The organism is Pseudomonas sp. SHLD1 (genome assembly GCF_028640935.1).
GTDB classification, from domain to species: domain Bacteria; phylum Pseudomonadota; class Gammaproteobacteria; order Pseudomonadales; family Pseudomonadaceae; genus Chryseomonas; species Chryseomonas aestiva.
The window spans coordinates 168,481-226,151 of record NZ_JAQZAD010000015.1 but is presented as its reverse complement, the minus strand read 5'-3'; the positions used below and the strand labels follow the sequence as shown (position 1 = coordinate 226,151).

Below are 57,671 nucleotides of genomic sequence, written 5' to 3'. Positions count from 1 at the left end.
GAGCGCCGCTCCTTCAGCCGTGCCGCCGCCGATCTCGGCCTGTCACCCGCAATGGCGACCCTGCTGGTGCAGCAGCTGGAAGCCCATCTGGGAGTAACGCTGCTGCATCGCACCACCCGCCGGGTCAGCCCGACCCTGGACGGCGCCGCCTACTACGAGCGCTGCGTCGGCTGGCTGGCCGAGCTGGACGATATCGAGGGCGCCTTCAGCCAGCGACGGCGCCAGCCACGCGGTCGACTGCGCGTCGATCTGCCCGGTGCCCTGGGGCGGGCGCTGGTGATTCCGGGGCTGCCGGACTTCTGCCGCCGCTATCCGGAGCTGGAGCTGGTCGTCAGCGCCGATGATCGACCGGTGGACGTGATCGGCGAGGGCATCGACTGCGTGCTGCGCAGTGGACCCCTGCTCGACGAGGGCCTGGCCGCCCAGGCGCTGGGCGAGCTGGTGCAGGTGACCTGTGCCAGTCCGGACTATCTGGCGCACCAGGGCCGGCCGGACAGCCTCGCGGACCTCGCCCAGCACCAGCTGGTGCATTATCGCTCCCAGCGCAGCGGTCGTCGGCTGCCCTTCGAATTCCGGCGCGAGGGTGAGCTGCACTGCCTGGATCAACCCGGACGCCTGACCCTCAGCGGCGCCGACGTCTATGTCGGTGCCGCCCTGGCCGGGCTGGGCCTGATCCAGGTGCCGCGCTATCACGTGGCAGCGGACCTGGCGGCCGGCCGGCTGTGCGAAGTCCTGCCCGACCAGCCACCGCCGGACTTGCCGCTGGCGGCGGTCTACCCCCTGGCCAGCCAGACCTCACCGCGGGTACGCGCCTGGGTCGAGTGGCTGGATGAGGTGTTCGCCGCGGTCGATCCGGCCTGGTTGCGCCGCTGACGCGACCGCTATCGACCCGCTTCGCGCGGCTCTGGCTGACCATGACCAAAGGCCTGGCCCAGGTCATCGCCCGAGGTGGTGCGGTTGTCGTCGGTACGCCACTTGGCGACCTCGGCGGCGCTGACCGGGGCGGCGTCGTTGCCCCAACTGGCGCGGATGAAGCTGACCACGTCGGCCACCTGGGCATCGTTCAGGCGCCAGCCGAAGGGCGGCATGACGATCATCGACGGCGCGGTGTGCAGGCCGGGCAGGGTGCCGCCCTTGAGCACGATGTTGATCAGCGAACTGGCATCCGCGGTACGCAGCACCGGATTGCCGGCCAGTGCCGGGAACACCCGGTCGTAACCCTGGCCATCGGTGCGGTGGCAGGCGGCGCAGTTGTCCACATAGACCTGGGCGCCACGAGCGCTGTCATCGCCGCGCCAGAGCGCCGCGGCGGCACGCCCGTCGGCCTGGAAGGGCGCATCGTGCGGATCCCTGGCCGGCAGGGTCTTGAGGTAACGGGCGATGGCCTGCAGATCGGCGTCGCTCAGGTACTGCAGGCTGTGCTGCACCACCTCGGTCATGCCGCCGAACACGGCGCTGTCGGCGGAGCGCCCGGTCTTGAGGAATTGCACCAGCTGCGCTTCGCTCCAGCGACCCAGGCCGTCGCGCTGGTCGCCGCGCAGATTCTTGGCGATCCAGCCTTCCAGGGGCGCGCTGCCGGCCAGGAAATCCTTGCCATCGGCGGGCGAGAGGGCCTTTTCCTGCATGGTGAAGGCGCGTGGCGTGTGGCAGGCGCCGCAGTGGCCGAGGCCTTCCACCAGGTAGGCGCCGCGAGCCACCACCGGGTCCTGGTCCGGGGCCGGCTGGAATTGCACCACCTCGGGCGCGAACAGCTGGCGCCAGATCGCCAGGGGCCAGCGCATGGACAGCGGCCAGGGGATGTCGCTATCGCGATTGGCCTGCTCGACCGGCGCCACGCCGTGCATGAAGTAGGCATAGAGGGCGCGCATGTCGCCCTCGCTGACCCGGGCATAGGAGGGGTAGGGCATGGCCGGATAGAGGGTATGACCCTCCTTGGCGATACCCTGGCGGATGGCGGCATCGAAGTCGGCATAGCTGTAGGCGCCGATGCCGGTCTGCCGATCCGGGGTGATGTTGGTGGAATAGAGGGTGCCGATGGGCGTCTGCATGGGCAGGCCGCCGGCGAAGGGCTGGCCGCCCGGCGCCGTGTGGCAGGCCACGCAGTCGCCGGCCCGGGCCAGGTATTCGCCTTGCTTGACCAGCGCCGGATCGGCGTCTTCGGCGGCCTGGGCCGTCAGCGTCAGGCCGGCGCCCAGCAGCAGGGTCGCGAGGGTACGGAAGATCATGGGCGCGCCTCTCATGCCTGCACCAGCGGGCCTGGATTCTTCAGGTACTGCTCGCGGATGGCCCGCGCCGACCAGTAGGTCAGGGCCGCCACCAGGCCGGTGGGGTTGTAGCCCAGACCCTGCGGGAAGGCCGAGGCGCCCGGCACGAAGACGTTGTGCACGTCCCAGCTCTGCAGGTAGCGATTGACCGCGCTGGTCTTGGGATCGGTGCCCATGATGGCGCCACCGTTGAGGTGGGTGGTTTGGTAGCTGGCTGTGTTGAAGTGACCGCCGAAGTCCTTGACCGAGACGCTGATGTGCTCGGGGCTCATGGCCTCGGCGATCTTCTTCATCTTGGCGGCCATGAAGCGGGTCATGCGGATGTCGTTGTCCTTCCAGTCGAAGGTCATGCGCAGCAGCGGCTGGCCATAGGCGTCACGGTAGGTGGGGTCCAGGTCCAGGTAGTTGTCGCGATAGGACTGGTGCGCACCGTGGGCGTCCATCGACAGCTGATGGTTGTAGTAGCCGGCCTGGGCCTTTTTCCAGGCGCTGCCCCACTGCGGCGTGCCGGGCGGATTGGCCGCCCCGGCGATGGGCCGGGTGCCGGCCTGGTTGACCCACATGGGCGAGCCGCCGACGAAGCCGTGCGGACCGTGGTCGAAGTTGTCGGCGTTGAAGTCGTCCACCGCCACGCCATTGCCACCGGCGCCGATGAAGGGATTGGTGTGGTGCTGGTCCTGGCGGAAGAAGGCCTTGATGGTGGCCATGTTCTGGTAGGCGAAGTTGCGCCCGACCACACCCTCGCCGGTCTTGGGATCATAGGGCTGGCCGATGCCCGACAGCAGCAGCAGGCGCACGTTGTTGAACTGGAAGGCGGCGAGGATGACGATGTCGGCTGGCTGCTCCAGCTCCTGGCCCTGGGCATCCAGGTAGGTCACCCCGGTGGCCTTCTTGCCGGTGCTGTCGAGATTGACCCTGAGCACATGGGCCTGGCTGCGCAACTCGAAGCGCGGCTCCTGCTTGAGCACCGGCAGGATATTGAGATTCGGCGAGGCCTTGGAATACATGTAGCAGACGTAGCCGCTGCAGTAGCCGCAGAAGTTGCAGGGGCCCATCTGGCATCCATAGGGATTGGTGTAGGGCCCCGAGGTGTTGGCCGAGGGCAGGTTGTAGGGGTGATAGCCCACGTCCCGCGCGGCCTTTTCGAACAGTTGCGCCGAGACGGTGTTCTTTTGCGCCGGCAATGGGAAGTCGCTGGAGCGATCCGCGGCATAGGGGTTGCCGCCCTTGCCGTCGCCTACGACCTGGCCCTTGACGCTCCAGGCGGTGCCCGAGGTGCCAAAGACCTTTTCGGCGAAGTCGAAGTAGGGCTCCAGCTCGCTGTAGCTGACGCCGAAGTCCTGGATGGTCATGCCGTCGGGGATGAATTTCCTGCCGTAGCGCTCTTCATAGTGACTGCGCAGGCGCAACTCCACCGGATCGACGCGGAAGTGCACCCCCGACCAGTGCAGGCCGGCGCCGCCCACGCCATCGCCGGGCAGGAAGACACCGAGCTGGCGGTTGGGCAGGGCGACGTCGTTGACGCTGTGGCGGATGGTGACGGTTTCCTTGGAGACATCGACGAACAGCTTCTTGCGGATGCTGTAGGTGAGTTCGTCAATCACCTGTGGGTAGGAGCCGTCGGGATAGGTGTCGCGGTAGCTGCCGCGTTCCAGGGCCACCACGTCCAGACCGGCCTCCGTCAGTTCCTTGGCCATGATGGCGCCGGTCCAGCCGAAACCGACGATCACTACCTGCTTGCTGGGCAATACCTTGGCCATCAACCGCGCTCCCCGCGAATGGAGACCGGCGGCAGCGGATAGCGCTCGTCGCGCTCCACCCAGTCCATGAAGTCGGCGCGGGCGCCGGGAAAATTCACCAGCTTCCAGCCGACCAGCTGCTTGTTGCCGCCATGCAGCGGATCGCAATAGAAGCCCTCCTTGGTGTTCTGCAGCAGCTGGGCGAAGAACAGCCTGGCCGGTATGCCCTCGAGCGCGGCGTCACCGCCTTCCAGGGCCTCGAGGGCCGCGTCCTGCTCGGCGGGTGCCAGCTCGGCGAAGACCTTGCCGTGCTGCTGACGGGTCCAGCGATCCACCGCGGCGATGCCCAGTCGATAGAGGTCCTGGGGTACCAGGCGACTCTGGTAGCCCATCTCCGGTGCGGCATCGACGGCGAAGGGACCCTGCATGTACCAGAGGCCGCCGCGGGCATAGGCGGTCTGCATCTGCCGGTCGATGAATTCCGGCGCGCCGGCTTCCAGCGCGCCCGGGCCGAGTTCGTCCGCTGGAATCAGCCGGGCCACCGCGGCCTGCACGAAGGCCCATTCCTCGGCGGTGAAGAACACCGGTTGATAGTGGTCGGCGCGCGGACTGCTGCCCGGCTTGCTTTCCGGGGTGGGCGCGGCGAGGGCCAGGCCCGCGGGGGCACCGCCCGCCAGGGCAACCACGGGAATCAGGCTCAGGGACTTGCGCAGGAAGTCGCGGCGGGCCGGGACGGAATCGTCTGCGGACATGGTCGGGGTCTCATCAGGTGCCCGACGTGAAACCGCAGGGCTTATGGTTAGCTAGCTAATATGTTGGAATATTACCAATATCCACTGGCCGCGGTTACATTTTGTCGCAGGTGTGCAGAGGCCACGCAGCCCGGCAAGTTCCCTCGCTCCCGTCGCGAAGTAAAAAGCGTGCAGGGCGCGGCCTCGGGTGATCCTGGTGCGACGACAACCGGTCGCGACGTTCCAGGCACGACGATCTTTCCGGCGTGGGCGGCATTTCCGGCCGCGCGGAGCGGGGTGCTGGTACTCAGGTCCCGCCTGAGTTACCTAAGGTTCCACCTTTGCGAGCACCATAAGAGTGCAAGTTGCACAAGGTGATACCTAACGAAGCAAGCCGATCGGACTTGCGCGCTTAAAAGAAATCACTTTGCACATCAGATGGTTAGCGCGATAGCTCGGTGGAACGCCGCTTTTTCGCCGCTTTCCGCGAGGCATTGCACCCTTTGAGGTCATTTTGTGCCGATTTCAGCGGGGATGGCGCGCAAGTTGCACTTGGGAGGCTTTCCGTTGTCAGGTAACACCTTATGTCCAACGTAGAATGCAACCTTTCTCCGGCGCTCAAACCGCGCCATGTGACCATGTTGTCCATTGCCGGGGTAATCGGTGCCGGTCTGTTCGTCGGCTCCGGTCATGCCATCGCCGCGGCCGGTCCGGCCGTACTGCTGGCCTATGCCCTGGCTGGCACCCTGGTGGTGCTGGTCATGCGCATGCTGGGTGAAATGGCCGTCGCCTCGCCCGATACCGGTTCCTTTTCTTCTTATGCGCAGCAGGGCATCGGTCGCTGGGCCGGCTTTACCATCGGCTGGCTGTACTGGTGGTTCTGGGTGCTGGTGATTCCGCTGGAGGCGGTGGCCGCCGCGGCCATCCTCAGTGCCTGGTTCCCGGCGATCGCCACCTGGCAGTTCGCCCTGATCATCACCGGCATCCTGACCGTGACCAACCTGTTCAGCGTCGCCAAGTACGGCGAGTTCGAATTCTGGTTCGCCCTGCTCAAGGTCATCGCCATCGTCGCCTTCATCGCCCTGGGCGCGGCAGCCCTGGTCGGCGCCCTGCCGGGTCGCGAGGTCAGTGGCCTGAGCAACCTGATGGCCCATACCGGCGGCTTCATGCCCAATGGCTTCGGCGCGGTGCTGGGCGCCCTGCTGACCACCATGTTCAGCTTCATGGGGACCGAGATCGTCACCATCGCCGCTGCCGAGTCCAAGGACCCGTCGCGGCAGATCAGCAGGGCCACCAACTCGGTGATCTGGCGGATCGCGCTGTTCTATCTGGTCTCCATCTTCCTGGTGGTGTCCATGGTGCCCTGGAACGATGCCCAGCTGCCGCTGGTGGGTTCCTATCAGCGTGCCCTGGAGATCCTGTCGATCCCCAACGCCAAGCTGATCGTCGACTGCGTGGTGCTGGTCGCCGTGGCCAGCTGCCTGAACTCGGCGCTCTATACCGCGTCGCGCATGCTCTATTCCCTGGCTCGCCGTGGCGATGCCCCGGCCAAGCTGGGGCGCGCCTCCAGCAGCGGTGTACCGCGGGCCGCGGTGCTGGCCAGCACGGCGGTGGGCTTCCTCACCACCATCGCCAACTACACCATGCCCGAGGCGGTGTTCAGCTTCCTGCTGTCCACCTCCGGCGCCGTGGCCCTGCTGGTCTACCTGGTGATCGCCGTGACCCAGCTGCGCCTGAGACGCAAGCTGATGGCTCGCGGCGAGCACCTGGAATTCCGCATGTGGCTGTTCCCCTGGCTGACCTGGGCGGTGATCGTCTTCATCGTCGGCGCCCTGACCGTGATGCTGTTCAGCGACGCTCATCGCTTCGAGATCCTGGCGACCGGTCTGCTGGCACTGGTGGTCGTGGCCATCGGCACCTGGGTCGGCCGTCGCCAGCCCGCCACGCCGAATCTGGCTGCCGCCGCACGTTGATCGCGAGAAGCTTCCGACGTCGCCAGGCGTCGGGAGCGCTCCTTTCTGGAGCACGAAGGCATTTCCAGGCTGGACAGCAGGTGCGGTAACAGGTAGAACAGCACTCCTGTTTTGTTGGCTGGCGGCCAACTGTACAGCTCTTATCTTCGCGATGTTCCCTCGGGTAACCAAATTTTGCACTGCAATGGTGCAATGCGTTACAGAATGACCCAAATTGCAGCAGTACAGTTGCAATTGTGTGCAAGGTGATCCGCGATCCTTTCCCTGTACTGTTACTGGTGGTAGCACTCGTCCGGCGAGACAATGGCGCCATTCGATGACCAGTACCCGTCACAAGCGGGAAGGAAAGCCACCATGGAACGCACCTTCAGTTCCTCGCTGTACAACGCCAAGCCCAGCACTCGTGTTCCCGCTGCCCTGCGCGTTATCTCCACCCTGTCCACCTGGCAGCGTCGCATCGCCAGCCGCAATGAACTGGCCCGTCTAGATACCCGTATGCTGGCTGACGCCGGTATCACCGAGGCCCAGCGCTACCAGGAAATGCACAAGCCGTTCTGGCGCTAAGCCCGGCAGCTGCACAGTTTCCACAGACCCCGCTTCGGCGGGGTTTGTTTTGTCTGCCGTCTGGACAGCGGACAGTAAAAAGCCCCGGATGCCGGGGCTTTTCGTTACCGCCAGGGGTGGGCGGTTACTGCATGTTGTTCTGGTTGCGGGCGTCGACCTTGTTGGGCTTGTCGCTCTTGAAGGGCACCTCGGCAGCGCCGTCGGCACCCCCTTTGACGGTAGTCTTGCCCGGCACCTCGGTGGTGGCGGCGCCATTGACGGCCGTGGCGCTCTTGGAGGGATCAGCCGCGAAGACACCCGTGGCCATCGACAGCATCACAGCAGCGGTAGAGGTGATCAGCAGCTTTTTCATGAGTTCGGCCTCGTCGAAATGAACCTGTGTATCCGATGGGGCCCGCAGCGGAAGAGCGGCGGGCATCAGCTGCAGACGGACAGGTCCACAGCGCACGTCTCAGTTGACTGCCGCCCGGAATGCCGGGTTCCAGGGCATTTGTGAACATTTGTGGGTAAGTCGCCGCTCCGGTAGCAGGCGTTTGCACCTGGCCCTCGGTGTAGCGCTTCCCAAGTGGCGTCAGGCACCTGACAATTCGTCAGACGAACCCCCTGCGGCGCGCGTGGTCAGTTCGCAGATCGCGCCTCTTCCACCAACAAGGACAATCATGAGGGCTCTCCGCCTTGCTCGCCTCTGCCAGGTAACGGCTGCTCTGACCCTGGTAACGCTGTTACCGGGCTGCTCCCAGGAGCAACCCCCCACCGAGGAACTGGCACGGGTGGTGGTGGCGCAGCTGAGTCCGATACGGGATAGCCAGCGCATCCCCTTCACCGGCGATATCCAGGCACGTGTCCAGGCGCCGCTCGGCTTTCGGGTGAGTGGCAAGATCAGCGAACGGCTGGCGGACGTCGGTGATCGCGTGCGCGAGGGCCAGGTGCTGGCCCGGCTGGATCCCCAGGATCTACGCAACAACCTGGCCGCAGCCCAGGCCCAGGTGGAGGCCCAGGAAGCCCGTACGCGGCTGGCACGGGTGGACTTCGAGCGCCAGGCTGCGCTACTGCCCAAGGGCTACACCAGTCGCAGTCAGTACGACCAGGCCCAGGCCACCCTCGATGGCGCGCGCAGCGCTCTGCAGACCGCCATGGCCCAGCGCGACGATGCCCGCAAGCAACTCGGCTACACCGAACTGCGCGCCAGCGCCGCTGGGGTGCTGACCGCCCGCCATGCCGAAGCCGGGCAGGTGGTACAGGCCGGGGCGGCGATCTTCGATCTGGCGGTGAGTGGCGAGCTCGACGCCGTCTTCGATCTCTACGAATCCCTGGCCCGCGAACTCAAGGTCGGCCAGACCCTGCCCGTCATCCTGCAGGCGCAACCGGCGATCGCGACCCGGGGCACCCTGCGCGAAATCGCGCCAACGGTGGCCAGCAGCGGCACGGTGCGCATCAAGGTGCAACTCGATCGACCGCCAGCGGCCATGACCCTGGGCGCGGTGGTCAACGCCCAACTGGAGGGCGTGGCCGAGCAGGGCTTCGCCTTGCCCTGGACGGCGCTGAATGGCACCACCGAACAGCCCGCCGCCTGGCGCCTCAATGACGATGGCCGGGTCAGCCTGCAGCCGCTGCGCATCGAGCGCTACACCCGTGACAGCATCATCGTCAGCGACGGGCTCAAGGCCGGTGACCGCATCGTGGTCGCCGGTGGCCAGGCGCTCAGTCCCGGGCAGAAGGTCGAGCTCGCCGAGCGCTCCGCCTTCAACGAGGTGCGGCCATGAAGCCTCTGCTGCCGCTCTGCCTGCTGCTGGTCCTGGCCGGCTGTTCCGACGACGAGGCCCCGCCGCCGCCGATCCGGCCGGTGGCGACCCTGACCCTCAGTGCCCCGCCGCCCGGGCGCGAAGTCTTCGCCGGCAGCATCCAGGCGCGCTACGAGAGCGTGCTGGGCTTTCGCGTCGGCGGCCGCATGACCCGCCGGCTGCTGGACGTGGGTCAGCCGGTGCGGCGTGGCCAGTTGCTGGCGGCGCTGGACCCCACCGATCAGGACAATGCCCTGCGCAGCCGCCAGGGCCAGACCGCCGATGCCGACGCCCAGTGGCGCGATGCGCGCAACGATGCGCGGCGCCAGCAGCAGCTGTTCGACCAGGGGGTCGGCTCGCGCTCCCAGCTGGACCAGGCGCTGACCCGGCTGCATACCCTGGAAGCCTCCCGCGAGCAGGCCCAGAGCGCCGAGCGCCAGGCTCGCGACCAGCGCAACTATGCCGAACTCCAGAGTGATTTCGACGGGGTGATCACCGCCTGGCAGGCCGAAGTCGGCCAGGTGGTGTCCGCCGGTCAGCCGGTGGTGCGGGTCGCCCGGCCGGATGTTCGCGAGGCGGTCCTGGATCTGCCGGCCCAGGCCATCGGCCAGCTGACCCCGGGGCGCGTCCTGACCGTGCGCATGGCCCTGGATCCCGAGGTGGCGGTGCAGGGCCGGGTGCGCGAGATCGAGCCCCAGGCCGATGCCACCACCCGTACCCGGCGGGTGCGCCTGACCCTGGATGAGCCGCCAGCCGCGCTGCGCATCGGCAGCCTGGTGCAGGGCGAGCTGGAGTCGCCACCGGCCGCGGGCCTGCCGCTGCCGATCCAGGCGCTGCGGCGCCAGAATGGCCAGACCCTGGTCTGGGTGGTGACAGGCCAGGGCGAGCAGGCGCAGGTGCGCCAGCGTCAGGTCGAGGTGCTGCGCGAGGCCGCTGGCCTGGCGTGGATCGGCAACGGCCTGAAGGCGGGTGAGCGGGTGGTGACGGCAGGGGTGAACAGTCTCGAGGAGGGACAGCGGGTGAAGGATCAGGAGGGCGCTCGGCCATGAAAGGCTTCAACCTGTCGGACTGGGCGCTGCGCCACCAGTCTTTCGTCTGGTACCTGATGTTCGTCGCCCTGCTGATGGGCGTCTTCTCCTACATGAAGCTGGGGCGCGAGGAAGACCCGTCCTTTGCCATCAAGACCATGGTCATCCAGACCCGCTGGCCGGGGGCGACCACCGAGGAGACCCTGCGCCAGGTCACCGAGCGGGTGGAAAAGAAGCTCGAAGAGCTGGATTCGCTGGACTACACCAAGAGCTTCACCCGACCGGGCCAGTCCACGGTATTCGTCTATCTGCGTGACACCACGCCGGCCAAGGCGATTCCCGACATCTGGTACCAGGTGCGCAAGAAGGTCTCGGACATCCAGGGCGAATTCCCCCAGGGCATCCAGGGACCGGCCTTCAACGACGAATTCGGCGACGTCTTCGGCAGCATCTATGCCTTCACCGGCGACGGCTTCAGCATGCGCCAGCTGCGCGACCAGGTAGAGCAGGTGCGCCGCGAGATCCGTAGCGTGCCGGGCATCGGCAAGGTGCAGCTGATCGGCGCGGAGAACGAGGTCATCTACCTGGACTTCTCCACCCGCAAGCTGGCGGCCCTGGGCATCGACCAGCGCCAGGTGATGCAGAGTCTGCAACAGCAGAATGCGGTGACCCCCTCGGGGACCATCGAATCCGGCGCCGAGCGCATCAGCGTGCGCACCAGTGGCGAATTCCGCTCCACCGCCGACCTGGCCGCCGTCAATCTGCGCATCGACGACCGCTTCTATCGGCTCACCGACCTGGCCGACATCCGCAGTGGCTACGCCGATCCGCCCAGTTCGCTGTTTCGCTACAACGGCCAGCCGGCCATTGGCCTGGCCATCGCCATGAGCAGCGGCGGCAATATCCAGACCTTTGGCAAGGCGCTTACCGAAAAGATGCAGGAGCTGACGGCCGACCTGCCAGTGGGCATCGGCGTGCACGTGGTCTCCAACCAGGCGCAGGTGGTGGAAAAGGCCGTCGGCGGCTTTACCCGGGCGCTGTTCGAGGCGGTCATCATCGTGCTGGTGGTGAGCTTCATCAGTCTCGGCGTGCGCGCCGGCCTGGTGGTGGCGCTGTCGATCCCCCTGACCCTGGCGCTGGTGTTCGTCTTCATGGAGTACAGCGGCATCACCATGCAGCGGATCTCCCTGGGCGCCCTGATCATCGCCCTCGGTCTGCTGGTGGACGACGCCATGATCACCGTGGAGATGATGGTGACCAAGCGCGAGGAGGGCGAGTCGCTGCACCGCTCGGCGACCTTCGCCTACGAGTCGACCGCCTTTCCCATGCTCACCGGCACCCTGGTGACGGTGGCCGGCTTCGTGCCCATCGGGCTCAACTCCAGCAGCGCCGGCCAGTACACCTTCACCCTGTTCGCGGTGATCGCCGTGGCGCTGCTCTTGTCCTGGATCGTCGCGGTGTTCTTTTCGCCGGTGATCGGCGTGCACATCCTGCCGAAGAAGGTGAAGCAGAAGGACCACGACCAGCCCGGCCGCCTGGCTCGCTGGTCTGACGGCCTGTTGCTGGGCGCCATGCGCCATCGCTGGCTGACCATCGGCCTCACGGTGCTGCTGTTCGCCGCGGCGCTGTTCGCCATGAAGTTCGTGCAGAACCAGTTCTTCCCGTCCTCGGATCGACCCGAACTGCTGATCGACTTCAACCTGCCGCAGAACGCCTCCCTCGACGCCACCCGCGCGCAGATGGACAGATTCGAGAAAACCCTGGCCGACGATCCGGACGTGGCCCACTGGAGTTCCTATGTCGGCCAGGGCGCGGTGCGCTTCTATCTGCCGCTGGACCAGCAGCTGGAGAATCCCTTCTATGGCCAGGTGATCCTGGTGGCCAAGGACCTGGAGGCGCGCAATCGCCTGCTGCCCAAGCTCAAGCAGCGGCTGCGCCAGGACTTCGTCGGCCTGTCCGGCTACGTCCAGCCGCTGGAGATGGGTCCGCCGGTGGGTCGGCCGATCCAGTACCGCATCAGTGGCCCCGACGTCGCCGAGGTACGCCGCCAGGCGCTGGCGCTGGCCAGTGTGCTGGGCAAGAGTCCCCAGCTGGGCGACTTCCTCTACGACTGGAACGAGCCGGCGCGGATGCTCAAGGTCGAGGTCAACCAGGACAAGGCGCGGCAGCTGGGCTTCTCCTCCCAGAACGTGGCGCAGATCCTCAATGGCGTGGTGACCGGTACCCCGGTGACCCAGGTACGCGACGACATCTACCTGGTCAATGTGGTGGCGCGGGCCAGCGAGGCCGAGCGGCGCTCGGTGGAAACCCTGGAGAATCTGCAGATCATGACGCCCCAGGGCGTCGCGGTACCGCTCAAGGCTTTCGCCCGTATCGACTACGCCCTGGAGCAGCCGCTGGTGTGGCGCCGCGATCGGCTGCCCACCATTACCCTCAAGGCCTCGATCCTCAGCGAGATCCAGGCGCCGGATCTGGTCAAGCAGCTGCAACCGGACGTGGATGCCTTCATCGCCAAGCTGCCGCCGCGCTACCAGGTGGCGGTGGGTGGGACGGTGGAGGAGAGCAGCAAGGCCCAGGGCCCGATCGCCGAGGTGGTGCCGCTGATGCTGTTCCTCATGGCCACCTTCCTGATGATCCAGCTGCACAGCATCCGCAAGCTGTTCCTGGTGGCGAGCGTGGCGCCCCTCGGTCTGATCGGCGTGGTGCTGGGCCTGATCCCCTTCGGTCAGCCGCTGGGCTTCGTCGCCATCCTCGGGGTGCTGGCGCTGATCGGCATCATCATCCGCAACTCGGTGATCCTGGTGACCCAGATCGACGCCTTCGAACAGGCCGGTCGCTCGCCCTGGGACGCCGTGGTGGAAGCCACCCGGCACCGCCGCCGGCCGATCCTGCTGACCGCCGCGGCGGCCAGCCTGGGCATGATTCCCATCGCCCGTGAGGTGTTCTGGGGGCCCATGGCCTACGCCATGATCGGCGGCATCGTCGCGGCGACCCTGTTGACCCTGCTGTTCCTGCCGGCGCTGTACATCGCCAGCTATCGCATTCGCGAGCCGGGCCGTGAGGGGCGATGAACGAAGCGGTAGGGCAAAAAAAACGGCCTTCTGGCGGAGGTCTCCAGGGGAGACATCTGCCAGAAGGCCGCAAGGAGCTATCCAAGGAGCCACTGCCGGAGGGAAGGATTCGCGCGGTCAGAATGTCGAATCCACAGCAGCTCACCGCACCACTATCGTGCGTGCGACTTTTTCAATAAAGTGACGGCTTGACGAAACTCCATTGCGAAAAAGGCAATAATGGATATTTTCCAAGGCATGCGCATCTTCGTCCGGGTGGTGGATCTGGGGAGTCTCACGGCTGCCGCCCACACCCTCGCCCTGTCTACCGCCCAGGTGTCGCGCCTGCTGGCGGAACTGGAAAGCCACCTGCAGACCCGGCTGCTGCACCGCACCACCCGGCGCCTGGCGCTGACCGAGGCAGGCGAGCGCTACCTCGAACGCTGCCGACGCATCCTGCAGGACGTCGGCGAAGCCGAAGCCGAAGCCAGCGGCGCCCATCTCAAGCCCCATGGCCATCTGCGGCTGCATTCCATGACCGGCCTGGGCACCCAGTTGCTGGCGCCCCTGGTGTCACGCTTCTGCGCGCGCTATCCCCATGTCGAGATCGTCATGACGCTCTCGCAGAACCATTCGGCGCTGCTGGAGGATGGGCATGACATCGCCATCACCCTGGATACCGAACTGGCCGATTCGGATTTCGTCGCCCAGCGTCTCGGCGGCGTCTACAGCGTGGTCTGCGCGGCGCCCAGCTACCTGGCGCAGCGTCCGGCGCCCAAGGTGCCCGCCGATCTTGCCGAGCACGACTGCCTGCGCCTGATGGATCCGAACTTCTCCGAACGCTGGGTCTTCGCCGGCGAGGACGGCGAGCAGCAGGTCGCGCCGCGCTATGTCTTCCAGGTCAACGTCGCCGAGGCCCTGGCCAGCGTGGCCCGCCAGGGCATGGGCATCTGCCTGCTGCCCAGCTACATCGCGGTCAACTACCTGCGCGATGGCAGCCTGGTGCGGCTGCTGCCCAACTTCCGCCTGCGCGAGCGCAACATCCATGCGCTCTATCCCTCGCGGCGCTTTCTCGACGCCAAGATCAAGACCTGGATCGACTTCCTCAAGGAGGAATTGCCCGAGCGCCTGCAACTGGAGAACCGGGTGCTGGAAGACCAGCGCTACTGGGCCAAGGACTAGGCTTTGTCTGAAAGGCGCCTGCGCTCGGCGATACGGCGTTAAAGATCCGCTGGATCGCCAGCCCGGTCCGCTTCCTCGCGGATTTTTGCCTTGCCTAACCTTCGCTCGGCGAATTTCAGACAAGCCCTAAGGCAGAGCTTGTTGCGGGTTTTGTAACAGTGATTTAGTTAGCATCCTATTTATTAGGCTGCGTTCTTTACCTAGAATGGTCCTGTATCCCGATGAACATGACCTGTTAGGAGTTCGCCATGAAACGTTCTCTGTCCGCCCTCGTGCTGACCCTTGCCACCCTGACCGCCGCCCAGTTCGCCGCTGCCGACGACAATCCCAGCCTAAGATACAAGCTGGTCGATCAGAATCATGCCGCCATGCAGCACTACGGCGATCAGGCCGCTCCCGCCGCCGACGCGCGTCGCTGAGCCGCTCCGCTTTCGAAAGACCACCCCTCCTTGCTCCTTTGGTCTTTCTCCGCCGCACCCTTCGGGTGCGGCTTTTTTATATCTGCGGCACACTGGGCCCCTGACCTTGTCGAGGTGCTCATGACCGCCATTTCCGCTCAACGACTTGCCGACCTGCGGGCCTTCCTGGCCGAGCAGGACGCCGATGCCTGCCTGATCCCCAGCGCCGATCCCCATCTGTCCGAATACCTGCCGGAACACTGGCAGGGCCGCGCCTGGCTGTCCGGTTTCACCGGCTCCGCCGGGCTGCTGCTGGTAACACGCCAGGCCGCTGGCGTCTGGACCGACAGCCGCTACTGGGAACAGGCCGCCCAGGAGCTGGCGGACAGCGGCATCGATCTGATGAAGCAGGTCGCCAGCCAGCCCCAGGCCCATCTGCAGTGGCTGGCCGAGCAGGTGCCCGCGGGCGGTACGGTATTGGTGGACGGCCAGGTGCTGTCGCTCGGCGCCGCGGCGGCCCTGCGCCGGGCACTGGAACCCAAGGGTATCCGGCTGCGGACCGACCTCGATCCGCTGGCGACGATCTGGACCGGGCGCCCTGCGCTGCCGGTCGCGCCGGTCTATGCCCATGCGGCGCCCCATGCGCCTCAGCCGCGCAGCGCCAAGCTCGCCCAGGTGCGCCAGGCAATGGCCGAGGCCGGCACTGCCTGGCATTTCATCTCTTCGCTGGACGACATCGCCTGGCTGCTCAACCTGCGTGGGGCGGATGTGCCCTACAACCCGGTGTTCCTCGCCCATCTGTTGCTGGGCAAGGACAGCTGCCAGCTGTTCATCGACCCGGCCAAGGTGCCGGCCGAGATCCGCACGGCCCTGGAAGCGGACGGCGTGACCCTGGCCGACTACCACCAGGCCGCCGCCGAACTGGCCAGCCTGCCGGCAGGTAGTCGCCTGCTGGTGGACCCGGCGCGGGTCACCCTGGGGCTGGCCGAGGCCGCGCCCCAGGATGTCGAGCGGCGCGAGCAGATCAATCCCTCGACCCTGCTCAAGGCCTGCAAGACCGCCGCGGAAGTGGCCCAGGTGCGTACCGCCATGGAAGAGGATGGCGCGGCGCTCTGCGTCTTCTTCGCCCGCTTCGAGGCGGCCCTGGCCCGCGGCGAGCGCCTCACCGAGCTGACCGTGGACGACTGGCTGAGCGAAGCCCGCGCCGCCCGGCCGAACTTCGTCTCCCTGAGCTTCGCCACCATCGCCGGCTTCAATGCCGGCGGCGCCCTGCCGCATTACCGCGCCACCGAGGAGGCCCATGCCGAGCTCCAGGGCGACGGCCTGCTGCTGATCGACAGCGGCGGCCAGTACCTGGGCGGCACCACCGACATCACCCGGGTGGTGCCCATCGGCACCCCCAGCGCCGCCCAGCGCCGCGACTTCACCCTGGTGCTCAAGGGCATGCTGGCGCTGTCGCGAGCGCGCTTCCCGGCCGGCGTCGCCGCGCCGATGCTCGATGCCCTGGCGCGCGAGCCGATCTGGGCCGCCGGCATCGACTACGGCCACGGCACCGGTCACGGCGTGGGTTATTTCCTCAATGTGCACGAGGGGCCGCAGTCGATTTCCTTCTATGCCACGGTCACCCCGCACCATGTGCTGCGCGAGGGCATGATCACCTCCAACGAACCGGGCATCTATCGGCCCGGCCAGTGGGGCGTGCGGCTGGAAAACCTGCTCTTGTGCACGAGTGCGGAAACCACCGAATTCGGCGATTTCCTAGCCTTCGAGACCCTGACGCTCTGTCCGCTGGACACCCGCTGCCTGGATCTGGCCCTGCTGCGCAGCGACGAGCTGGACTGGCTGGATGGCTATCACGCCGAGGTCCGCCGCCGCGTGCTGCCGCTGGTCGAGGGCGCCGCGCGCGACTGGCTGCTGGCCCGCACCGAACCCGTCACGAGGACTGCCCGATGAGCAGCAACGCCCAGCAATTCGCCAGTGACAACTATTCCGGCATCTGCCCGGAAGCCTGGGCCGCCATGGCCGCGGCCAACGTCGGCCACGAGACCGCCTATGGCAACGACACCTGGACGGCGCGCGCCGCCGATCGCTTCCGCCAGCTGTTCGAGACCGACTGCGAGGTGTTCTTCGCCTTCAACGGCACCGCGGCCAACTCCCTGGCCCTGGCGGCGCTGTGCCAGAGCTACCACAGCGTGATCTGCTCCGATACCGCCCACGTCGAGACCGACGAATGCGGCGCGCCGGAGTTCTTTTCCAACGGCTCCAAGCTGCTGCTGGCTCCGGCCCATCAGGGCAAGCTGACGCCGGGCGCCATCCAGCAGATCGCCACCAAGCGCGCCGACATCCACTTTCCCAAACCGCGCGCGGTGACCGTCACCCAGGCTACCGAGGTAGGCACCCTCTATGGCCTCAACGAACTGCAGGCCATCAGCGCCACCTGCCGCGACCTCGGCCTGCACCTGCACATGGACGGCTCGCGCTTTTCCAACGCCGTGGCCGGCCTGGGCTGCACCCCGGCCGAGGTGACCTGGAAGGCCGGCGTCGACGTGCTCTGCTTTGGCGGTACCAAGAGCGGCATGGCGGTGGGGGAGGCCATCCTCTTCTTCAATCGCGAACTGGCCGAGGACTTCGAATACCGCTGCAAGCAGGCCGGCCAGCTGGCCTCCAAGATGAGATTCCTCTCCGCGCCCTGGCTGGGCGTGCTGGAAAACGACACCTGGCTGCGCCACGCCCGCCATGCCAACGCCATGGCCCAGTTGCTGGCCGAGCGCGTTCGCGACGTGCCCGGGGTGGACTTCATGTTCCCGGTGGAAGCCAATTCGGTATTCCTGCAGCTCTCGGAACCGGCGCTGGAATTCCTGCGCAACCGCGGTTGGCGCTTCTACACCTTCATCGGCAGCGGCGGGGCGCGTTTCATGTGCTCCTGGGACACCGAAGAGGCGCGGGTACTGGAACTGGCGGCGGATATTCGGACGGCCATGGGCGGGTAGGGCGCAGCGCGGCCGCTCCTACAGCAGCCAGATAGCCTGTAGGAGCGGCCCATGGCCGCGATCAGATCTGGCACGGGGATTATCGCAGCCGTGGCGGTGCGCCGATGGAACGGACCCCGACGATTGATCGCGCTTTGGCCAGGGCGGATGGCGATGAACGCCTGCTCGGCCAACCCCCTCTCTCCTTGGGAGAAGGCTGGGGTGAGGGTGTTCCTCGCCACGCTGTTCCAGTGGAAAAGGCTACGCCGTTTTCCACGCTACTGCGGCCCGTAGGTTGGGTTGAGAGGGCTCTACCGTCGAAGCCCAACATTGGGGACTCCGGGGCGATGTTGGGCTTCGCTGCGCTCAACCCAACCTACGGCGGCTCTGGGTGGAAAACGCAATGCGGTTTTCCACGCTACGGTGTTCACCGGGGACGCCGCCCGCCCCAACCGTTACCATGGCCGATCTCCTTCCCGTCTCCCGCGATCCATGGCCAAGAAGTCCAGCAAAGTCCTCACTGCCGCGGTCAATCCCGCCGCCCCCACGCTTATCGACGTGGCCCGGGTCGCCGGGGTGTCGCCGATCACCGTCTCGCGGGCGCTGAATCGACCGGAGATCGTCAGCGAGGCGGCGCGGGAGAAGGTGCTGGCGGCGGTGCAGGCCACCGGCTACGTGCCCAATCTGCTGGCCGGCGGTCTGGCCTCCAATCGCAGTCGCCTGGTGGCGCTGTTCGTGCCGACCATCGTCCACTCCATCTTCGCCGAGACCGTCCAGGCGCTGATGGCGCGCCTGTCCCAGGCCGGCTACCAGACTCTGCTGGGCCTGACCGGCTACAGCGCCGAACAGGAAGAGCAGCTGCTGGCCGCGGTGCTGGGGCGCAAGCCCGATGGCATCGTGCTGACCGGTACCCTGCATACCGCCGCCAGTCGCCAGCGCCTGGCCCAGGCCGGCATCCCGGTGGTGGAGTCCTGGGACCTGGGCGAAGACCCGCTGGACATGCAGGTGGGCTTTTCCCATGAAGCCGTGGGCCGGGCCCAGGCCGAGCATCTGCACGCCCGCGGCTATCGGCGCTTCGCCGTGGTCTCGGTGGATGACCCCCGCGCCCTGCGCCGCTGTCGCAGCCTGGTCGCGCGGCTGGCCGAGTTGGGCGTGGCGGAACCGCCGCTGGAGATCCTGCCAGCCCCCGCGCTGGTGGAGTCCGGGCGAGCTGGCCTGCGCCAGCTGCTGGCCCGTGACGAGGCCTTCGACGTGGTGGTCTGCAGTTCGGATACCGTCGCCCAGGGCGTCATGGCGGAAGCCGCCAGTCGCGGACTGCGCCTGCCCGAGGACCTGGCGGTGCTGGGCTTCGGCAATCTCTCCAGCGCTGCCCAGATGCACCCGGCGCTGTCGTCGGTCAGTGTCGAGGGCGATCGCATGGGCACCCTGGCGGCGGAGGCACTGCTGCAGCGTTTCAACGGGGGCGACCAGGGCCGGGAAGCGGTGCGCATCGACACCGGTTTCCATATCATCGACCGCGCCACGACCTGACCGTCGGTCCTTATCTTGTTAGACGTCATACTTGTATGGTTGCGCAATCATGGCTTAGTCTTGGGCAAACGCAAGGGCTGAGACCGATTGTCGCATTGAGCTATGATTGCGCAATCATCCATGGCTCCGTGCCTTCAATAAAAACAATCACGCAAGAGGGATCCCCATGGATGCCACAAGACCGACCCGGGTGCGCTACCTGATCCTGTTGATGCTGTTCGTCGTGACCACCATCAACTACGCCGACCGCGCCACCATCGCCATCGCCGGCTCCAGCCTGCAGAAAGACCTCGGCATCAGCGCCGTGACCCTTGGCTATATCTTCTCCGCCTTCGGCTGGGCCTATGTGGCCGGGCAGATTCCCGGCGGCTGGCTGCTGGATCGCTTCGGTTCGAAGAAGGTCTATGCCGGCAGCATCTTCTTCTGGTCGTTCTTCACCCTGCTGCAGGGGCTGGTCGGCGGTCTGCCGGTGGCCTGGGCGGTCACTACCCTGTTCATGCTGAGATTCCTGGTCGGGCTGGCCGAGGCACCGTCCTTCCCGGGCAACGCGCGCATCGTCGCCGCCTGGTTCCCCACCGCCGAACGCGGGACCGCCTCGGCGATCTTCAACTCGGCGCAGTATTTCGCCACCGCGCTGTTCGCGCCGATCATGGGCGGCATCGTCTTCCACTTCGGCTGGGAGCACGTCTTCGTCATCATGGGCGTCCTGGGCATCCTGTTCTCCGCGGTCTGGCTGAAGTACATCCACAATCCCAAGGAGCATCCGCGCATCAACGCCGCGGAGCTCGCGCACATCCGCGACAACGGCGGCCTGGTGGACATGGACAACGGCGCCCGCCAGCAGGGTGGCGGTCCCAAGTGGCACTACATCACCCAGCTGCTGACCAACCGCATGATGCTCGGCGTCTACCTCGGCCAGTACTGCATCAACGCCATCACCTATTTCTTCCTGACCTGGTTCCCGGTGTACCTGGTGCAGGAGCGCGGCATGACCATCCTCAAGGCCGGTTTCATCGCCTCGCTGCCGGCGATCTGCGGCTTCATCGGCGGGGTGCTCGGCGGGGTGATCTCCGACTACCTGCTGCGTCGCGGCCATTCCCTGACCTTCGCCCGCAAGCTGCCCATCGTCTGCGGCCTGCTGCTCTCCACCAGCATGATCTTTTGCAACTACGTCGACGCCGACTGGATGGTGGTGGGCTTCATGACCCTGGCCTTCTTCGGCAAGGGCATCGGTGCCCTGGGCTGGGCGGTGGTGGCGGACACCTCGCCCAAGCAGATCGCCGGTCTCTCTGGTGGCCTGTTCAACACCTTCGGCAACCTGGCCTCCATCACCACCCCCATCGTCATCGGCTACCTCATCGCCGCCACCGGCTCCTTCAAGTGGGCGCTGGTCTATGTCGGTGCCAATGCCCTGGTGGCCGTGTTCAGCTACCTGTTCATCGTCGGTCGCATCCAGCGCGTCGAGCTGCGTACCGCCGACGGCGAGATCCTGGGCGCGACCCAGCCTGACCCGGCCCGGGCCTGAGCCCCGGCAGAGGATAAGAATATGAACCTGATCGATCACCGTGATTCGCCGCGCTACATCAAGCTCCATCCCCTGGACAACGTCGGGGTGGTGGTCAACGAACCCGGCGTGGCCGCCGGCACCGCCTTCGCCGATGGCCTGACCACGGTCGAGGCCATTCCCCAGAGCCACAAGGTCTCCCTGGTGGATCTCCAGGAGGGCGCCGAGGTGGTGCGCTATGGCGAGGTCATCGGCTACGCCCTGCAGGACGTTCCCGCCGGCAGCTGGATCACCGAGGCCCTGCTGCGCATGCCGGAGCCGCCGGCGCTGGACAACCTGCCCAAGGCCACCGCGCCCGGCCAGGTCGGCGAACCCCTGGAGGGCTATACCTTCGAGGGATTCCGCAATCCGGACGGCAGCGTCGGCACCCGCAACATCCTGGCGGTGACCACCACCGTGCAGTGCGTGGTGGGGGTGCTGGACCACTGCGTGGAGCGGGTACGCAAGGAACTCCTGCCGCGCTACCCCAACGTCGACGACGTGGTGCCGCTGTCCCACAGCTACGGCTGCGGGGTGGCCATCAACGCCCCGGATGCGGTGATCCCCATCCGTACCCTGCACAACATCAGCCGCAACCCCAATTTCGGCGGCCAGGCCCTGGTCATCGGCCTGGGTTGCGAGAAGTTGCAGGCCAGCCAGCTGATGCCCGGCGATGACCTTACCGCCGGGCAGAACGAAGAGGAGTGGCTGTTCCGCCTGCAGGATTCGGCCAACGGCTTCGCCGGCATGGTCGAACAGATCATGGGGCTGATCGAGGCACGTCTGGCGGTGCTCAATGGGCGCCGCCGCGAGACGGTGCCGGCCGCGGAACTGGTGGTGGGCATGCAGTGCGGCGGCAGCGACGCCTTCTCCGGCATCACCGCCAATCCGGCCCTGGGCGTGGCCGCCGATCTGCTGGTGCGGGCCGGCGCCACCGTGATGTTTTCCGAGAACACCGAGGTGCGCGATGGCATCCACCTGCTGACCCCGCGCGCCGCCACTCCCGAGGTGGCCGACGCCCTGATCCGCGAGATGGACTGGTACGACCGCTACCTGGAGCGGGGTATGGCCGATCGCAGTGCTAATACCACCCCTGGCAACAAGAAGGGCGGGCTGAACAACATCGTCGAAAAGGCCATGGGGTCGATCGCCAAGTCGGGTACCAGCCCCATCGCCGGGGTCATCGCGCCCGGCGAGAAGATCCGCGGCAAGGGCCTGTACTTCGCCGCCACCCCGGCCAGCGACTTCATCTGCGGCACCCTGCAACTGGCGGCGGGCATGAACCTGCACATCTTCACCACCGGCCGTGGCACCCCCTATGGGCTGTCCATGGTGCCGGTGATCAAGGTCTCGACCCGCACCCAGCTGGCCGAGCGCTGGCCGGACCTGATCGACATCGATGCCGGACGCGTGGTGAGCGGGCGGCTGTCGCTGGAGGAGATGGGCTGGGAGATCTTCCAGTGCTACCTGGACGTGGCCAGCGGTCGCCGCCAGACCTGGGCCGAGCGCCATCGCCTGCACAACGACCTGGCGCTGTTCAATCCGGCCCCGGTGACCTGATCTATGCGGTAATGAAAAAGGGCCGATCCCCCTGGGATCGGCCCTTTTTTCTGAACGGCGATTTTACGCCGTGACGTCGCGGCGCGCTCAGTCGGCGAGGGCGCTACCGCTGACCGGTCGCAGGCGCTGCTGGCCGTCGTCTTCCGGATCACCCATCAGCACGTAGCCGAGGATGATGCCGACGAAGAGATTGCCGACGCCGATATCGAAGAGGTCGGTGGTCCAGCCGATCAGGCAGAGGCAGAAGGCGATGGCCAGCAGGGTGTGGCTGAGGCGGTCGGGCGCGGTGTGCAGGCGGATGAACACCGGCAGCTGCATGGCATAGCCGAGGATGCCGACCACGCCGAACACGCACCAGAGATAGACCACGCTGCTGTCGCTGGTGACGAAGAGGTCGATCCCCGGAACGGGGAAGGCGGCCATGGAGCTGCCGAACAGGCCGAAGCCGGCGCCTTCCACGGTCCAGCCATGGCGGCTCATTTCCGCGACGACATTCGGCCAGGTGTTGACCAGGCGATCGTAGAAGGAGGCCAGGCCGCTGTCGCTCGTCACCACCAGGGGGTCGAAGTCGCGGATCAGGCTCAGCACCGGCAGCAGCATGCCACCCACCACCGCCAGCAGGATCAGCGCATAGGTCGGCCACTGGAAGCGACGGGTCATCATCAGCGCCAGGGTAAAGGCGAAGGCCGCTGCCGGCGCCTTGCTGGTGGTGAGCAGGATGCCGAAAAAGCCGACCAGGGCGACCACCAGCCAGAGCGTCCTGGAACGGGCGAACTGCGCGAGGAACAGGCAGTAGACCGCGATCAGCGCCGCCAGCACGTTGGAGACCCGGGCGAAGCCGGCGATCCGGTCCTCTTCACCGGCGACCCACTGGGTATTGCCGGCGATGTCGTTGCCGCCGAGGTTGTAGCTGTAGCCTTTCCAGGGCACCGAGGTGTACTTGTCCAGGGCGATGCCGACCAGGCTGGCGAGCAGCAGCAGGAACATGGCCCGGCCCAGCAGGCGCCGCTGCTTGAGCAATTCGCGGCCGCAGACCAGGCCGAACAGCAGCGGGCTGTAGACGAACAGCGAGAACAGCACGTTGTTGAAGGTCCCGCCGTGCAGCAGGGCGAGGGCGGCGTAGGCCAGCCCGGCGAACAGGCCGACCCAGATCACCCGGGGCAGCTTGACCGTCGCCACCTGCAGGGCGAACAGCGCCAGGCAGGCGATCTTGGGCAGATAGACCAGCGCCGAGGCGCCGACCATGTCCAGGGCATAGCGCAGAAAGCCGGAAAAGGTCTCGACGACCAGCAGGCCGATGGCCGTCCACACCATGAGGGTGGAATAGCGCCATTCGAGCACACGCTGGAAGGGGGAGGGGGTGGCGGTTGCAACCGACATGATGATCATCCCTGTCTTGATGCCGATGGCGCCGGAGGCCACCAGTCCTGACGTAAGAAGCGAGGACCGTCGGGGCACGCCACCTTGGCGTTATCGACGGACTGCTGACGCAAAAGCGAAGGCGGGCACGCTACCGCCAGCGACGAATGAAACCAGTCGCGGCGAGGGCGTGAGAAGTAAGCCGAAGGGATGATAGCGGAGGGCTTCCGGCGCCTGTCAAACGGCGCCGGGCCGACCGGAAATCCTCAACGCGGATATCAGAAGCAGGCCACAAAAAGCCCGCTAATTGACCATCCGCCAGGTCAGGGGGTAGCGGTAGTCGCGGCCCTGGTTGGCCTTGATGCCGGCGATCACCGTCAGCACGAAGGCCACACAGGCCACCAGCAGCATCAGCGGAAAACCGATCAGCACCCACACCAGCAGCCAGCAGATCATGTGCAGCAGGGTGACGGTGAGCTGGAAGTTCAGCGCCTCCTTGCCCTGGCGGTCGATGAAGGGGTCGTCCTCGCGCTTGAACTGCCAGACCACCAGCGGACCTATCACGTTACCGATGAAGGGCACCACGAAGCCCAGGAAGGCGGCGTAGTGGCAGAGCATGGCCCAACGCCGGGCTTCGGCGCTGGGGGCGGGGACGAGATCGTGCATGAGGGCTTCCTTACTCGCCGCGCAGGGCGGCTTGCTGGAGCTCGAACAGGTCACGCAGGCCACCCTGGGCCAGTTCGAGCATGGCGTTGAGTTCGGCCGGCTGGAAGGGCGCGCCTTCGGCGGTGCCCTGAACCTCGATGAAGCCACCGGCATCGGTCATGATCACATTGAGATCGGTCTCGGCGGCGGAGTCTTCCAGGTAATCCAGGTCGAGCACCGGGGTGCCCTGGTAGATGCCCACGGAGATGGCGGCCACCATCTGCTTGAGCGGATTGCCCTTGAGATTGCCACGGCGCTTGAGCGCGCCCAGGGCGTCGACCAGGGCCACGCAGGCACCGGTCACCGAGGCGGTGCGGGTACCGCCGTCGGCCTGGATGACGTCGCAGTCGATGTAGATGGTGTTCTCACCCAGCTTGGACAGGTCGACGGCGGCGCGCAGCGAACGACCGATCAGCCGCTGGATCTCCAGGGTCCGACCGCCCTGCTTGCCCTTGGCTGCTTCACGCTGATTCCGTTCGCCGGTCGCACGCGGCAGCATGCCGTATTCGGCGGTGAGCCAGCCCTGGCCCTTGCCCTTGAGAAAGCGCGGCACCCCGGCCTCGACGCTGGCGGTGCAGATCACCTTGGTATCGCCGAACTCCACCAGAACCGAACCCTCGGCGTGCTTGGTGTACTGACGGGTGATGCGGATGGGGCGCAGCTGATCGGCGGCGCGGCCACTGGGACGCTTCATTGCGGGCTTCCTGTAAGGCGTAGATATCAGGTCCATAGTATAGAGAGCGTCCGGCTCATGCGACACGGATGCATTGGGTCGCTCCGATCAGGTGCGCTAGAATCGTGCGTTTTACATGCGTGGTCGCTCGGGATCGCCCCAGATCCGCGCATCGTCAGACGAGGATCCTGCCATGGTGCACAGCATGACGGCGTTCGCCCGGGTCGAGCGCCCGGGACCCCAGGGCACCCTGAGCTGGGAGTTGCGCTCGGTCAATCATCGCTACCTGGAGCCCCACCTGCGGCTGCCGGAGACCTTTCGCGATCTGGAGTCCGGCGTGCGCGAGGCGCTGCGCCGACGACTGTCGCGGGGCAAGCTGGAGTGCGTACTGCGCGAGGAGCGCGACGAGAGCGTGGCCCTGCGCATCGATGCCCGCCGGGCCGCGCAGCTGGTGGCCGCCGCCGAAGACATCGCCGCGCTGATCGCACGCCCGGCCAAGCTCGATCCCCTGGCCGTGCTGGCCTGGCCCGGGGTGCTGGCGGGCGCCGAGGTGGATGGCGCCGAACTCAAGGCCCAGACCCTGGCGCTGTTCGAGGCGGCGCTGGATGAATTGCTCGACGGCCGGCAGCGCGAGGGGCGCGAACTGGCGCGACTGATCGAGGAACGCCTGGCCCAGGTGCTGGCGGAGGTGGCGACGCTGCGCGCGCTGCTGCCCGAGCTGCTGGCACTGCAGCGGCGCCGTATCCTCGAGCGCTGCGCCGAGGCAGGCGTCGAGTTCGAACCGTCACGGCTGGAGCAGGAACTGGTGCTGCTGGCGCAGAAGAGCGACGTGGCCGAGGAGCTGGATCGGCTGGAGACTCATGTGGCCGAGGTGCGGCGGGTCCTGGCGGGCAGCGGCGCGGCCGGACGACGGCTGGATTTCCTCATGCAGGAACTCAATCGCGAGGCCAATACCCTGGGTTCTAAGGCCATCGACGCCCGTGCCTCCCAGGCGGCCATCAATCTCAAGGTGCTCATCGAACAGATGCGTGAGCAAGTGCAGAACATCGAATAGGCGGACCTTCATGACAGCCCTTCCCGGCACCCTCTACATCGTTTCCGCGCCCTCCGGCGCCGGCAAGACCAGCCTGGTCAATGCCTTGCTGGATGCCCTGCCCGACATCCGCCTGTCAGTCTCCCACACCACCCGCGCCATGCGCCCGGGTGAAACCGACGGGGTGAACTACCACTTCGTCGATTGCGCGACCTTTACCAACTTGCTCGAACACGGCGACTTCCTCGAACACGCCGAGGTGTTCGGCAACTATTACGGTACCTCCCAGGCTGCCCTGGAACGTGACCTCGCCGAAGGTCACGACCTGATCCTGGAAATCGACTGGCAGGGCGCCCAGCAGGTCCGCCGCAAGCTGCCCCATGCCCAGTCGATATTCATCCTGCCGCCGAGCCAGGCCGCCCTGCGCCAGCGCCTGGACAATCGCGGCCAGGACAGCGCCGAAATCATCGAACTCCGCATGCGCGAGGCGGTGAGCGAGATGAGCCACTATGTCGAATACGACTACCTGATCATCAACGACGATTTCGCCAGCGCCCTGGAAGACCTCAAGTCGATCTTCCGCACCCGCCAGCTGCGCCTGGATCGCCAGCAGCGCCGCCACGATGACCTGCTGGTGGATCTGCTGGGCTGATACCGGCATCACGGCTCGCGTCCTCGGGGCGTGGGCCTGGCTGTTCCGCGTGGCTTCCGGACCGGGCATTCGACTGGTCCTCCGGGTTCTGAAATATTTGGTTACATTTTTCCCGGGCTTTGCCTCGGGCCGGTGACGGCTATCGATATTTTGGCCTTCGCGCTATTTATCTGGTTTTACGCAAGCAAGATTAGCCACCCTTTGCCGATCACTGGCTCTACTTGAATGCAGGGCCGCTTTTTATATGCCTATATAAAAGGTTAAAACAGCGGCCTGCTATTTGTAGCTGATCTATTCTGCCGGATGGCCAATCGTTGCTATTTGTTTAAATAAACGTTGGCTAGGCTTTTTTGACGACTGTCGAAGTTTCCCGCGGGCTGATAGCGGGCGCCGAGATATCAACGTCGTTTTTGCTGGACCTTATCTGATTGCCTGACAACTTTCAGCGGAGTGCTTATCGGAGCTGACTTCGGTCATGAGCGTTCTGCTGCCTGCTCAGGCTGCCAGAGCCGCGTGGCTGCGCGCTTCGCGGGAATGTTCAGCCTTTCAATAGGACTTCCATTTGTTAGATGACTGTCGTAATAGGAGCGCTCGACATGAAATTGAAACCTATGGCCGCGCTGATAGTGGCAACCCTGATGGGGAGCACCGTTCAGGCAGCGGAGTCTTTGAATAACGGCCCTTACTTGCGGCTAAAGGTGCTGGGTAATACCGGTTTCGTCCTCAACAGATTGAAGTCGGAAGACACCAGGATCGTCGGCAGCGGTGAATACGACTATCTGGTAGTCGGGCCCAATGTGCAGGTCGACGGCAACGTCAAGAAGGAGATCAACAACGCCCTGGACCAGGGCAAACGCGTGATCTTCGACAATCAGCCCGGTCAGCACCTGGCCAGTGAGAACGCGGCCCTGGCGCTCGGCATGACCGTCGAGGCGGATGCCCTGATGGTGAGGAAGCCGGAGAAGGCCACCGGCCTGCTGATGACCCCCGTCGATCGGCCCCCGCGTACCGATGCCCTGTCCGCGAGCAAGGCCCAGACCGGCAAGCAGGGGCAGGCGAGCAATACCATCGAAAATGTCTTCGGACTTTGAGGGACCAAAGCCATGAATACCTTCGTTGAATCCACCCTGGTCGGGGCGCTCGGCTTCATTCTTTCGATCGGTCTGGCACAGGCTGGCGAGTGTTTCACCGACCACACCGAGCCCGTCATCCTGGGTGACGGGTCCCGGGCCTTCTCCACCCAGCAGGCCGCCAAGACCTGGGAGGACTGGATCTGGCGCGGACCGATCTTCCAGTGCTCGACGCGCGGGACCATCGACTGCACCTATACCTGGGGCGAGACCAAGACCTCCAGCTACGGCTGGTCGGTAGGGGTCAAGCTCAACGGGGAAAAGCTGCCCTTCATCGGCAAATACCTGAGCATCCTCGGCGTCGATGGCAGCTACAAGCAGGATCGCTCGATGAGTACTGCCTTCACCTGGGCCGTGAGGATAGAACCGGGCTATCGGGCGCAACCCATCCAGGTGGTGGAACGGCGCTGGAAGAGCGGCCAGTTCCGCGGTGCCTGGGTACGGACCGGCAGTTGTTCACGAGGCATCTCCAACCCACCCGGGATGCACTGGTACGACTGGGATTCCAAGCGGGTGGTCAGCAGCTGGAGCGGCAGCGTGGAGGTGAGCAGATACGCCACCTACCACGTCTATCGCTAGACCTGCGCCCGCGCCAAGGCCGGGTCATGGCGACCCGGCCTTGGCCGTCGAAGCGGCTGCTGGTCGAGTACCCAGGCCGTCCGCCGCCAACGCTCGTCAAAACCGCTCTTTGGATGGATGGCGATGGGGGCCTGGCTGATCACACTCAGCACGGGTCGTCCGTGCGCGACGCCCTCCTTGCAGTACGGTCGATTCCGCCATCTCGCCGGGGTCGCGGCTAGTCGTCCTGTCCCCAGTAGATTCCACTGGAGCGGAAGACCGTCATGAAGACCCCTACCTTGCTGGCGGCGCTGCTCGCTGGCTTCGCAGCGCCGGCATTCGCTGTCGAGCAGAGCATCACCCTGACCCAGACCGGTAATGACAATCAGGCCACCCTGAACCAGAGCGGTGGTCGCGCCAATAGCGTTGAGCAACTGCAAAGCGGCGACGGCAATCGCACGACCCTCGAACAGCGCCAGGCCTTTGGTGCCCAGGCGCGGATCGAGCAGACCTCCAGCGGCAATGGGCTGCAGATTTTCCAGGAAGGCAGTAATCAGCAGATTGCCGTGACCCAGTTGGAAAACGGCAACCACTTCGCAGAAATCACCCAGACCGGCGGTGGCGCGGGTAACAGCCTGGAACTTGAGCAGCGCGGCAATGCGGCTTCCGCCTATCTGCGTCAGGCGGGCGATCTCAACGTCCATAGTGTGCGTCAGGCGGGTTTTGGTGGGAACGAGCTGCGGGCGACCACTGCCGGGGATGGCAACCGGCTGATGGTGGAGCAGCGCAGCGGCGGGGTGGCCGAGGTAGTCCAGACCGGCAACGGTAACGCCGTGCAGCTGACGCAGAGCGTCTCATTCGCCGGCGGCAGCGCCACCTTGCGCCAGCAGGGTGATGGCAACGGCATCCAGGCGGACCAGGTTACCAGTCGTTATCGCAGTACCCTGGCGCTGACCCAGGCGGGCAATGGGAACCAGGCGACGCTGTCACAGCGCGCCGGCTTCAGCGACATCACCTTCAGCCAGCAGGGTAACAACAATGGGCTGAGCGCCGCTCAAACCGGTTTGGAAGCCCGGATCGCCGGCATCAGCGCAGGCGATGCCAACCAGGCGACCTTCGTCCAGAGCGGCGTGCGGGTGGAGGCGGAGCTCCAGCAGCAGGGGAGTGGCAACCTCGCGTCCATTACCCAGGACACGGTGCCGGACAGCTTCAGCGGCGCCAGTGCCTTCATCGGCCAGACCGGCGATGCCCATTCGGCGGCGATCGACCAGGTCGGCTCCACGGCGCGCATCACGCAGAGCGGCTTCGGTAACCAGGCGACGGTCTACCAACGCTGAAGGGAGACCGGCTGACCCCGACCGGGATCAGCCTGCCGAGGGCTTACAGCTTGATCCAGGTCGCCTTGAGCTCGGTGTACTTGTCGAAGGCGTGCAGGGACTTGTCGCGACCGTTGCCGGACTGCTTGAAGCCGCCGAAAGGCGCGGTCATGTCGCCGCCGTCGTACTGGTTGACCCAGACGCTGCCGGCACGCAGGGCGCGGGCGGTCCTGTGGGCCTTGGAGATGTCGCGGGTCCAGACCGCGGCGGCCAGGCCGTATTGGGTATCGTTGGCGATCTGCACGGCTTCCTCGGCGGTGTCGAAGGTGATCACCGAGAGCACCGGGCCGAAGATTTCTTCCCGGGCGATCTTCATGGCGTTGCTCACGCCGTCGAAGATGGTCGGCTCGACATAGACCCCGCCGGTCTCTTCCAGGGTGCGCTTGCCACCGGCCACCAGGGTGGCGCCTTCGGCATGGCCGGCTTCGATGTAGCGCAGCACGGTTTCCAGCTGGGTGGTGTCCACCAGGGCGCCGACGTTGGTCTCGGGGTCCAGTGCATGGCCGGGCTTCCAGCCCTTGAGGGCCTCGACCACCAGCGGCAGGAATTCCTCCTTGATGGAGCGCTCCACCAGCAGGCGCGAGCCGGCGGTGCAGACCTCGCCCTGGTTGAAGGCGATGCCGCTGGCGGCCGCGGCGGCGGCGTCCTTGAGGTCGGGGGCATCGGCGAAGACGATGTTGGGGCTCTTGCCACCGGCTTCCAGCCAGACGCGCTTCATGTTGGATTCGCCGGAGTAGGCCAGCAGCTGCTTGGCGACCCGGGTGGAACCGGTGAAGACGATGGTGTCGACGTCCGGGTGCAGGCCCAGGGCCTTGCCGACCTGATGGCCGTAGCCCGGCAGCACGTTGAACACCCCGGCGGGGATGCCCGCCTGCTGGGCCAGCTGGGCGACGCGGATGGCGGTCAGCGGCGATTTCTCCGAGGGCTTGAGCACCACCGAATTGCCGGTGGCCAGCGCCGGGCCGAGTTTCCAGCAGGCCATCATCAGCGGGAAGTTCCAGGGCACCACGGCGGCGACCACGCCGACCGGTTCGCGGGTGACCAGGCCGAGCTGGTCATGGGGCGTGGGGGCGACTTCGTCGTAGAGCTTGTCGATGGCCTCGGCGCTCCAGCGGATGGCATTGGCCGAGGCGGGCACGTCGATGGAGAAGGAGTCGGCGATGGGCTTGCCCATGTCCAGGGTTTCCAGCAGCGCCAGCTCTTCGGCATTGGCCAGCAGCAGGTCGGCGAAGCGGATCAGCACGCGCTTGCGCTGGGCCGGCGCCAGGTGCGCCCAGGTACCCTTCTGGAAGGCGGCGCGGGCGGCGGCCACGGCCAGGTCGGCGTCGGCGGCGTCACAGCTGGCGACCTTGGCGAGGAAGCGTCCGTCCACCGGACTCAGGCAATCGAAGGTGGCGCCGGCGGCGGCGTCGACATAGGCGCCGTCGATGAAGGCGCGACCTTCCAGGGTGAGACCTTGGAAGCGCTGCTCCCACTCGGCGCGGCTGGGCAAGCTCATGGGTGACTCCTCGCTAATGGCGGTGAGCAGCCACCCTAAACCGGCCCGGGAGGGTTATCAATATATTTGACAGTCGGCCGCCAAGGGCGCCGAAACGTGCATTTTATCGAACGCTGCGCTGGCGTTGGCGACTCAAGGTCAGGGCTGGCCGCGCCGTGGCCAGGGCGCCGCGCCGTTGCCGGGGCTGAAAGCACTGCTGGGTGAGCGGCGCCTCGACGCTGGCGTCCAGGTCATCGAGCCAGCCGTCCACGGCGTCTTCCAGGGCGGCGACGGTGAGCTGCCCCAGCACCTGGTGGGCGATGAGATTGCCCAGGCTGGGCGCCGTGGATTCGCCAGTGGCGCCCCACCAGGCGGCCAGGCGCTGCTGGAGGCCTTCGAGCAGACGATGGAGACGATAGGCCGCGGCCAGCAGCGCCAGGCTGGCGGAGGGCGCCTGGGCCAGGGCCGCCGGGGCGAAACCGGCCAGGGCGCGCTCGAGCACCCCGGCCAGGGGCGCCTCGAAGGCCACCGCCCGCGCCTGCAGCAGCAGGGCTTCGAGGGCATCGGGCACCTTGTCGACATAGGCACTGGCGAAGCGCTCCAGGGCCGCGCCGCGGGTGGCGTCGGCGCTGGTGGTGCGCGCCGCCTGGTCGGCAAAGGTGCGACTGGCCTCGCCACTGTCCCGAGCGCGCACCTGGGTGGTCTGGATCACGAGGCGCAAGGCGGCGGTATTCATGGCAGGGTCCTGCAGGGCTGAGCTGTGTTGGACGCCTCCAGGGTGGGCGGGTCACACCGTTCGTCCGGTGCCGGCAGCCGTCAGTGCCGGAGCATGAAGGTGTCGTATTCCAGGTCGTCCAGCACCCGGTCCAGGCGGTGCAGGCCGAGCAGCACGCAACAGGCCAGGGAGACGGTGAAGCCGTAGCCGAAGAAACTCGGACCCAGTTCGATGCTGAGCAGGGTCAGCGCCAGGTTGAGGCCGAGAAACAGGGTGCAGAGCATCAGCACGGTGTCGCGCCGGTCCAGGTAGAAGAAGACGTTGAGCAGGGCCATGAATACCACCTGGATGCTCACGCCCACCACGTCGATGTAGAACAGCGGCAGGTAGTAGTGCGACATGCCGAGCCAGGCCAGCAGCTGCGGCGCCAGCAGGAACACCAGCACCAGGGTCAGGCCCTGGACCTTGCAGATCTCCAGCAGGCCCTGGCGGATGGCCAGGATCATCTGTTCCTTGAGCTGGCTGATGTGCTGCAGGGTCTCGCCGCCGCGCACGGCGTTGAACACCCGCTCGTACCATTCGGCGAAGTCGGTCTCGATGCGCACCAGGAACACCGCCATGCCGGGGATGATGGCGAGGTAGGCGAGAAAGATCGGCAGGTCGTAGAGGATGGAGGCGCGCAGGGGGCCGATGACGGCGTCGGAGGTCAGCGGATTGAACCAGAAGACGAATTTGTCGACCCAGATGCCCAGGTTGTAGAACAGCCCGGTGACCAGCAGGCTGAGGAAGATCTGCTTGCGATCGAGGAAGTCGAAGGCCACCAGGCGGTCGGCCGGGTACTCGCGGATGATGTCGTAGAGAAACATGAACAGCAGCGCGGCGTGGCCCAGCAGCAGGGCCATCAGCAGGCCGTTCATGCCGAGGAAGCGCAGCACGAAGGCGGCGGCGATCATGATGGCGTAGCCCAGGGTCATCACCACCAGGATGCGGTTGTAGGCCTTCATCCCCGACAGGAAGATGATCACCAGCCAGAGATCGCAGAGGGTGACGAAGTTGGCCAGGACCAGCAGCCGGTAGGCGAAGGGCTGGTCGAACAGGGTGGCCAGCAGCAGGAAGCCCAGGCCCCCGGCGACCAGGGTCACCAGCAGCAGGATGCCCACCAGATTGGGCAGGATGCTCGTCTGTTTCTCCTCGAACAGCCGGTCCGAGACGAAGCGGGTGAAATACAGCTGCAGGCCGCCGGTGAGGATCAGCGAGCTGGCCATGAGGTAGGTCACCGTGACCAGGAATTGCCGGATCAGCACGCTGGGGGTGACGATGCCGGTGGCCAGCACGCCGATCAGCATGACGCTGATGATCGACAGCACCCAGGGGCCCGAACTGATCAGACCGGCGTAGACATAGGCACGCAGGGTGGCGGTGTAGGAGTCGCGCGCGAGGATCTTGCGCAGTTCGAAGCCGATGCCGGCCATGTCAGACGATCCTCCCGATGGCGTCCTGGTAGAGCTCGCGATAGCGTTCCAGCATCAGCGGCTCGGTGTAGTAGCGATTGACCCGGGCCAGCCCGGTGCGCTGCGCGGCCTGCCAGCGCCCCGGATTACGCAGCAGGGCGAGGATGGCACGGGCGGTGGCCTGGGGATCGGCGATGGCGACCACGCTGCCACCGGTGCCCAGGGCGCGGTCCTCGGGGATGGAGCCCTCGATCAGCTCGCGGCAGGAGCCGACGTCGCTGCTCACCACCGGCACGCCGGCGGCCCAGCCTTCGAGGATCACCAGCGGCTGGGCCTCGCTGATGGAGGTCAGCACCATGAGGCCGAGCTTGGGCAGGATGTCGCCGATCTTCTGGAAACCGAGGAATTTCACCTTGCCCTCCAGGCCCAGGCTGGTGACCAGGCTGTGGCATTCGGCGGCGTATTCCTCGTCTTCGTCTTCCGGACCGACCACCCAGGCCTCGGCCTCGGGCATGGCGCTGATCACCCCGCGCATGGCGCGGATGAAGGTCTTGACGTCCTTGATCGGCACCACCCGGCCCAGGAGCCCGACCACCGGCGGCACGCCCTCGGGGCGGCGCTCCAGGGCGTCCTGCCACTGGGTGAGGCTGATGCCGTTGGGGATCACCCGGCAGCGCGCGGGATCTGCGCCGTCCTGGATCTGCCGGCGGCGGTTGCCGTCATAGAGCGAGATGATCGGATCTGCGGCCTTGTAGGTGAGCAGCCCGATGCGCTCGAAGAAGCGGATCCACAGCCGGCGGATGTAGCTGACGTCCACGTCCAGCCCGGTGCGCAGGGCCTCGTCCGGGCCTTCGGCGATCCACTTGGCCTGGGCCAGGTCGATCTTGCGCTCCTTGGTGTAGATGCCGTGCTCGCTGAGCAGGAAGTTGCAGCCCCAGCGCCGCTGCAGGATGGCGCCGAGCATGCCGGCATAGCCGGTGGAGATGGAATGGATCATCCGCGGCCGTGGCAGGCGTCGCGCGGCCTCGGCCAGCATCAGCAGCGGCGCCTGCATGGCGCGCAGGGTCCAGAGGTAGTCGACGAAGGACGGGTCGGTGCAATAGCGCTCGTAGCCCTCGGTGATGGCTTCCCAGCTGGCGCGGCTGTACATGAAGTCGTCCAGGGTCACGCTGCCCTGGGCGAAGGCGTCCACTAGGGCATCGCCCTGGGCGGCGCTGGGTTCGTCCGGGTGGTGCAGGAAGGCGTGCAGATCGCGCAGCAGCTGCACCGGCGCCTGGCGCCGCGGACTGATGGGCGCGCCCTTGGGCACCCAGGAGCCGGCGAGGAAGTGTTCCTCGATGTGCACCACGTTGGGCGGGATGGCGTAGTGGCGCTTCTCGTAGTTCTCGCGCTGACCGCCGATGAAGAACACCGAGAAGGTCAGCTCCGGCAGGCCGAGGATCAGCTGGTTGACCCAGCTCGACACCCCGCCGCGCACATAGGGCCAGGTGCCCTCCAGGAGCAGGCAGACATCGGGCGTCACGGTCGCGGCGGGGGCGTCTTTCATAACCAGTACTTCACCAGGGCGGCAAACGGCGGCCGCTTCTTCAGATCCGCCGGCAGGCTGTCGAGCAGTGCCGGGATGACCGCGTAATCGCGGCGCAGAAAGGCGATTTCGGCGCGGAAGGGCGCCAGCTGGGCCAGGGGCACGCCCGCTGCTTCGGCGGCCTGGAAGAATTCCAGGGCCCGTTCCGGCTCGCCCTGTTCCAGGGCGATGCGCCCGGCGAGGATGCGCAGCTCTTCGTTTTCTTCACCGGCCAGGGCCAGTTCGACATGTTCCCGCGCCTGGCCGAGCACGTGGCGCAGGACGCTGCCCTGGGCCAGGCCCAGATAGGCCAGCTCCCAGTAGCCGCGGGCCAGGGTGCCGTGCAGCGCCGGCTGGCGTTCCGCGGGCGTGCTGGCCAGTTCGCCGAGCTGGGTCTCGATGCGCTGGTTGATCTGGCTTTCCTGCTGGTCGAGCATCGAATAGGCGAGCAGGCGCACGTCGTCGGCCGGATCGCGCAGGGCCAGCTTGAGGATGGGAATGGCGTCGCGCCCGGGCATGCGGCGGGTGGCGAACAGCGCGGTCAGGCGCTTGTCGGCACTGGGTGCATGACGCAGCACGTCCTGCAGGCCGCCATCGCTGAACAGCATCTCCTCGCGGCGCTCCAGCGGGCGGAACGGCAGATTGGGCACGCTGCGCGCTTCCCAGGCGATCTCGCGGCGCTTGCGCGGCAGATAGAGCGCCGGAAAGACCGCGGCGATCACCCCGGCCGCGCCCACCAGCGGAATGAAGAAGGCCAGGGCGAAGAGGAACAGCGGACTCCAGGGCAGCGGGCGCTGATAGCGCTTGGGCAGCAACAGCCAGACGCCACCCGCCAGCAGGGCACTGCCGGCGGCATGGGCGGTGACGAAGGCCAGGGCCGCCGCCGCCACCGGCAGGTTGGCGAACAGCAGCGCCCAGCTGCTGGCCTCGAAGGCGAAGGCGCCGCTAAACAGCCACTTGCTGTTCATGCAGGCCACACTCGTTGAACAGGAAGACGCGCAACTCCTGGGCGCGGGTCTTGGGCAGCAGCTCGTGTTCATGGCTGCGCACGCCCAGGCTTTCCAGGGTGCTGTCCTGGCCATGGCGTTCGGCCAGCAGCTGGCGCAGCCGGCGGCGATAGCCTTCCAGGCCATCGGAAGAGGTCAGCGGCAGGAGCACCAGCAGGCAGGGGTGGCCCGCCTGGTTGGTCAGGCGCAGTTGCAGGTCGAGGCCGCGGCGACTGCCCTCCAGCAGCGCCAGGGCGCGCTCGCCACCGTCGGCCTCGGTCATCTCGAAGCAGAACAGGCAGGCGGGCAGGGCGTGCTGCTGGGCATCGCGCAGCGAACGCTTGAGATGCTGGGAGAATTGCTGGGCGTCGTCGTCGGCCAGGGCCAGCGCCTGGTGATCGCTGCCCAGCAGGTCGGCGATATGGCCGGCGAGGATGGTCAGCAGATTGAGGGTGCGTTCGTTGAAGGAAAAGAACGGCATCTGCTCGATGGCCAGCACCGCCAGCAGCCGCTCCTCGGTGTCCAGCAGGGGCACGCAGGCCTGCAGCGCGGAATGCTGGGTCTCGCCGCGCTCCAGCAGCGCCTGGCGGATGCTCAGGGTCTCGCCGCGTTCCAGGGTCAGGCGCACCAGCAGGTCATCGGGATCAACGCCGGGCATCTCGCCCTGGCTGGCGAGGGCGCGACGATCCACCCGGCCATTGCCATCGACCCGGTACAGCCCGGCCACCCGCAGCGAGCCGTACTGGGTCAGCAGGCCGACGATGGGTTCGGCCAGGGCCTGCAGGGCGTCCTGCTCGCGGGGCACCTCGCGCAACTGGCGGCGCAGGTCGAGCAGGGAGCTGCGCAGGCTGAGGTCGTTGCCGGCGACACGCTGTTCCAGGCGATCGTGGGAGATGCGCAGGAGGTGGTGGGCGCGGGTGAATTCGTCCAGGCGCAGCTGGCGATAGTCGTTGGCCAGGTCCAGGCGCTCCAGGCGACGATTCCAGAGATCGCGGAATTCACCCACCAGCATGGCGCTGAGCAGCACGCCGACGATAAAGGACGGCGGGATCTCCTCGTAGGCCGGATAGCCCTGGCGGTGCAGATAGAGCAGCGCCACCACCAGCAGGCTGGCGCTCACCAGGCCACGCATGAAGCCATAGCGCACGCCCATCAGGATGGGCGCGAAGACCACCCAGGGAAAGGCCAGGCCGACCATCAGCGGGTCTTCCGGCACCAGCCAGAATCCCAGTCCCAGGGCGGCCGCCGTGACCAGCAGGGTTTCCAGCCAGGACAGGCGGCCACTGGCGCGGGGCGCCAGGGTGTAGTCCTTGTGGACGGATTGCAGGGCCATCAGCGCAACTGCAGCTCTTGCGCGGTGCCGCGCAGGACCTTCTGCGCGGTGGCTGCCAGGCTCTCGCGCGACCAGCCGGAGCGGGCGCCGCTGTTGCTCCAGACCACCCGGCCGCTGGCCGGCTCGATCACCTGGAGGGTCACGCCCACCGCCGGCTCGCCGTCCAGGCCGTTCTTGTACTGCCACTCGTCCACGCTGCCGGTGAGCACGTATTGCAGATTCTGCTGCCGCGCCCAGTCCAGGGCCGCGCGCTGGCGGGCCTTTTCGTCGTCGCTGGGATTGCCGCCCTGGCTGTCGTCATAGACCTGCGGGCGGATGCCACGCTCGCCCAGCACGCTGACCAGGATCTGCGCGGCACGATCGCCGGCCATGGGAGCCTGGGCATAGTTGGCCAGGGGCACCAGGCCCCAGCGCGCATCCTTGGGCAGGGCCTCGCCGCTGGGACGGGTAAAGCTCGAGCAGCCGGCCAGCAGCACGGTGGCGACACTGGCGACGAGCAGACGCGTGATGTTCATGAGGTTTCTCCCTTGAAGCGGCCTAGCGACCGATTCGATTGCTGTATTGAATGCCCAGGGTGCTGCCGGCCTGACCGCCGCTGCCCTGGGGCGCGGACTGGTAGCCGGCGGTGAACGCCAGTTCGTCGTCGCCGAGCACTACCATGCCCAGGCCGACATTCAAACCGTAGTTGAATTCGCGCTCGGTCCACTGCCAGCCGACCAGGGTGTCCACCAGCCAGCTGTACTGGGGATGGGTGCGGTTGAGCGAACCGGGAATGCCGCGCCGCCAGCTGCTGCCGACATAGAGCTGGCCATAGCGATCCTGCAGGAGCTGGGTACCGCCCAGGGCCTCCAGGTCGGCCACGGTGACCTCGCCGTTCTCGCCACTGCCGGCCAGCGGCTGCAGGTAGCGGGTAACGCTGGCGGGCAGGGTGCTGCGCGCACTGTTCTGCTGGTAGGTGATGCCGCTGCGCACCTGCCAGGCGGGACCTTCGAAGAAGATCATGTGGCTCAGCTCCAGGTTGAAGGCGAAGCCGCTGCCTAGGGCATCCCCGTCCCGACTGGAATAGCGGTTGTGCGCCGCCCGCCAGCTCAGCTGGTCGCGTGGCGTAAGGTTGTGGCGACCCGCCAGGCTGACACTGTCACGCCGGCCCAGGGCGCGCAGATAGCCGCTCTCGTCGGGTTGCCGGTGCCAGTCCAGGGCCGCCTCGATCTCGGTGTTGCCATCGATACGCCAGGTGCGGGCGACACCCAGGCCCAGGCGATTGCTGTCCGACCGCTGGCTGGCGTCGACGGTGGTTTCCAGACCGCCGTCGGCCAGATTCTTCAGCACCTTGAGCAGCATCTGGTGTTCGTTGCCCAGGGCATCGGACTTGAGGCCGCTGCTCTCCACGCGATTCTGCTTGAGCTGGACATCGGCGTAGACGTCATCGCTGAGTCGCCGGGCGGCGCGCACCTCGCTGCCCTGTTCGACCAGGCCGCCATAGTCGCGGCGCTCCCAGCCGGCCTGGACGCCATTGGGCGTGCGCTCGGCCTGCTCGGTGGCCTGGCGCAGCAGCTGCCGCTGGATGACCTCCGGTGGTTCGTCGCCGGCGGCCGTCAGGGCCGCGGCCTGGGCGTCGCCGGCATGGCCGAGGCGCTGCAGCACCTCGACGCGCTGCGCCGGATCCAGATCGCCGGCCGCCAGCAACTTCTCCAGCTCGCCACGATTCTGCCGGCGCAGGACCTCCTGCAATTGCTCGTACTGGCGGACCTTGAGCCCGCGGCTCTTGGCCCAGGCCAGCCATTCGCTCTTGAGGCCGTCGTCGTTGTTCTGGCTGAGGGCATCGAGCCACTGGTCGAACCAGAGTTGCAGCATGCTCGGCGAGCCGTCCTGCCAGGCGCGCGCCTGGGCCAGCGCCGCCTGGGGGCCGCGCAGGCTGGAGAGCAGGCGCAGGTAGGTGGCATAGCGCTCGGGGGTGGCCGGCACCTCGTCGTTGGCCAGGTGCGGCGTGACCGCCTTGCGCAGCCGCAGCGCCGCGTCCTGGTGACCGGCGGCGTCCAGGGCGTCGGCATAGGCGGCCTGCACCAGCCAGTCCTGGGGATGGGCGTCCAGGTAGCGGCGATACCAGCCGAGCGCCTCTTCCGCCTGGCCCAGCAGCACCAGGCCGCTGCCGAAGGGCAGCCACAGCACGTCGCTGTCGCGGGCCCGGCCCTTCCAGTCGCGCAGCAGGGTGGCCAGTTCGGCCTGGCGATTCTGGTCGATCAGTAGCCACAGCAGCCGTTCGCGGAATCTGTCGTCGTCCGGGAAGCGCTGCAGCGCCTGGCGATAGCCCTCTTCGGCCTGGGCGACGCGGCCACGCTGGAAGTCCAGACCCGACCGCGCCAGCCAGACGGCGGGGTTGTCGGCCGAGGCCGGCGCGCGCGCGGCACTGGCCAGCAGCCGCTCCAGCGCCGCCGTGTCCTTGAGTTGCTCGGCCCATTGCAGGGCGTCGCTCAGGCGCTTCTGGTCCTTGTGCTTTTCCCAGCTCTTTTCCAGCAAGGCCAGGGCCTTGCGCGGCGCCGTGCGCAGATAGATCGCCAGCAGCCGGTCCTCGTCGTTGGCGGCCAGGCCCTTGTCGCTCGCGGCCAGGCGTTCGAAGGCCAACTGGGCCTCGCCGTCGCGCTCCAGTTCCCAGGCCAGCTCCGCCCGCAGGCGCCAGTAGTCGTCGCCCTGCCGCTGCTTGGCCGGCATGCCCTCGAGCACCTTCCAGGCCTCTTCGGGCTTGAACAGCTCCCAGACGGTGCCCGCCCAGGTCAGATACTCCGCGCTGGTCAGCGGGAATTTCTTGCCGAACGCTGCCCAGCCCGCGGCTTCGGCATCGCCCTGCTCGGTACGGGCCAGCAGCTGCTGCAGTCGCTCCCAGGCCAGGCGCTGCCTGGGCTGACGCCTGATGTAGTCCCGCAGCCAGCGCTCCTCGGCGGCGGGATCGCCCAGGGACTCGTAGGCGAAGATCAGCGCATCCAGTTCGGTCTTGTCCAGCTGGCGCTGCCGCGATGCCTCGGCCAGCAACTCGGCCACGGCATCGAAGCGAAACGCCCGGGCGGCCAGCTTCCAGGCGTGGTCGCGACGGGCCGGATCGTCCTGGCGTGCCAGCAGACGCAACCAGAGGTCGAGGGCTTCGTCCATATGCCCGGTCCATTCGCCCAGCTGGGCCAGTTCCGCGAGCAATTTTTCATCGTCCGGGCGCAGGGCCAGCAGCTGATGACCTTCCTCCCAGGCCCGCTCGGTGTCGCCGCGGCCCAGGGCCAGCCGGTAGGCGGCCTCCAGGGCGGCGGGATCGTCCGGTTGCCACTCGCGCCAGCGCTCGATCAGCCGCTGGGCCAGATCCAGGCGCCCGCTGCCCTGGGCGGCCGCCACCCCGGCCTGCAGCCAGGCGAGACCGCTGGCATCGGCTGGCAGACGCGGCAATTCCTGCTCCAGCAGGGCGGCGGCCTCGGCGCCCTGGCCGGCGGCGAGCCAGGCATCGAAGGCCTGGTGCCGGTAGCCCTGGCGCTGTTCGGCCGAATCGGCGAGATCGGCCAGGCGCAGATAGAGACGCGCGGCCTCCTGTTGACGGCCACCGGCCAGACTCCAGCGCGCCGCCTGTTCCAGCCACTGCTGGCGCCGCGGCGGATCGCGCCGGGCCAGCTCGACGTAACGCTGCGCCGCGGTGGCCGGATCCGCCAGTTGCAGGGCGCGCTCGGCCACCCGTTGCAGCTGGGGCGTGCTCAGGGTCGCCACGTCCAGGGCGCTCAGGCGTTGCGCCAGGCGTTCGCGATCGGCGTCGGCCAGGCCTTGCGGCTGGGCTTCCGCCTGCAGGATGTCCATTTCCAGGGCGTAGAAGGGCGTCGAGGCCAGGGGCTCGGGCAGCAGTTGCAACTGACGCCGCGCCTCGTCGATGCGCCCCAGGGCGATCAACTGGTCGATCAGCTTCATGCGCAGCCCGGTATCGTCCGGCGTCGCCTTGAGCAGCACCTGCGCATAGCTGATGGAGACCTGGTCGGCCGGCTCCTCGCCGGGCAGGAAGACCTGCTTGCCATGAAAGGTCAGCACCAGCACCAGCGCGGTGAGGAGCGCGACCCCCAGCAGTGTCCAACCGCTCAGGAGCCGGGTTTTCTTAGCCGCAGACGATCTCACCGTCACTCACTCGTGTTAGCGGAAGTTTGAACGTCAGCAGTCCGGCCTGGCCTGATTGGCCCCTGTAGCGCTCGCGACCGACCCGCACCTCGCAGGCCGAGGGTGCGCGCAGGGTCATCTCCAGCGGAAATTGCCCGGCGAAGGCGAAGCGGATACGCGTCGGCGACAGGTAGTCCCATTGCTGCAGCGGGATGTTGGCCTCTTCGAGGGCGGGGGTGGGATCGCGGCTGTCGCGCAGGACCAGCCGCGCCTGAGCGCCGGCCAGGTGGACGTAGCGTCCCTGCGGCAGGTCGCGGACCCCGGCGATGCCCTTCGAACGCTGCAGATCCGGCCAGCCCAGGCGCGGATCCAGGCGCAGGGTGCGCAGACCGTCGAGGGCCTTGATCGACCAGCTGCCGTCGTCTTCCCGGGCCAGACTGGCGGTATAGAAGCCCCGCAGGCGGCTCAGGTAGTCGCTCATCCACAGCGACAGCGGATGCTCGGCGGCCATGCCCTGGTAGATCTCTTCCATGACCTTGAGCGAAGCCTGCTTGGTGCCCGAGTAGAAGTGGTAGTAGAGATTCAGCCCACGCAGCCGGCGGGGATGCTCGGTGCGCTCGAAGGTATAGAGCAGATCGCGAAAGCCGTAATAGGGACCGCGCCAGAGATTGGTGTAGACGTTCTCGTTGATGATGGGCGCATAGAACTGCAGACCGCCCGGGGTGGGGCGGATGAAGGGATACAGGCCGCTCACCGAGGGCTGCGACCGGGTGATGTGCGAGTTGCCGCCGTTCACGTTGAGCAGGCCGTTGTCGTAGGCGAGCTTGAGGGTCGCCGCATCGGGTTGGGCGTCACCGGACCAGAACACCATCTTCACCGGCTTCTGCGGGGTGGTCAGGCGTTCATTGATATAGCGCGTCGAGCCCACGATCTCCCGGGTGAAATCCACCTTGTCGTAGCCGGGAATCTGCATCATGTAGCCGTACTGGGCTTCGAAGTTCTCGCTCTGCTCGGAGACCGCCGGTTGCCAGAAGAACGGATGGCTGAAGGTGTGGGTGGCCACTTCCACCTTGGGATCGGCGAACAGGCGGCGGGCGATCGGCTCCAGTTGCGCGGTCAGCTCCGGATAGCGGCCCTTGGGGCCGACCTCGCCTTCGATGATCGAGGCCGAGGTCAGAAAGGGATGCGGCTGGATGAACCGCTCCAGCACCACCTGGCCGGAAAAGGGCGCGCCCGGAATCTCCGCCTTGGACGCGAAGGCGTCGCCGTCGATGTGCACGGTGGCGATGCGCCGGCCGTTTTCCGTGGTCGGATCGGGCACCGGCAGGGGCGGCAGTTGCAGCGTCTTCGCCGTGAAGGCGAAGGGGTCGATGATCCAGCGACTGGCTTCGGGACCGTCTTCCATGACATAGGGGCCGAAAGCGAAGCCGCCCCAGGCGGCCACGCCCATGGGCACGAAGGTCCCGCCCGGACCGCTCAGGCTGACCACCGGTGTCGGCCCGCCGGGTAGCGTCTGCACGGCGGGCAGGTCACGCGTCCGCAACTTGACCGGTGCCTCGAAGTTGCCGGCGAGGGCAGGGTCCGCCACCTTGAGGGTCAGGTTGTCGGGCAGCGGCTTGCGACTGACGCCCAGGCCCAGTCGCTTGATCAGGGCCTCGTTGTCCAGCGGCAGACCGCCAAGGATCAGCAATGGCGTCTTTTCGTCCAGGCGCTGGCCGATCCAGTCGCTGAAATCCCGCGAATTGGGCGGCGGGCCACTGGTCATCCAGACCACCACCCCGGCATAGAGGGCGCTGGGCCAGGCCGCGGGCAGTGGCTTGGAGGCATCGAAATAGTCCAGGCGATAGCCCTGGTACTCCAGGGCGCTGCCCAGGAAGCGGTGCACCGCCGACTGGCGCAGGGCGCCTTCCCGACCATCGTAGAGCAGCGCCAGTCGGCGTGGCTGCAGGGCCACCGAGCTGATGCCCAGGGTGTTGAGGTCGGGGGTGGTGATATAGGGCACGTAGCCTTCGTCGCGCAGCCGCTTGGCCAGGCGCCGGGCTTCGTCGCGCTGCTCCGGCGGCAGGTACTCGATGGCGATGACCGGAATACCGGCACTGCGCGCCGCTTCGATCCGCGGCTGCAGCCATTCGCGATCCGCGGCGCTGACCGGGCGATAGGTCTTCTTGCCGGCATCCCAGCCCGCGTAGATGGATTCGACCGCCATGGCGGCGGCGACCCCGGGCAATTCGGGTTGCACCTCGAAGCCGCGATTGAAGAACAGCTTGAGCGACGGCTGACGGCGGTGCAGGTCGGCCAGCAGACTCTTGAGCGCCAGGCGCTGGCTTTCCCGCTGGTCCTCGGCCACCAGCTGGAAACTGTCGAGGGTATCGAGGAACAGCCCGGTGTAACCGGCCTTGGCCAATTGGGCGGCGCGCTCGAGCAGATGGGCACGCCAGACCGGCGATGCCAGGTTCATCACCTGGCTGCCCCAGGCCTTGTTGGCCACCGGGCTGGCACCGGCACTGAGGCCGGCCTTTTCCAGGGCCGCCGCATCGCCGGCGAATTCGGCAATGGACAGATAGGCGAAGGGTTGTGCGCCGGCCTCGTGCAGGGCGCGGACATCGGCCGCGCTGGCATGGCCGGGTTCGAGCACCACCCAGTCGAACTGCGCGAGTTCGGCTACCGGCGGCTTTTCCGCGTACCAGAACGCCACGCTGGCGGGCGCCGCCAGGGCCGTCCCCAGGAGGGACAGATAGCCCAGCAGCCCTACTGTCAGCTTGCGCCACCAACCGAAGCGGGACCTTGCTCTTGTTGCCTTGCCTGACGCCACACCCAGTCCTTAAACGTGCCCAACTTCGGTATCAGGTTAGCTACATTACGCAAAAGCGTGACGAAAAACTGCCTGCGCCAGGCCGAGCGGCAGCAATTACGGGGCTAACAGGTATCGAAATAATTAATCGGCGACGGGCGAGGCCGTCTAGGCAGCGGATTTCAGATTTTCTGGCGGGAGAAATGGTGCGGGGATGCAGAGGGGGTGTAGCAGAAAGTCAGAGGAATTGCCGTCATGCGCGGCGGTAACCGGCATGACGGCAAGCGAGCGCTATTACTTGAAGCTGCTGTTCAGGCTGGCGCTGGAGGACAGGATGTTGGTGGAACCCAGCAGTTGGCTGACGAAGCGGTTCCAGCGGGTGATACCGGCCGGGCCAACGAAGACCACGTCCTGCGGCTGCAGATGGAAGTTCTGCGCCAGCACATAGGCGGTCGGGTTCTTGGCCGCCAGGTGGAAGACCTGGGCAGTGGCACCCGGCGCCTTCAGATCTTCCGGGCCACGGATGACGTAGACGGCATCGGCGTTGGCGGTTTCCTGCTGGATGCCACCGGCCTCGCTCAGGGCTTCCATCAGGTTCAGGTTGGTGATCTTGTAGCTGACCGCTGCCGGGGAGCGGACTTCACCGACCACGTATACCTTGCGGGCATCGTTGTAGGGCAGGTGGATGCTGTCACCGTCCTTCAGGTAGATGCCGTACAGCTTGGAATCCTTGCGGTTCAGGCTGTCGGTATCCAGACGGTATTCCTTGCCGTCGCGGACCAGGGTCACGCCAGTCAGGTCGGCGCCACCGCTGTTGGCCACACCGACCTGACCCAGGGCTTCCACCAGGGTGATGGGCTTGGTGGTCAGGGGAATGGCATCGCCCTTGTTCACAGCACCGGAGATGGTGACCTTCTGGCTGCCGAACTTCAGCACGCTGACGTCGATCTGGGGATTGTCGATGAAGGTGGCTAGACGGCGGGAGATATCGGTGCGGATCTCTTCCAGGGTCTTGCCGGCGGCGCGCACGGTGCCGACGTAGGGGTAGAACAGGGTGCCATCCGGACGGACCAGGCGACCGTTGGCTTCCAGCTGCTGCTGGGCGCCGGACGGAGCGGTCAGTTCGGGGTGATCCCAGACGGTGATGTAGAGCAGGTCGCTCGCACCGACGCGGTAAGCCTGCGGCTTGTAGTCCAGCAGGGGCTTGAGGTCGGGAGCCTTGGACAGGGCCGCGGAATCCTGGCTCATCAGCAGCGAGCTGGTGATCGGGATCAGCTGGACCTTGGTGCCCTGGATGCTCGGATCGCTCTTCAGGTCGTCCTGGTCCAGGTACTGACCCGGGGAGTAGGCACAACCTTGCAGGAAGATGCCGGACAGCAAGGCCAGAGCGGTAAATTTGGTTTTCATGTCATTCGTCCTTGATTGCTGATTGAGTGTGAGCAAGAGGAATAAATCGGAAGGTAGAAGCAACGAGCCGGTTATTCATGGTGTTCCTTCGCGAGACGCGGCGAGCCTCGACGGTGGACCAGGTTCCATGTGACCCGTCTGTCCAGCGTGCGAGAGAACTCGAGGCCTCAGCTTTTAGTTGTATGAGCACCTGAGTCTGCTGGTCTAGGACTGGCCTTTAGCCATCGAGTTCAGCGCCACGGGAGCGGAAAAAGGTGACGCCGTTCGAAATCTGTCACATCTCCGCTAACGAGGTCCTATGACTTGGCAGTCATGTTTGTTCAGGTGTTTTTGCAGCAGGGCCGTCTGCGGCTTCTCCGCGCCGTTCTTCGGTTCGATGGCCAGAGGATAGTCGCCCCAGCCCGGACCGGCCGCCCAATAGGCGCTGGGTACGCACTGCTCGCCCAGATAGCTCAGCAGATTGTCCATGGCTTCCAGCCACTGTGGGTGTGCAGGTATCCCATATTCGCCAACGAAGCCGCGCAAATTGTGCTGTTTCAGCCATTCGATGAAGGGGCGGGTTCTTTCCACGCCGATCATGGGATGGACGCCCTTCATGCCCGAGGCGTAATTGCCGCTGGAATCGTCGTCGAAGTATATATGGGCCTCATAGATGAGGTTGTCCGCCGGATCCTTGATCAGCAGATCGCCATTCACCTGGGGCCAGCGCTGGGCACTGGACCAGCTGTCGCCGGCGATGAAGATCGGCGTCTGCATGTCGACGCTGCGGATGCTGTCCACGGCCGTCTGCGCCGCGCGGGGCCAGAGACCCTGGGTGTCGTGGGGCTCGTTCATGACATCGTAGCCGTACAGCGCCGGATGCTTCTGGAAGGTCAGGGCCAGGCGTTTCCAGGCATCGGCGTAGCTGGCGTAGGGCACCTGGGACGAGCCGATCAGCTGACCGCGATAGCGCGCGTAGTTGTGCATGTCCAGGATCACGCGGATACCGTACTTGTCGGCGAAATCCAGGGTGCGCTGCAGCAGCGCGACCTGGGCCTGGTCCAGGTCACCACCCAGCTGGGGTTGCACCCGCTCCCAGAGGAAGGGGAAGCGGATGAAGCGGATGCCCTTGGCCGCGTAGCGGCGGAAGTAATCTTCGGTGGGATAGAAGTAGTTGGTGCCTTCCACGCCGGGCAGGACCTGGCCGGCGAAGCCGGCGGCCGACATGTTGATGCCGATGAGGTCCACCTTGGCCGTCGCCGACTCGGGCTGAGCCTGGCCATAAAGCGCCGCGGACAACAAGATGGTGGCCAGCAGGCCACCACCGATACGACGTTTCACTCGTGACACGGACAGCACCTCTCGTGTGTTGCGGAAATTCGTCAAGGCAGGCTCCCTCATGAGCTCTGCTGATAGACCGGCGTGGGTTGCAGCGGCGGTGTGCGCCGGGCGAAGTATTCCAGCGCCAGATAGTCCACGGTCACCCGGATGGTCCAGGCGATGGCGGCGCCCATGATGGAGAAATGCTGGATGCAGACCACCAGCAGACCCAGGTAGGGCAGCAGTTCGGCGAGATGGATCATCGCGGTGGTCCGCGAATGACCGCGGGCCTGGATCTTGGCGAAGGGAATCTGCGCCAGGGCGTTGAAGATGAAGCCCACCACCAGGATGCGCAGGATCTGCGCGGCATCGCCGCCGTACTCCGGGCCCATCCATACGGTCATGATCCAGGGCGCCAGCGCCAGGATCGGCAGCACCATCGCCAGACTGATCAGCAGCAGGCCCCAGAAGGCCTTGTTGGCCTGGCGCGCGGCGTCCTCGCCGCTCTTGCTCAGCAGTGGGAACACCACCCGGGCCACGGCATTGGGGATGATCAGCATCCGCGAGACCGCCTCGGCCGGGGCGGTGTAGAAGGACACCCGGCTGGCGCCGACCATGTGCGACAGCACGAAGCGGTCGAAGTAGACCATCAGCGGACTGATGATGTTGCTTACCGTCATCCAGCTGCCGAATTTCAACAGCTCCTTGAACACCTCGACCTTGAAGGTACGGATGCCTTCCGGGAAATCCTTGTGCAGCGGCCAGTAGGCCAGCGCCATGGAGACGATCCGGGCCAGCACCAGGCCGATCACGGTGGCGGAAAAGCTCGGTTCGATCAGCACCGCGATCAGCGGCGCGATCGCCAGCAGACTGTTGGAGAAGGTCCGCAGGATGTTGAATTCGCCGAAGCGCTCGTTGCCTTCCAGGTAGGCGAACCAGACCGTCGCCAGCAGGAAGGGCGGGACGCACAGGCTCAGCCAGCGAAAGCCGGCCACGGCATTGTCGAAATGCTCGGGCGAGACGTGCAGCAGACTCACCACCTTGCCGGCGCCGAACCACAGCAGCAGCGTCGCCAGCAGACTCAAGCCGATGACGGCGCCGGTGGCCGTACCCATGACCAGCCGGTTGCGCTCCTTGTCGCCGTGGTGCATGGCGACGGCGCGGATCACCGCGCGCGACAGGCCGGCATCGAACAGGGTGGCATAGCCGACAATGGCGAAGGCCAGGGTGAACAGGCCGAATTGCTCGACACCGAGCAGGCGCGACAGCACGCCCATGGTGGGCAGCGCGATGGCACTGGGAATGACGACACCCAGGATGTTCCAGGTGCTGTTTTTGATCATCGACATCGTGGGGGTGAAAACTCCTTGGGGCCGCCCGGCGGACGCCGGGCGGCACGAGGGATCAGACCGGGCGAGCCAGCTGGCTGCTCGGGCGCGGGTAGGGACTGCTGACGTAGGTCTCCGGGGCGGACGCGGAGCTGTAGTGGTGCAGCGTGCGCAGCGCCTGGATCACCATCAGGTAGCAGATGGTGGCTTGGAGGTACTCGAAGAAGCCGGCCAGCGGCCAGATCACCAGCTGGGCCAGGGTGGCGGTCACCACGAAACCGGTATCGGGATGCAGCATCTTCGCCCAGCGATAGTAGAGGAACAGCGATACCGGGATGATGATGAAGGCCAGGAAGCCGAAGCGGAACAGGGTGCCGAACACCCCGACGTCGGAGAGGAAGAAGTACTCGCCGAAATAGGGGATGAAGCCGTTGTTCCACATCAGCGACAGCGAGCCGCTCGGCAACCAGTGGTTCTGGCTGAGGTGGGAGAAGATGAAGCCGAGGGTCTGCTCGCGCACGCCGTCGGTAGGACCGTCCTGCACCGACTGGGCATAGAAGTCCAGATTCAGCCCCAGCACCTTCATCAGATCGGGGAAGATGAAGAAGGGCGACAGCAGCAGCCCCGCCACGCAGATCCAGACGATCGACTTGCTCTTCAGGCAGAACACGGTGAAGCACAGCGCCAGCACGATCAGCTGACGGGTCTGGGTACCGAACACCAGGGTCAGCAGGAAGAACATGGCCAGCACGATATGGACGGTCTTGCTGCGCGCCGAGCCATCGATCGGCGAGATGCCCTTGTTCCAGGTCTGGATGCAGTAGAAGTAGGCCAGGCACAGCGCCGGCGCACCGATGGAAGAGCGATCCGGACGGTCGAAGGAGGACTGCTTGTCACGCAGGTCCGGCAGCGCGCCGAACTTGAACATCCAGGCCATGACGGCGGCCAGCAGCGCGGTGATCAGCAGGGCCTTCTCGAATTGCGAGGCGGTCATGTTGCGCCCGAGGAACATCAGGGTGGCGAAACCGAAGCAGAACAGGATCCGCCGCTCCTCGATCAGGCCATAGATCAGCGGCTGACCGTAGAACAGGAAGGAAAAGATCGCCGGCAACCCGATGAAGACCACCGACGAATAGACGGCGTAGGTCATCAGGATCTTGAATTCGCGCTGCTGGGTGCCAATGCTGGTCAGCAGGTAGAAGAAGGTGAAGGCCATGCAGATGGCCAGATACAGCTCGTTCAGGTAGAGGATGCCGACCGGGTTGTGCGGGCTCTCGCCGAACACGTCCAGGTGCAGGATCAGCAACGGGATCAGGAGAACGAAGGAAACGGTACTTTTACGGAGAATGCTCATAGACCTACCCATCCAGACGGGACCACCGGACGGCTTGTCCGGTGGTCATCTTCCTTGCGGCTGAGAACGCTGCGGGGCAGCCACTCAGGTGCGTCGACTGCTGCGTTCCTTGAGATAGATGGGCAGGATGCTCAGCGCATCGTGCACATAACGCTTGGCCAGCCGCTTGGGCTCCGAGCACAGCCGGTGCAGCCATTCCAGCCTGGCTTTCTGCATCCAGCGCGGTGCGCGCTTGACGGTGCCCACGGCGAACAGGATGGACGCGCCGATGCACAGGCCGACACCGGTACGCTTGCTGCTGTCGATCTGCCGCGCGAGCTTTTCCTGACGCGGCGCCCCTACGGCATAGAGGATGAATTCCGACGGATTCTGCATCACGAAGTCGACGCATTTCTGCGTCTCCAGCGGATCGTTGATGAAGCCCATCGGCGGATTGTAGTGCGCCAGCTGGATGTGCGGATACATCCGGCGCAGCTTGCCGACGTCGTTCTCGCTGGAGCCGATCAGCACCACCGACAGGCGCTCGTCGTTGGCCTTGCGCAGGATGCTCAGGGTCAGATCGCTGCCGGTGATGACCTCGGGCACGGCGACGCCCAGCGACTTGAGGATGGGCATCAGGATCCGGCTGTCGCAGATGCGCTTGCCGGCGCGCTGGTAGGACTCGCGCATGTCGGCATTGCTCTGCAGCTGCACGACATGGTCGATGTTCGGCGTGACGATGTAGCTGTAGGGCCGATGGATGTCCTGGCTGATCGAGTTCAGCAGCTCGTCCTTGGTACCGGTGAAGAAGTCGATACCAAAGGCTTGGGTGCGTAGGTTAGACATGCATCGTCGCTCCCTTGAAGGCGCCCTTGACGCCAGACCAGGCCAGTTTCGGATTCTTGAATTCCTTGAGCACGGTGATGCCGGACAGCAACACGGCGGAGACCAGTGCGTAGGGGGTACCGTGGAACTTGCGATTGAAACGCGTCGCCGCGCGGTTGCGGAAGTAGTGATAGAAGGCGCTACGTCCACCCGAGCTCATGGAGCCGTAATGATAGAGCTGGCTCTCGGGTGAAACCTTAAGGGCGACGCCCTTGCGCTTGGCCTGGTGCTGCCAGTCCACCTCTTCGGAGTACATGAAGTAGGCTTCGTCCATGAATCCGATCTCGGTCAGCAGGCTGGCGCAGAACGCCATGCTGCAGCCCATGATGTAATCGGGTTCACGGTCCAGCTTGGCGATCTCGCTGACCTCGATGTCCTTGCCCAGCAGCTTGGACTTGCCCAGCAGCGGATAGAGGATGCCGCCGCCATAGCACTCCAGGCGACCGGTCTGGGAGCTCAGGATCACCGAACCGACGATGGTCTTGGGCGCGCGCTGCAGTTCGGCCAGCAATGGCGCGAAGGCATCGTCCTTGACGTAGGCGTCGTTGTTGACGACCCAGAAATGCTTGACCGCCAGATTGTCCAGCGCCCAGCGCATGCCGTAGTTGTTGCCACCGGCATAGCCGTCGTTGCGCGGACTGGCGAGCACGGTGACCTGGCTCAGGCCGTTTTCGGCCTGCCAGCGTTGCAGGACGTCGATGGAGCCGTCCTGGGAATCATTGTCCACCACCACCGTGTGATCGATGGACGGGCAGTGCTTGAGGATGCTCTCCACACAACTGATGGTTTCGTTGGGGGCCTTGTAGTTGAGCACCATGACTACGTTCATTGGCGTGTTCCTATTCTTCAGAATCATCAATCCGGTACAGCGTCGAGATCCAAGGCTGCCAAGCGTGGCCGGGTTCAGAGGCGAACCCTTCGAAATCGCTGTGTGAGGTAGTTTCTTGTTCGATGCGCCTGTACGAATACTGCCGCGATCCCTGAAGGGATTGGCTGGACGGCGCTCAGGCCGTCCAGCCGGGGTCGTGCATCAGCTCTTGGCGTCCTGCTCGTAGGAGTAGTGGTAGTTGCCATAGGAGCCGTAGTTACTGGCCTTGCGTTCGACGGCGTTGAAGATCACGCCCTTGAGCGGAATGCCGTTGAGGTCGAAGCGGCGCTTGGTCGCCTCAAGCTCCTTGACACTGTTCACGCCGAAACGTGCGACGATCAGGCTGGTACCGGCGTGGCTGCCGATGATGCCGGCCTCGGTCACCGCCAGGATCGGCGGGGTGTCGATGATCACGATGTCGTACAGCTCGCTGAATTTCTTCAGCACGGTGGTGAAGCGCAAGCTCATCAGCAGTTCCGACGGATTCGGCGGGAACTGGCCGCAGGAGACGAAATCCAGGCTGCCGACTTCGGTCTTCTTGATGGCGTCGTTCAGGGCGATGCGGCCACTCAGCAGATCGGACAGGCCGTCCTGCTGCTTGGTGTTCATCAGCTTGTGCAGATAGCCCTTGCGCATGTCGCCGTCGATCAGCAGGACGCGCTGGCCGGACTCGGCGATCACCGCGGCCAGGTTCGAGGACACGAAGGACTTGCCGACGCCCGGGCTGGGACCGGAGATCATCAGGATGTTGTTCTTGGCCTCGATCATGGCGAAGTGCAGGCTGGTACGCAGGCTGCGCAGCGCCTCGGTGCTCAGATCGGTCGGATGGGTGATGGCGGTCAGCGAGGATTCGCCCGGCTGCTTGGTGCCCAGTACCTTGGTGGTGTCCGCCTGGTTCTTGCTGTAGGGGATCGAGGCGTAGACCGGCAGACCGATCTGCTCGATGGCTTCCGGGGTCTCGACACCGCGACGCAGGGTATGGCGGGTGTAGACGATGGCCAGGCCGACGATGCCGCCGAGGATGATGGCGACGGCGATGATCAGCGGCTTGTTGGGCGCGGACGGATCGTCGACGTTGGCGTTGGCGTTGTCGATGATGCGGACGCTACCCACGGTACCGGCGCGAATGACTTCCAGTTCCTGAGCCTTGTTCAGCATCAGCGCATAGGTCTGGCCGGTCACTTCGATGTCGCGGTTCAGACGCAGCAGTTCCTGCTGGGTTTCCGGCAGCACTTCGACGCGCTTCTGCAGCTTGGCGCGCTCGGCCTGGAGTTGGCCCAGCTGGCTCATCAGCGCCTGGTAGGCCGGGTGCTGGCGAGTGAACTTGCGATCCATCTCGGTGCGCTTCAGGTTCAGCTCGGAGATCTGGTTGTCCAGGGCAACGGTCTGTTCCAGGACACCCTTGGTCTCGCTGTCGATATCGACCGACTTCTTGTTGGTCTGGTAGTAGTTCAGCGCGGACTGAGCCTTTTCCAGGTCGGATTTCACGACCGGGATCTGGGCACGCAGGAATTCCAGACTCTGGGTGGACTCGGCGGCGTTGCGATCGATGTTCTGCTGAACGTAGATGTCCGCGACTTCCTGGACGATGGCCTGGGCCTTCAGCGGATCCGCGTCCTGCAGACCGACACCGATGATGCCCGACATCTTGCCGCGCTCACCGGCGACGATGCGGCCTTGGTATTCCTGGATGGTCTTGGAGAAACGCTTCTTCATGATGGTGAATTCGGTGCCGGGGCGAGCCTGCAGCGTAGTCACCTTGATCTGGTACCCGGCATTGCTCACCGGCTGGCCGAGGCCACCGTGCAGTACCACTTCGTCGTCGGCATTGAAGACGGTGAAGTTCTGGTTGTCCTCGACCTTCAGCTTCATCGGCTTGTCGAGATTGCTGTCCGGTACTTCCAGCTGGTCGATGACCAGCTTCTCGCCGCCCCAGGCAAAGCTGTTCAGGCCGAGCAGGGGAGAGGCGACGTCGGTTTCATTCTGCGGATCGAAACGACGTGCGACGAAGTTGCCGATCAGCGGGAAGTAGCGCGGCTTGACCTCGATATCCAGCTTGAGGTTCTCGATCGCCTTGCCGATCACGGAGCGCGACTTGAGCAGCTCGATCTCGGTCACCGCCTCGGGCATGGGCGGCGGCATGCCGGTGGACTGATCGGTCAGTCGGGTAACGCCCTTCTTCTCCATTTCGATCTGGATCATGGCGTTGGACGAATACATCGGCGTGGCCAGGATGGCATAGCCGATACCGAGCGCAGCGAAAATGCCGATTACCGACAAGAGTTGCCATTTGTAATCGATCAACATACCGAAGAGTGCGGAGAAGTTGATATCCGACTCATTCTTAACTTCGGGAGTAAAGCGAGGCATCGTGGTCATGAAATTCCTTCTTCCCTATTTGATGTATGGAAGCCAACTGTCTACACAGCGCGTCAAAAGTATTTGGACATTTTGAAACATCTCTTTAGAAAGGCGATAAGGGTCTGGTACTTCTTGATTGCTCAACCATTTCCCGATCAGAAAAACCTTACCCCTGACTTCAGGAGCAATACTTTCGACGGAGCGTGAGTGGAACTCTTCCATGGTCAAAATCAAATCCGCCTTGCGCAGCATCTCTGCATCCGCCTGGCGAGCTTTGTGGGTCGTGAAATCGATGCCGTTCTCCCGTAGTAGTACCTCCTGAGCGGTCTTCTCGATGCCGTGGCCGACCAGCGCCCTGATGCCGGCCGAGCCGACCTGGACGTCACGGCCTTCCAGGGCCTTGGCCAGTAGTGCTTCTGCGACCGGGCTACGGCAGATGTTCCCTTCGCATACAACCAATATCGACTTGATCATTCTTCAAAACCTTCCTGTTGTCCGGACAACAGGTATCGACGGCAGATAGCCCAGCAATCCCCTTGGGAGTTGCTCGCTGCCGATGTAATTAGAGTCAGGAGTCCAGGCTCCAGATCGTCGTGCTGAGCAGTGGGGCCAGCGGCCCCGGCCAGACTCAGTATGCGTTCTTATTGATGAAGCCTTTGAACAGCGTGAGGAAGATGATCTTGACGTCCCACCAGAAGGACCAGTGGTGGATGTAGTCCAGATCGAACTCGACGCGTTTCTGCATCTTGTCCAGGGTGTCGGTCTCGCCGCGCCAGCCGTTGACCTGAGCCCAGCCGGTAATGCCGGGCTTCATCTTATGGCGGAGCATGTAGCCCTGCACCAGCTTGCGGTACTGCTCGTTGTGAGCGACGGCATGGGGGCGGGGACCGACGATGGACATTTCGCCGCGGAGTACATTAATGAATTGAGGCAATTCATCGAGAGACGTACGTCGTAAAAATGCACCAAACGGGGTGATCCGGGAGTCATTCTTGGTGGCCTGGGTGACCTTGGCGCCGTTTTCCATGACCTTCATGCTGCGGAATTTCCACACTTCGATCGGCTTGCCATCCATGCCGTAGCGCTTCTGCTTGAAGAAGATCGGACCGGGCGAGGTGATCTTGATGCCGATGGCGATGGCCAGCATGGGCAGGGAGATCATGGCGAGGATGATCGAAGCCAGCACGATGTCCTCGATACGTTTGACGATATGGCTGGCGCCATCCATCGGGGTATCGAAGATGCTGATGCTGGGCAGGCCGTCCAGGCTTTCGCTGCGGGCGTGCAGCAGGTGGAACATGAAGATGTCCGGGATGATGTACACCGAAGCCGTGGTGTCGCTCAGCTCCTGGACCAGCCAGTTGATCTTGCTCTGATCGGCCATGCCCAGGGTGATGTAGACCTTGTCGACCAGGCCGGAGCGGACGTCCTGCATGAGTTGGTCGAGGCCGCCATTCAGCGCCGGGCTGGGCACGCCTTCCTCACCGGTATCCTGGTTGTCGCTATAGAAGCCGGCAATGCGCAGGCCCATCCAGGGCGCCGTGCTGATGGTGTGCGCCAGGCGCTGGGCAACCATGCCGTTGCCGGCGATGGCGACATTGCGGGTATTGATGCCAGCCTTGCGCAGGGAATGCATGATCGAGCGCAGCAGCACGCGATAGCCGCACAGGGTGCCCAGCGTCAGACCCAGCCAGCCCTGCATCACGCCAGGCGTCAGATAGGACTGATCGAAGAAGAAGTAGTCCACCATGAACACGGTCGCGAAGGTCAGCACCCAGTAGGTGGCGATCTTGAGCAGTTCATCGGTGATGCGCTCGCCGCGCCAGGAACCATAGACGTGGTTCAGCTCGGTGAGGAAGTGGAAGATCAGCAAGGACAGGAAGATGACGACCCAATGCTCGGGACGCATGCCGGTGTCCGACGCCCAGGTGCCTGCCACGTAGGCGCTCAGCGTGATCACGGCGAGATCGAGCAGGCGGTGTGCGAGCGAGATTGCCGAGGAATTCGTATGCAAAATGCCGCGTTCTTTCAAATTCATGGTTCCATCCTTGTGCGTATACCGTGCACGAACTTTCAACTGGGCGAGGCAGCTACCAGCGTATGAAATGTTCACTATGGCGCTCTAGGACCGATGACTGACCACCGATCGCTAAATGCCATGATGGCTGTAGCGACGTTAGGACTCGGCACTGATTAAGAGGTTCACACGGTAGAAAGGCCGGACGACGCTGTCGAGTTGCCCCAAATCAGGGCAAATAGCACGCCAGTCGGTCTGCGACGGGGGGAGGGAAGTGAAGAAGGGCGGAGTGCGTCACAACGCGGGCGGACGGCTGGCACACTTCTCTCGCATCAGGGTGCGATGAGTGGCTTGCCCGGGCAGCGGGAGGGGGTAAAACGTTCCGTCGGACTTTAATGCGGGATGCGGAAGTTGTGAGCTGGTTCGCCAAACAATGAGACAGCCAGACCGGTCAGGTCGGGTGTAGGCCAGTCCCTGGCCTGAAACACGCCTCAATGGCGATGGTGGGACTGAAAACTCAGGGGGGAATTGACGGGGAGGCTGGAGATCTTGGAATGCCAGGCTGAGTTTCTCGTGTTGTCGTGCGAGAACAGCAGGAACGACCAGCTGACAAGGAGGGAGGCCACCGCAAGCCAGGGCAGCTGGGCTTGGGCGAAGACGAGGCAACCGGCAACGCCGGTCCAAACGGGCAGGTAGTAGCGCATTTTTGTTATTCCTGCTTTTTTTGCGAGATTGCAACCTAACTATTGTGCAGACTTTGTGAGAAGTCCATCACCAAAAGGTATTTTTTACACTCCTCCGCTCAGATTCCGACAAACGTGCAGGGTAGAGCGGCTGTAGGCCTATACCAAGCGGCGTTTTTCCGCGGTCAGCAGCAGGTTTCGCGGTGTCAGGCTGGCGGGACAGAAGGTCCCCAACCTCACACTGTAACCTTGCTCCTGTAGGAACAGCGCCTGGTCCAGCACCAGCCAGAGCTCCAGAGGACGCCGGAACAGACCGGGCAGCAGTTCGAGATTACGAACTTCTGCCAGCCGCTGGAAGCCCCGGTGTTCCCAGAGGGGCCAGTCGATCCCGGTGGGCAGCCGCAATCCCTTGCGCCGCGCCAGTTCCGCACCGAAGGCCGAGAAGGGCTGGCGCAGCCAGTGGCTGGGCAGCGGCGGCGTATTCAGATAGGTATCGCAGCCCCTGATCTCGCGCTGCAGGAGATCGAATCCCAGCCGGCGGGCCATGGACAGGTCTCTGTCCCGCCGCACCCGCTGCCCGCCGGTGACGGTTTCACAGAGGGCCAGGCGCAGGGCTTCCCGGTCCAGCCGCAGCGCCGAGGCCTTGGCCGGCACCGACAGCGGACCATATGCCGCAGCGGCGATGCGGTCATAGCAGCAGGGCGCCAGGGCCAGTTGCTGGCAGCCCCGTTCCGCGGCCACCCTGAGCAGCTGGACGTGCAGGTCGCCGCAGGCGTGCAGGGCGACGGGGGTGTCGCGACTGCCGAGCGGTGCTCCTGCCAGCGGCTGGAGCACATCGGCCTGATAATGGTGCACCAGGGTTCGAGCCCGGTGGCTGAGCCTTTCGCCCTCCTCGACGAGAGCCGCATCGACCTCCAGGCAGACGGCCGGCGCACCCTGATGGGTCAGGTGCCTGGCGAGGTGGCCCTTGCCCGCACACCAGTCGACCCAGCGCTGTACGGGTTGCTGAAAGTCCAGCGTGCGGGCGAAGGCTTCTATCTGCAGCCATTTGCGTCCGGGCACGTCGACTTCCTGCCTGCCAGGCCGATCGCGACCGGGCTGCGCCTGGCGCTCCTCGACCTGACCCAGCGCCAGCGAGGTGGCGGCCAGCGAGCGGAAGGGTTCAGGTGCTTCCAGCAGCTGGGGAGTATTATGGGCCGCCTCGGCCGCTTCCAGACTGCGGGCCCGCAGCCAGCGGGCCAGATCCGGATGGCTCGATTCCC

The 57,671-nt window shown here is 65.5% G+C and carries 45 protein-coding genes (2 of these 45 only partly in view); 18 read left to right on the top strand and 27 right to left on the bottom strand.

From position 1 onward, the window contains the following. Window positions 1-873, top strand: the 3' portion of a protein-coding gene (locus PVZ77_RS13255; protein WP_273806931.1) for a LysR family transcriptional regulator. 42 nt of this gene lie to the left of the window's left edge; 873 of the gene's 915 nt are visible here — the last part of the coding sequence; its start codon lies beyond the left edge, outside the window; it ends in the stop codon at window positions 871-873. Window positions 874-881: 8 nt separating this feature from the next. On the opposite strand, the gene PVZ77_RS13250 is transcribed toward PVZ77_RS13255, so the two are convergent. The 3 genes from PVZ77_RS13250 to PVZ77_RS13240 are packed head-to-tail and all read right to left on the bottom strand — an operon-like array spanning window position 882 to window position 4,755. Then, window positions 882-2,225, bottom strand: coding sequence for a c-type cytochrome (locus tag PVZ77_RS13250; RefSeq protein WP_273806930.1), 1,344 nt, complete (start codon window positions 2,223-2,225; stop codon window positions 882-884). Between the two features lie 11 nt (window positions 2,226-2,236). Next, a complete protein-coding gene (locus tag PVZ77_RS13245) occupies window positions 2,237-4,024 on the bottom strand; it encodes a GMC family oxidoreductase (protein WP_273806929.1) in 1,788 nt (595 codons plus the stop codon). Then, on the bottom strand, window positions 4,024-4,755 hold the full coding sequence (locus PVZ77_RS13240) for a gluconate 2-dehydrogenase subunit 3 family protein (protein WP_273806928.1): 732 nt from the start codon (window positions 4,753-4,755) through the stop codon (window positions 4,024-4,026). Before PVZ77_RS13240 ends, PVZ77_RS13245 begins: the two co-directional genes overlap by 1 nt. A gap of 563 nt (window positions 4,756-5,318) precedes the next feature. Between PVZ77_RS13240 and gabP the strand changes: the two genes are divergently transcribed. After that, window positions 5,319-6,707, top strand: a complete 1,389-nt coding sequence (gene gabP / locus PVZ77_RS13235) for a GABA permease (RefSeq protein ID WP_273806927.1) — start codon at window positions 5,319-5,321, stop codon at window positions 6,705-6,707. 354 nt (window positions 6,708-7,061) lie between these two features. Continuing rightward, entirely contained in the window at window positions 7,062-7,271 is a 210-nt protein-coding gene (locus PVZ77_RS13230) for a DUF1127 domain-containing protein (protein WP_133860393.1), read from the top strand. A 124-nt stretch (window positions 7,272-7,395) separates the two neighbouring features. Here the strand turns inward: PVZ77_RS13230 and PVZ77_RS13225 are convergent, their stop codons facing one another. Continuing rightward, on the bottom strand, window positions 7,396-7,623 hold the full coding sequence (locus PVZ77_RS13225; RefSeq protein ID WP_273806926.1) for a hypothetical protein: 228 nt from the start codon (window positions 7,621-7,623) through the stop codon (window positions 7,396-7,398). Between the two features lie 307 nt (window positions 7,624-7,930). On the opposite strand from PVZ77_RS13225, the gene PVZ77_RS13220 reads away from it, so the two are divergent. From PVZ77_RS13220 to garD, 10 genes are all read left to right on the top strand, one after another. After that, window positions 7,931-9,034 (top strand): efflux RND transporter periplasmic adaptor subunit, encoded by a 1,104-nt coding sequence (locus PVZ77_RS13220; protein WP_273806925.1) that lies wholly within the window; start codon window positions 7,931-7,933, stop codon window positions 9,032-9,034. Next, window positions 9,031-10,101 (top strand): efflux RND transporter periplasmic adaptor subunit, encoded by a 1,071-nt coding sequence (locus tag PVZ77_RS13215; protein ID WP_273806924.1) that lies wholly within the window; start codon window positions 9,031-9,033, stop codon window positions 10,099-10,101. Before PVZ77_RS13220 ends, PVZ77_RS13215 begins: the two co-directional genes overlap by 4 nt. Then, entirely contained in the window at window positions 10,098-13,151 is a 3,054-nt protein-coding gene (locus PVZ77_RS13210) for an efflux RND transporter permease subunit (RefSeq protein WP_273806923.1), read from the top strand. The genes PVZ77_RS13215 and PVZ77_RS13210 overlap by 4 nt, the downstream gene beginning before the upstream one ends. A gap of 219 nt (window positions 13,152-13,370) precedes the next feature. Next, complete coding sequence (locus PVZ77_RS13205; protein WP_273806922.1) at window positions 13,371-14,312, top strand: LysR family transcriptional regulator; 942 nt, start codon at window positions 13,371-13,373, stop codon at window positions 14,310-14,312. Between the two features lie 248 nt (window positions 14,313-14,560). Beyond that, window positions 14,561-14,731 carry a hypothetical protein gene (locus tag PVZ77_RS13200; RefSeq protein WP_273806921.1) on the top strand — a complete coding sequence of 57 codons (171 nt, stop codon included), beginning with the start codon at window positions 14,561-14,563 and terminating at the stop codon, window positions 14,729-14,731. A 120-nt stretch (window positions 14,732-14,851) separates the two neighbouring features. Beyond that, window positions 14,852-16,663, top strand: coding sequence for an aminopeptidase P family protein (locus PVZ77_RS13195; protein ID WP_273806920.1), 1,812 nt, complete (start codon window positions 14,852-14,854; stop codon window positions 16,661-16,663). Then, entirely contained in the window at window positions 16,660-17,700 is a 1,041-nt protein-coding gene (locus PVZ77_RS13190; RefSeq protein ID WP_273806919.1) for a threonine aldolase family protein, read from the top strand. The genes PVZ77_RS13195 and PVZ77_RS13190 overlap by 4 nt, the downstream gene beginning before the upstream one ends. Before the next feature lie 471 nt (window positions 17,701-18,171). Further along, on the top strand, window positions 18,172-19,209 hold the full coding sequence (locus PVZ77_RS13185) for a LacI family DNA-binding transcriptional regulator (protein WP_273806918.1): 1,038 nt from the start codon (window positions 18,172-18,174) through the stop codon (window positions 19,207-19,209). Window positions 19,210-19,375: 166 nt separating this feature from the next. Beyond that, complete coding sequence (locus PVZ77_RS13180; protein WP_273806917.1) at window positions 19,376-20,734, top strand: MFS transporter; 1,359 nt, start codon at window positions 19,376-19,378, stop codon at window positions 20,732-20,734. Window positions 20,735-20,755: 21 nt separating this feature from the next. After that, the gene (gene garD, locus PVZ77_RS13175; RefSeq protein ID WP_273806916.1) at window positions 20,756-22,312 is read left to right on the top strand and encodes a galactarate dehydratase; all 1,557 of its coding nucleotides are present in this window, start codon (window positions 20,756-20,758) and stop codon (window positions 22,310-22,312) included. Between the two features lie 87 nt (window positions 22,313-22,399). On the opposite strand, the gene PVZ77_RS13170 is transcribed toward garD, so the two are convergent. From PVZ77_RS13170 to rph, 3 genes are all read right to left on the bottom strand, one after another. Next, a complete protein-coding gene (locus PVZ77_RS13170; RefSeq protein WP_273806915.1) occupies window positions 22,400-23,692 on the bottom strand; it encodes a hypothetical protein in 1,293 nt (430 codons plus the stop codon). Between the two features lie 282 nt (window positions 23,693-23,974). Further along, window positions 23,975-24,337, bottom strand: coding sequence for a DUF4870 domain-containing protein (locus tag PVZ77_RS13165; protein ID WP_017639343.1), 363 nt, complete (start codon window positions 24,335-24,337; stop codon window positions 23,975-23,977). Window positions 24,338-24,347: 10 nt separating this feature from the next. Then, window positions 24,348-25,070, bottom strand: coding sequence for a ribonuclease PH (gene rph, locus PVZ77_RS13160; protein ID WP_017639344.1), 723 nt, complete (start codon window positions 25,068-25,070; stop codon window positions 24,348-24,350). 172 nt (window positions 25,071-25,242) lie between these two features. Here rph and PVZ77_RS13155 point away from each other — a divergent pair, with 172 nt between their 5' ends. The 5 genes from PVZ77_RS13155 (at window position 25,243) to PVZ77_RS13135 (ending at window position 29,759) form a co-directional block, all read left to right on the top strand. Continuing rightward, complete coding sequence (locus PVZ77_RS13155) at window positions 25,243-26,103, top strand: YicC/YloC family endoribonuclease (RefSeq protein WP_133860405.1); 861 nt, start codon at window positions 25,243-25,245, stop codon at window positions 26,101-26,103. Between the two features lie 10 nt (window positions 26,104-26,113). Continuing rightward, a complete protein-coding gene (gene gmk, locus PVZ77_RS13150; RefSeq protein WP_273806912.1) occupies window positions 26,114-26,734 on the top strand; it encodes a guanylate kinase in 621 nt (206 codons plus the stop codon). Between the two features lie 596 nt (window positions 26,735-27,330). Further along, on the top strand, window positions 27,331-27,825 hold the full coding sequence (locus PVZ77_RS13145; RefSeq protein WP_273806911.1) for a hypothetical protein: 495 nt from the start codon (window positions 27,331-27,333) through the stop codon (window positions 27,823-27,825). A gap of 12 nt (window positions 27,826-27,837) precedes the next feature. Further along, the gene (locus PVZ77_RS13140) at window positions 27,838-28,443 is read left to right on the top strand and encodes a hypothetical protein (RefSeq protein WP_273806910.1); all 606 of its coding nucleotides are present in this window, start codon (window positions 27,838-27,840) and stop codon (window positions 28,441-28,443) included. A 263-nt stretch (window positions 28,444-28,706) separates the two neighbouring features. Further along, window positions 28,707-29,759, top strand: coding sequence for a hypothetical protein (locus PVZ77_RS13135; protein ID WP_273806909.1), 1,053 nt, complete (start codon window positions 28,707-28,709; stop codon window positions 29,757-29,759). 43 nt (window positions 29,760-29,802) lie between these two features. On the opposite strand, the gene PVZ77_RS13130 is transcribed toward PVZ77_RS13135, so the two are convergent. From PVZ77_RS13130 to PVZ77_RS13035, 20 genes are all read right to left on the bottom strand, one after another. Then, window positions 29,803-31,296: an aldehyde dehydrogenase gene (locus tag PVZ77_RS13130; RefSeq protein WP_273806908.1), complete on the bottom strand. Its 1,494-nt coding sequence runs from the start codon at window positions 31,294-31,296 to the stop codon at window positions 29,803-29,805. 103 nt (window positions 31,297-31,399) lie between these two features. Further along, window positions 31,400-32,011, bottom strand: coding sequence for a hypothetical protein (locus PVZ77_RS13125; RefSeq protein WP_273806907.1), 612 nt, complete (start codon window positions 32,009-32,011; stop codon window positions 31,400-31,402). Window positions 32,012-32,091: 80 nt separating this feature from the next. Next, the gene (pelG, locus tag PVZ77_RS13120; protein ID WP_273806906.1) at window positions 32,092-33,462 is read right to left on the bottom strand and encodes an exopolysaccharide Pel transporter PelG; all 1,371 of its coding nucleotides are present in this window, start codon (window positions 33,460-33,462) and stop codon (window positions 32,092-32,094) included. 1 nt (window position 33,463) lies between these two features. Next, a complete protein-coding gene (pelF, locus tag PVZ77_RS13115; RefSeq protein WP_273806905.1) occupies window positions 33,464-34,987 on the bottom strand; it encodes a GT4 family glycosyltransferase PelF in 1,524 nt (507 codons plus the stop codon). Then, entirely contained in the window at window positions 34,984-35,973 is a 990-nt protein-coding gene (locus PVZ77_RS13110) for a HEAT repeat domain-containing protein (protein ID WP_273806904.1), read from the bottom strand. The genes pelF and PVZ77_RS13110 overlap by 4 nt, the downstream gene beginning before the upstream one ends. Next, on the bottom strand, window positions 35,951-37,324 hold the full coding sequence (locus tag PVZ77_RS13105) for a PelD GGDEF domain-containing protein (protein ID WP_273806903.1): 1,374 nt from the start codon (window positions 37,322-37,324) through the stop codon (window positions 35,951-35,953). The genes PVZ77_RS13110 and PVZ77_RS13105 overlap by 23 nt, the downstream gene beginning before the upstream one ends. Then, on the bottom strand, window positions 37,324-37,839 hold the full coding sequence (locus tag PVZ77_RS13100) for a penicillin-binding protein activator LpoB (protein ID WP_133860416.1): 516 nt from the start codon (window positions 37,837-37,839) through the stop codon (window positions 37,324-37,326). Before PVZ77_RS13100 ends, PVZ77_RS13105 begins: the two co-directional genes overlap by 1 nt. Window positions 37,840-37,861: 22 nt before the next feature. After that, window positions 37,862-41,458: a tetratricopeptide repeat protein gene (locus tag PVZ77_RS13095; protein WP_273806902.1), complete on the bottom strand. Its 3,597-nt coding sequence runs from the start codon at window positions 41,456-41,458 to the stop codon at window positions 37,862-37,864. Then, complete coding sequence (locus PVZ77_RS13090) at window positions 41,439-44,195, bottom strand: bifunctional glycoside hydrolase 114/ polysaccharide deacetylase family protein (protein ID WP_273806956.1); 2,757 nt, start codon at window positions 44,193-44,195, stop codon at window positions 41,439-41,441. Before PVZ77_RS13090 ends, PVZ77_RS13095 begins: the two co-directional genes overlap by 20 nt. Before the next feature lie 327 nt (window positions 44,196-44,522). Continuing rightward, a complete protein-coding gene (locus PVZ77_RS13085; RefSeq protein ID WP_273806901.1) occupies window positions 44,523-45,635 on the bottom strand; it encodes a polysaccharide biosynthesis/export family protein in 1,113 nt (370 codons plus the stop codon). A 285-nt stretch (window positions 45,636-45,920) separates the two neighbouring features. Further along, on the bottom strand, window positions 45,921-46,955 hold the full coding sequence (locus tag PVZ77_RS13080) for a glycoside hydrolase family 5 protein (protein WP_310045648.1): 1,035 nt from the start codon (window positions 46,953-46,955) through the stop codon (window positions 45,921-45,923). A gap of 56 nt (window positions 46,956-47,011) precedes the next feature. Next, window positions 47,012-48,283, bottom strand: a complete 1,272-nt coding sequence (locus PVZ77_RS13075) for a flippase (protein ID WP_273806900.1) — start codon at window positions 48,281-48,283, stop codon at window positions 47,012-47,014. Between the two features lie 55 nt (window positions 48,284-48,338). Further along, window positions 48,339-49,616 (bottom strand): hypothetical protein, encoded by a 1,278-nt coding sequence (locus PVZ77_RS13070; RefSeq protein WP_273806899.1) that lies wholly within the window; start codon window positions 49,614-49,616, stop codon window positions 48,339-48,341. 84 nt (window positions 49,617-49,700) lie between these two features. Next, on the bottom strand, window positions 49,701-50,441 hold the full coding sequence (locus PVZ77_RS13065) for a WecB/TagA/CpsF family glycosyltransferase (RefSeq protein WP_158889710.1): 741 nt from the start codon (window positions 50,439-50,441) through the stop codon (window positions 49,701-49,703). After that, the gene (locus PVZ77_RS13060; RefSeq protein WP_273806898.1) at window positions 50,434-51,309 is read right to left on the bottom strand and encodes a glycosyltransferase family 2 protein; all 876 of its coding nucleotides are present in this window, start codon (window positions 51,307-51,309) and stop codon (window positions 50,434-50,436) included. The genes PVZ77_RS13065 and PVZ77_RS13060 overlap by 8 nt, the downstream gene beginning before the upstream one ends. Window positions 51,310-51,510: 201 nt before the next feature. Continuing rightward, window positions 51,511-53,727, bottom strand: coding sequence for a polysaccharide biosynthesis tyrosine autokinase (locus PVZ77_RS13055; RefSeq protein WP_133860421.1), 2,217 nt, complete (start codon window positions 53,725-53,727; stop codon window positions 51,511-51,513). A 15-nt stretch (window positions 53,728-53,742) separates the two neighbouring features. Then, window positions 53,743-54,183, bottom strand: a complete 441-nt coding sequence (locus PVZ77_RS13050) for a low molecular weight protein-tyrosine-phosphatase (protein WP_133860422.1) — start codon at window positions 54,181-54,183, stop codon at window positions 53,743-53,745. Window positions 54,184-54,337: 154 nt separating this feature from the next. Further along, a complete protein-coding gene (locus PVZ77_RS13045) occupies window positions 54,338-55,747 on the bottom strand; it encodes an undecaprenyl-phosphate glucose phosphotransferase (RefSeq protein ID WP_133860423.1) in 1,410 nt (469 codons plus the stop codon). A gap of 470 nt (window positions 55,748-56,217) precedes the next feature. Continuing rightward, window positions 56,218-56,430 carry a hypothetical protein gene (locus tag PVZ77_RS13040; protein WP_133860424.1) on the bottom strand — a complete coding sequence of 71 codons (213 nt, stop codon included), beginning with the start codon at window positions 56,428-56,430 and terminating at the stop codon, window positions 56,218-56,220. Between the two features lie 138 nt (window positions 56,431-56,568). After that, window positions 56,569-57,671 carry the 3' portion of a methyltransferase gene (locus tag PVZ77_RS13035; RefSeq protein WP_273806897.1) on the bottom strand. Its footprint extends 106 nt past the window's final position, so the window shows 1,103 of its 1,209 coding nt (coding positions 107-1,209); its start codon lies off the right edge, out of view — the gene reads right to left on this strand; the stop codon is at window positions 56,569-56,571.

Excerpts from the sequence above, each read along its gene's own strand:
- PVZ77_RS13135 (WP_273806909.1), top strand. The coding sequence starts at position 28,707 with ATGAAGACCCCTACCTTGCTGGCGGCGCTGCTCGCTGGCTTCGCAGCG.
- PVZ77_RS13085 (WP_273806901.1), bottom strand. The coding sequence starts at position 45,635 with ATGAAAACCAAATTTACCGCTCTGGCCTTGCTGTCCGGCATCTTCCTG.
- PVZ77_RS13075 (WP_273806900.1), bottom strand. The coding sequence starts at position 48,283 with ATGTCGATGATCAAAAACAGCACCTGGAACATCCTGGGTGTCGTCATT.
- PVZ77_RS13210 (WP_273806923.1), top strand. The coding sequence starts at position 10,098 with ATGAAAGGCTTCAACCTGTCGGACTGGGCGCTGCGCCACCAGTCTTTC.
- PVZ77_RS13225 (WP_273806926.1), bottom strand. The coding sequence starts at position 7,623 with ATGAAAAAGCTGCTGATCACCTCTACCGCTGCTGTGATGCTGTCGATG.
- PVZ77_RS13100 (WP_133860416.1), bottom strand. The coding sequence starts at position 37,839 with ATGAACATCACGCGTCTGCTCGTCGCCAGTGTCGCCACCGTGCTGCTG.
- PVZ77_RS13195 (WP_273806920.1), top strand. The coding sequence starts at position 14,852 with ATGACCGCCATTTCCGCTCAACGACTTGCCGACCTGCGGGCCTTCCTG.
- PVZ77_RS13105 (WP_273806903.1), bottom strand. The coding sequence starts at position 37,324 with ATGGCCCTGCAATCCGTCCACAAGGACTACACCCTGGCGCCCCGCGCC.
- PVZ77_RS13140 (WP_273806910.1), top strand. The coding sequence starts at position 27,838 with ATGAATACCTTCGTTGAATCCACCCTGGTCGGGGCGCTCGGCTTCATT.
- gabP (WP_273806927.1), top strand. The coding sequence starts at position 5,319 with ATGTCCAACGTAGAATGCAACCTTTCTCCGGCGCTCAAACCGCGCCAT.
- garD (WP_273806916.1), top strand. The coding sequence starts at position 20,756 with ATGAACCTGATCGATCACCGTGATTCGCCGCGCTACATCAAGCTCCAT.
- PVZ77_RS13110 (WP_273806904.1), bottom strand. The coding sequence starts at position 35,973 with ATGAACAGCAAGTGGCTGTTTAGCGGCGCCTTCGCCTTCGAGGCCAGC.
- PVZ77_RS13190 (WP_273806919.1), top strand. The coding sequence starts at position 16,660 with ATGAGCAGCAACGCCCAGCAATTCGCCAGTGACAACTATTCCGGCATC.
- PVZ77_RS13200 (WP_273806921.1), top strand. The coding sequence starts at position 14,561 with ATGAAACGTTCTCTGTCCGCCCTCGTGCTGACCCTTGCCACCCTGACC.
- pelG (WP_273806906.1), bottom strand. The coding sequence starts at position 33,462 with ATGGCCGGCATCGGCTTCGAACTGCGCAAGATCCTCGCGCGCGACTCC.
- PVZ77_RS13205 (WP_273806922.1), top strand. The coding sequence starts at position 13,371 with ATGGATATTTTCCAAGGCATGCGCATCTTCGTCCGGGTGGTGGATCTG.
- PVZ77_RS13040 (WP_133860424.1), bottom strand. The coding sequence starts at position 56,430 with ATGCGCTACTACCTGCCCGTTTGGACCGGCGTTGCCGGTTGCCTCGTC.
- PVZ77_RS13145 (WP_273806911.1), top strand. The coding sequence starts at position 27,331 with ATGAAATTGAAACCTATGGCCGCGCTGATAGTGGCAACCCTGATGGGG.
- PVZ77_RS13155 (WP_133860405.1), top strand. The coding sequence starts at position 25,243 with ATGGTGCACAGCATGACGGCGTTCGCCCGGGTCGAGCGCCCGGGACCC.
- PVZ77_RS13180 (WP_273806917.1), top strand. The coding sequence starts at position 19,376 with ATGGATGCCACAAGACCGACCCGGGTGCGCTACCTGATCCTGTTGATG.
- pelF (WP_273806905.1), bottom strand. The coding sequence starts at position 34,987 with ATGAAAGACGCCCCCGCCGCGACCGTGACGCCCGATGTCTGCCTGCTC.
- PVZ77_RS13240 (WP_273806928.1), bottom strand. The coding sequence starts at position 4,755 with ATGTCCGCAGACGATTCCGTCCCGGCCCGCCGCGACTTCCTGCGCAAG.
- PVZ77_RS13250 (WP_273806930.1), bottom strand. The coding sequence starts at position 2,225 with ATGATCTTCCGTACCCTCGCGACCCTGCTGCTGGGCGCCGGCCTGACG.
- rph (WP_017639344.1), bottom strand. The coding sequence starts at position 25,070 with ATGAAGCGTCCCAGTGGCCGCGCCGCCGATCAGCTGCGCCCCATCCGC.
- PVZ77_RS13220 (WP_273806925.1), top strand. The coding sequence starts at position 7,931 with ATGAGGGCTCTCCGCCTTGCTCGCCTCTGCCAGGTAACGGCTGCTCTG.
- PVZ77_RS13130 (WP_273806908.1), bottom strand. The coding sequence starts at position 31,296 with ATGAGCTTGCCCAGCCGCGCCGAGTGGGAGCAGCGCTTCCAAGGTCTC.
- PVZ77_RS13060 (WP_273806898.1), bottom strand. The coding sequence starts at position 51,309 with ATGAACGTAGTCATGGTGCTCAACTACAAGGCCCCCAACGAAACCATC.
- PVZ77_RS13065 (WP_158889710.1), bottom strand. The coding sequence starts at position 50,441 with ATGTCTAACCTACGCACCCAAGCCTTTGGTATCGACTTCTTCACCGGT.
- PVZ77_RS13215 (WP_273806924.1), top strand. The coding sequence starts at position 9,031 with ATGAAGCCTCTGCTGCCGCTCTGCCTGCTGCTGGTCCTGGCCGGCTGT.
- PVZ77_RS13165 (WP_017639343.1), bottom strand. The coding sequence starts at position 24,337 with ATGCACGATCTCGTCCCCGCCCCCAGCGCCGAAGCCCGGCGTTGGGCC.
- PVZ77_RS13170 (WP_273806915.1), bottom strand. The coding sequence starts at position 23,692 with ATGTCGGTTGCAACCGCCACCCCCTCCCCCTTCCAGCGTGTGCTCGAA.
- PVZ77_RS13045 (WP_133860423.1), bottom strand. The coding sequence starts at position 55,747 with ATGAATTTGAAAGAACGCGGCATTTTGCATACGAATTCCTCGGCAATC.
- PVZ77_RS13070 (WP_273806899.1), bottom strand. The coding sequence starts at position 49,616 with ATGAGCATTCTCCGTAAAAGTACCGTTTCCTTCGTTCTCCTGATCCCG.
- PVZ77_RS13125 (WP_273806907.1), bottom strand. The coding sequence starts at position 32,011 with ATGAATACCGCCGCCTTGCGCCTCGTGATCCAGACCACCCAGGTGCGC.
- PVZ77_RS13050 (WP_133860422.1), bottom strand. The coding sequence starts at position 54,183 with ATGATCAAGTCGATATTGGTTGTATGCGAAGGGAACATCTGCCGTAGC.
- PVZ77_RS13055 (WP_133860421.1), bottom strand. The coding sequence starts at position 53,727 with ATGACCACGATGCCTCGCTTTACTCCCGAAGTTAAGAATGAGTCGGAT.
- PVZ77_RS13230 (WP_133860393.1), top strand. The coding sequence starts at position 7,062 with ATGGAACGCACCTTCAGTTCCTCGCTGTACAACGCCAAGCCCAGCACT.
- PVZ77_RS13245 (WP_273806929.1), bottom strand. The coding sequence starts at position 4,024 with ATGGCCAAGGTATTGCCCAGCAAGCAGGTAGTGATCGTCGGTTTCGGC.
- gmk (WP_273806912.1), top strand. The coding sequence starts at position 26,114 with ATGACAGCCCTTCCCGGCACCCTCTACATCGTTTCCGCGCCCTCCGGC.
- PVZ77_RS13185 (WP_273806918.1), top strand. The coding sequence starts at position 18,172 with ATGGCCAAGAAGTCCAGCAAAGTCCTCACTGCCGCGGTCAATCCCGCC.